Origin of the sequence: Bacillus sp. AFS017336 (genome assembly GCF_002555445.1) — a bacterium.
Lineage (GTDB): Bacteria > Bacillota > Bacilli > Bacillales > Bacillaceae_G > Gottfriedia.
The window spans coordinates 57672-115342 of sequence record NZ_NUCO01000008.1 but is presented as its reverse complement, the minus strand read 5'-3'; the positions used below and the strand labels follow the sequence as shown (position 1 = coordinate 115342).

Annotated in this window: 67 protein-coding genes and 2 pseudogenes (2 of these 69 cut by a window edge); 8 read left to right on the top strand and 61 right to left on the bottom strand. The window is 31.8% G+C overall.

Features of this window, described 5'->3' with window-relative positions:
- The 30 genes from CN601_RS03515 to CN601_RS03370 all read right to left on the bottom strand — a co-directional run.
- On the bottom strand, positions 1 to 1248 hold the 5' portion of the coding sequence (locus CN601_RS03515) for a right-handed parallel beta-helix repeat-containing protein (protein WP_098170077.1). Its footprint begins 525 nt before the window's first position; only the first 1248 of its 1773 coding nucleotides appear in the window; the start codon lies at positions 1246 to 1248; its stop codon lies beyond the left edge, outside the window.
- Between the two features lie 15 nt (positions 1249 to 1263).
- A complete protein-coding gene (locus CN601_RS03510) occupies positions 1264 to 2052 on the bottom strand; it encodes a phage tail domain-containing protein (protein ID WP_098170076.1) in 789 nt (262 codons plus the stop codon).
- Positions 2049 to 4259, bottom strand: a complete 2211-nt coding sequence (locus tag CN601_RS03505) for a phage tail tape measure protein (RefSeq protein ID WP_098170075.1) — start codon at positions 4257 to 4259, stop codon at positions 2049 to 2051. The genes CN601_RS03510 and CN601_RS03505 overlap by 4 nt, the downstream gene beginning before the upstream one ends.
- A gap of 262 nt (positions 4260 to 4521) precedes the next feature.
- Positions 4522 to 4872, bottom strand: a complete 351-nt coding sequence (locus tag CN601_RS03500) for a hypothetical protein (RefSeq protein ID WP_098170074.1) — start codon at positions 4870 to 4872, stop codon at positions 4522 to 4524.
- A 12-nt stretch (positions 4873 to 4884) separates the two neighbouring features.
- The gene (locus CN601_RS03495) at positions 4885 to 5442 is read right to left on the bottom strand and encodes a major tail protein (protein WP_098170073.1); all 558 of its coding nucleotides are present in this window, start codon (positions 5440 to 5442) and stop codon (positions 4885 to 4887) included.
- 1 nt (position 5443) lies between these two features.
- The gene (locus tag CN601_RS03490) at positions 5444 to 5773 is read right to left on the bottom strand and encodes a hypothetical protein (protein ID WP_098170072.1); all 330 of its coding nucleotides are present in this window, start codon (positions 5771 to 5773) and stop codon (positions 5444 to 5446) included.
- Positions 5770 to 6132: an HK97 gp10 family phage protein gene (locus CN601_RS03485; protein WP_098170071.1), complete on the bottom strand. Its 363-nt coding sequence runs from the start codon at positions 6130 to 6132 to the stop codon at positions 5770 to 5772. The genes CN601_RS03490 and CN601_RS03485 overlap by 4 nt, the downstream gene beginning before the upstream one ends.
- Entirely contained in the window at positions 6125 to 6427 is a 303-nt protein-coding gene (locus CN601_RS03480; protein ID WP_098170070.1) for a phage head closure protein, read from the bottom strand. The genes CN601_RS03485 and CN601_RS03480 overlap by 8 nt, the downstream gene beginning before the upstream one ends.
- Positions 6420 to 6710 (bottom strand): hypothetical protein, encoded by a 291-nt coding sequence (locus CN601_RS03475; RefSeq protein WP_098170069.1) that lies wholly within the window; start codon positions 6708 to 6710, stop codon positions 6420 to 6422. Before CN601_RS03475 ends, CN601_RS03480 begins: the two co-directional genes overlap by 8 nt.
- A 9-nt stretch (positions 6711 to 6719) precedes the next feature.
- Complete coding sequence (locus CN601_RS26790) at positions 6720 to 6896, bottom strand: hypothetical protein (RefSeq protein ID WP_179865424.1); 177 nt, start codon at positions 6894 to 6896, stop codon at positions 6720 to 6722.
- Positions 6897 to 6932: 36 nt separating this feature from the next.
- Positions 6933 to 8108 (bottom strand): phage major capsid protein, encoded by a 1176-nt coding sequence (locus CN601_RS03470; RefSeq protein ID WP_098170068.1) that lies wholly within the window; start codon positions 8106 to 8108, stop codon positions 6933 to 6935.
- Positions 8105 to 8668, bottom strand: coding sequence for an HK97 family phage prohead protease (locus CN601_RS03465; RefSeq protein WP_098170067.1), 564 nt, complete (start codon positions 8666 to 8668; stop codon positions 8105 to 8107). The genes CN601_RS03470 and CN601_RS03465 overlap by 4 nt, the downstream gene beginning before the upstream one ends.
- Complete coding sequence (locus tag CN601_RS03460) at positions 8631 to 9848, bottom strand: phage portal protein (protein ID WP_098170066.1); 1218 nt, start codon at positions 9846 to 9848, stop codon at positions 8631 to 8633. The genes CN601_RS03465 and CN601_RS03460 overlap by 38 nt, the downstream gene beginning before the upstream one ends.
- 19 nt (positions 9849 to 9867) lie before the next feature.
- Positions 9868 to 11631 (bottom strand): terminase large subunit, encoded by a 1764-nt coding sequence (locus CN601_RS03455; RefSeq protein WP_098170065.1) that lies wholly within the window; start codon positions 11629 to 11631, stop codon positions 9868 to 9870.
- 6 nt (positions 11632 to 11637) lie between these two features.
- The gene (locus CN601_RS03450) at positions 11638 to 12000 is read right to left on the bottom strand and encodes a P27 family phage terminase small subunit (RefSeq protein WP_098170064.1); all 363 of its coding nucleotides are present in this window, start codon (positions 11998 to 12000) and stop codon (positions 11638 to 11640) included.
- A 142-nt stretch (positions 12001 to 12142) separates the two neighbouring features.
- Positions 12143 to 12430, bottom strand: a complete 288-nt coding sequence (locus CN601_RS03445; protein ID WP_098170095.1) for an HNH endonuclease — start codon at positions 12428 to 12430, stop codon at positions 12143 to 12145.
- Between the two features lie 76 nt (positions 12431 to 12506).
- Entirely contained in the window at positions 12507 to 12761 is a 255-nt protein-coding gene (locus tag CN601_RS03440; protein ID WP_098170063.1) for a hypothetical protein, read from the bottom strand.
- Between the two features lie 69 nt (positions 12762 to 12830).
- Positions 12831 to 13094, bottom strand: coding sequence for a DUF5659 domain-containing protein (locus tag CN601_RS03435; RefSeq protein WP_098170062.1), 264 nt, complete (start codon positions 13092 to 13094; stop codon positions 12831 to 12833).
- Position 13095: 1 nt separating this feature from the next.
- Entirely contained in the window at positions 13096 to 13650 is a 555-nt protein-coding gene (locus CN601_RS03430; protein ID WP_098170061.1) for an HNH endonuclease, read from the bottom strand.
- Between the two features lie 878 nt (positions 13651 to 14528).
- Positions 14529 to 15992, bottom strand: coding sequence for a hypothetical protein (locus CN601_RS03425; RefSeq protein ID WP_098170060.1), 1464 nt, complete (start codon positions 15990 to 15992; stop codon positions 14529 to 14531).
- An 80-nt stretch (positions 15993 to 16072) separates the two neighbouring features.
- Entirely contained in the window at positions 16073 to 17173 is a 1101-nt protein-coding gene (locus tag CN601_RS03420) for a hypothetical protein (RefSeq protein WP_098170059.1), read from the bottom strand.
- 705 nt (positions 17174 to 17878) lie between these two features.
- Positions 17879 to 18064, bottom strand: coding sequence for a hypothetical protein (locus CN601_RS03410; protein ID WP_098170057.1), 186 nt, complete (start codon positions 18062 to 18064; stop codon positions 17879 to 17881).
- Positions 18065 to 18265: 201 nt separating this feature from the next.
- Positions 18266 to 18802: a DUF3102 domain-containing protein gene (locus CN601_RS03405; protein ID WP_098170056.1), complete on the bottom strand. Its 537-nt coding sequence runs from the start codon at positions 18800 to 18802 to the stop codon at positions 18266 to 18268.
- A gap of 845 nt (positions 18803 to 19647) precedes the next feature.
- Positions 19648 to 19998, bottom strand: a complete 351-nt coding sequence (locus CN601_RS03400; RefSeq protein WP_098170055.1) for a hypothetical protein — start codon at positions 19996 to 19998, stop codon at positions 19648 to 19650.
- 1626 nt (positions 19999 to 21624) lie between these two features.
- Positions 21625 to 22530 (bottom strand): tyrosine-type recombinase/integrase, encoded by a 906-nt coding sequence (locus tag CN601_RS03395; protein WP_098170054.1) that lies wholly within the window; start codon positions 22528 to 22530, stop codon positions 21625 to 21627.
- 183 nt (positions 22531 to 22713) lie between these two features.
- Entirely contained in the window at positions 22714 to 22929 is a 216-nt protein-coding gene (locus tag CN601_RS03390) for a YneF family protein (protein WP_373604949.1), read from the bottom strand.
- A gap of 85 nt (positions 22930 to 23014) precedes the next feature.
- Entirely contained in the window at positions 23015 to 23452 is a 438-nt protein-coding gene (gene sirA / locus CN601_RS03385; RefSeq protein WP_098119731.1) for a sporulation inhibitor of replication protein SirA, read from the bottom strand.
- Between the two features lie 191 nt (positions 23453 to 23643).
- A complete protein-coding gene (gene tkt / locus CN601_RS03380) occupies positions 23644 to 25647 on the bottom strand; it encodes a transketolase (protein ID WP_098170053.1) in 2004 nt (667 codons plus the stop codon).
- A 179-nt stretch (positions 25648 to 25826) separates the two neighbouring features.
- Positions 25827 to 26066, bottom strand: coding sequence for a DUF896 domain-containing protein (locus tag CN601_RS03375; protein WP_098119729.1), 240 nt, complete (start codon positions 26064 to 26066; stop codon positions 25827 to 25829).
- A gap of 98 nt (positions 26067 to 26164) precedes the next feature.
- Positions 26165 to 26821, bottom strand: coding sequence for a YneB family resolvase-like protein (locus CN601_RS03370; RefSeq protein WP_098119728.1), 657 nt, complete (start codon positions 26819 to 26821; stop codon positions 26165 to 26167).
- A gap of 141 nt (positions 26822 to 26962) precedes the next feature.
- Between CN601_RS03370 and lexA the strand changes: the two genes are divergently transcribed.
- Entirely contained in the window at positions 26963 to 27610 is a 648-nt protein-coding gene (gene lexA, locus CN601_RS03365) for a transcriptional repressor LexA (protein WP_098119727.1), read from the top strand.
- A 113-nt stretch (positions 27611 to 27723) separates the two neighbouring features.
- Positions 27724 to 28350 (top strand): GyrI-like domain-containing protein, encoded by a 627-nt coding sequence (locus CN601_RS03360; protein ID WP_098170052.1) that lies wholly within the window; start codon positions 27724 to 27726, stop codon positions 28348 to 28350.
- A gap of 275 nt (positions 28351 to 28625) precedes the next feature.
- On the opposite strand, the gene CN601_RS03355 is transcribed toward CN601_RS03360, so the two are convergent.
- The 3 genes from CN601_RS03355 to CN601_RS03345 all read right to left on the bottom strand — a co-directional run bounded on the left by CN601_RS03355 (position 28626) and on the right by CN601_RS03345 (position 30538).
- A complete protein-coding gene (locus CN601_RS03355) occupies positions 28626 to 29066 on the bottom strand; it encodes a hypothetical protein (protein ID WP_098119725.1) in 441 nt (146 codons plus the stop codon).
- Positions 29067 to 29355: 289 nt separating this feature from the next.
- Positions 29356 to 29772: a GNAT family N-acetyltransferase gene (locus CN601_RS03350; protein WP_098170051.1), complete on the bottom strand. Its 417-nt coding sequence runs from the start codon at positions 29770 to 29772 to the stop codon at positions 29356 to 29358.
- A 124-nt stretch (positions 29773 to 29896) separates the two neighbouring features.
- Entirely contained in the window at positions 29897 to 30538 is a 642-nt protein-coding gene (locus tag CN601_RS03345; RefSeq protein WP_098119723.1) for a glucosaminidase domain-containing protein, read from the bottom strand.
- Positions 30539 to 30771: 233 nt separating this feature from the next.
- Here CN601_RS03345 and CN601_RS03340 point away from each other — a divergent pair, with 233 nt between their 5' ends.
- Positions 30772 to 31107, top strand: a complete 336-nt coding sequence (locus tag CN601_RS03340; RefSeq protein WP_098119722.1) for a L,D-transpeptidase — start codon at positions 30772 to 30774, stop codon at positions 31105 to 31107.
- A 194-nt stretch (positions 31108 to 31301) separates the two neighbouring features.
- Here CN601_RS03340 and CN601_RS03335 read toward each other — a convergent pair whose 3' ends face one another.
- The 3 genes from CN601_RS03335 to CN601_RS03325 form a co-directional block, all read right to left on the bottom strand.
- Positions 31302 to 33599, bottom strand: a complete 2298-nt coding sequence (locus CN601_RS03335) for a glycoside hydrolase (RefSeq protein WP_098170050.1) — start codon at positions 33597 to 33599, stop codon at positions 31302 to 31304.
- A gap of 82 nt (positions 33600 to 33681) precedes the next feature.
- Positions 33682 to 34932 (bottom strand): sensor histidine kinase, encoded by a 1251-nt coding sequence (locus CN601_RS03330; RefSeq protein ID WP_179865423.1) that lies wholly within the window; start codon positions 34930 to 34932, stop codon positions 33682 to 33684.
- A gap of 131 nt (positions 34933 to 35063) precedes the next feature.
- Positions 35064 to 35708, bottom strand: a complete 645-nt coding sequence (locus CN601_RS03325; protein ID WP_098170048.1) for a response regulator transcription factor — start codon at positions 35706 to 35708, stop codon at positions 35064 to 35066.
- 172 nt (positions 35709 to 35880) lie between these two features.
- On the opposite strand from CN601_RS03325, the gene CN601_RS03320 reads away from it, so the two are divergent.
- Positions 35881 to 36747, top strand: a complete 867-nt coding sequence (locus CN601_RS03320) for a metallophosphoesterase (RefSeq protein WP_098170047.1) — start codon at positions 35881 to 35883, stop codon at positions 36745 to 36747.
- A gap of 92 nt (positions 36748 to 36839) precedes the next feature.
- Here the strand turns inward: CN601_RS03320 and CN601_RS03315 are convergent, their stop codons facing one another.
- Positions 36840 to 37151: an antibiotic biosynthesis monooxygenase gene (locus CN601_RS03315; RefSeq protein ID WP_098119717.1), complete on the bottom strand. Its 312-nt coding sequence runs from the start codon at positions 37149 to 37151 to the stop codon at positions 36840 to 36842.
- A gap of 141 nt (positions 37152 to 37292) precedes the next feature.
- Between CN601_RS03315 and CN601_RS03310 the strand changes: the two genes are divergently transcribed.
- Positions 37293 to 37784, top strand: a complete 492-nt coding sequence (locus CN601_RS03310) for an FUSC family protein (protein ID WP_098170046.1) — start codon at positions 37293 to 37295, stop codon at positions 37782 to 37784.
- Positions 37785 to 37871: 87 nt separating this feature from the next.
- Here CN601_RS03310 and CN601_RS03305 read toward each other — a convergent pair whose 3' ends face one another.
- The 3 genes from CN601_RS03305 to CN601_RS03295 all read right to left on the bottom strand — a co-directional run bounded on the left by CN601_RS03305 (position 37872) and on the right by CN601_RS03295 (position 40511).
- Complete coding sequence (locus CN601_RS03305; RefSeq protein ID WP_098119715.1) at positions 37872 to 38255, bottom strand: glyoxalase superfamily protein; 384 nt, start codon at positions 38253 to 38255, stop codon at positions 37872 to 37874.
- A 27-nt stretch (positions 38256 to 38282) separates the two neighbouring features.
- Positions 38283 to 38798 carry a nucleotidyltransferase domain-containing protein gene (locus CN601_RS03300; RefSeq protein WP_257131597.1) on the bottom strand — a complete coding sequence of 172 codons (516 nt, stop codon included), beginning with the start codon at positions 38796 to 38798 and terminating at the stop codon, positions 38283 to 38285.
- Between the two features lie 243 nt (positions 38799 to 39041).
- On the bottom strand, positions 39042 to 40511 hold the full coding sequence (locus tag CN601_RS03295; RefSeq protein WP_098170044.1) for a SulP family inorganic anion transporter: 1470 nt from the start codon (positions 40509 to 40511) through the stop codon (positions 39042 to 39044).
- A gap of 151 nt (positions 40512 to 40662) precedes the next feature.
- Here CN601_RS03295 and CN601_RS03290 point away from each other — a divergent pair, with 151 nt between their 5' ends.
- Positions 40663 to 41205, top strand: coding sequence for a recombinase family protein (locus CN601_RS03290; RefSeq protein WP_098170043.1), 543 nt, complete (start codon positions 40663 to 40665; stop codon positions 41203 to 41205).
- 26 nt (positions 41206 to 41231) lie between these two features.
- On the opposite strand, the gene CN601_RS03285 is transcribed toward CN601_RS03290, so the two are convergent.
- Both CN601_RS03285 and CN601_RS03280 read right to left on the bottom strand, forming a co-directional pair.
- Entirely contained in the window at positions 41232 to 41417 is a 186-nt protein-coding gene (locus CN601_RS03285; RefSeq protein ID WP_098170042.1) for a hypothetical protein, read from the bottom strand.
- 154 nt (positions 41418 to 41571) lie between these two features.
- Positions 41572 to 41997 (bottom strand): RDD family protein, encoded by a 426-nt coding sequence (locus CN601_RS03280; protein WP_098170041.1) that lies wholly within the window; start codon positions 41995 to 41997, stop codon positions 41572 to 41574.
- A gap of 266 nt (positions 41998 to 42263) precedes the next feature.
- Here CN601_RS03280 and CN601_RS03275 point away from each other — a divergent pair, with 266 nt between their 5' ends.
- Positions 42264 to 43004, top strand: a complete 741-nt coding sequence (locus CN601_RS03275) for a divergent polysaccharide deacetylase family protein (protein WP_373604951.1) — start codon at positions 42264 to 42266, stop codon at positions 43002 to 43004.
- A gap of 130 nt (positions 43005 to 43134) precedes the next feature.
- Here CN601_RS03275 and CN601_RS03270 read toward each other — a convergent pair whose 3' ends face one another.
- The 16 genes and pseudogenes from CN601_RS03270 to CN601_RS03195 form a co-directional block, all read right to left on the bottom strand.
- Positions 43135 to 43656, bottom strand: coding sequence for a shikimate kinase (locus CN601_RS03270; RefSeq protein WP_098170040.1), 522 nt, complete (start codon positions 43654 to 43656; stop codon positions 43135 to 43137).
- A 123-nt stretch (positions 43657 to 43779) separates the two neighbouring features.
- Positions 43780 to 44571: a phosphotransferase gene (locus tag CN601_RS03265; RefSeq protein WP_098170039.1), complete on the bottom strand. Its 792-nt coding sequence runs from the start codon at positions 44569 to 44571 to the stop codon at positions 43780 to 43782.
- A gap of 253 nt (positions 44572 to 44824) precedes the next feature.
- Positions 44825 to 45844, bottom strand: a complete 1020-nt coding sequence (locus CN601_RS03260) for an anti sigma factor C-terminal domain-containing protein (protein WP_098119706.1) — start codon at positions 45842 to 45844, stop codon at positions 44825 to 44827.
- Entirely contained in the window at positions 45834 to 46337 is a 504-nt protein-coding gene (locus CN601_RS03255) for a sigma-70 family RNA polymerase sigma factor (RefSeq protein WP_098119705.1), read from the bottom strand. Before CN601_RS03255 ends, CN601_RS03260 begins: the two co-directional genes overlap by 11 nt.
- Positions 46338 to 46696: 359 nt before the next feature.
- Positions 46697 to 47068: an iron chaperone gene (locus CN601_RS03250; protein ID WP_098170038.1), complete on the bottom strand. Its 372-nt coding sequence runs from the start codon at positions 47066 to 47068 to the stop codon at positions 46697 to 46699.
- A 76-nt stretch (positions 47069 to 47144) separates the two neighbouring features.
- Entirely contained in the window at positions 47145 to 47420 is a 276-nt protein-coding gene (locus CN601_RS03245; protein ID WP_098119703.1) for a DUF4190 domain-containing protein, read from the bottom strand.
- Positions 47421 to 47610: 190 nt separating this feature from the next.
- Entirely contained in the window at positions 47611 to 48297 is a 687-nt protein-coding gene (locus CN601_RS03240; protein ID WP_098170037.1) for a Dph6-related ATP pyrophosphatase, read from the bottom strand.
- 76 nt (positions 48298 to 48373) lie between these two features.
- Complete coding sequence (locus tag CN601_RS03235; RefSeq protein ID WP_098170036.1) at positions 48374 to 48997, bottom strand: hypothetical protein; 624 nt, start codon at positions 48995 to 48997, stop codon at positions 48374 to 48376.
- Between the two features lie 90 nt (positions 48998 to 49087).
- Positions 49088 to 49651: a GNAT family N-acetyltransferase gene (locus CN601_RS03230; protein WP_098170035.1), complete on the bottom strand. Its 564-nt coding sequence runs from the start codon at positions 49649 to 49651 to the stop codon at positions 49088 to 49090.
- A gap of 85 nt (positions 49652 to 49736) precedes the next feature.
- Positions 49737 to 50066, bottom strand: coding sequence for a hypothetical protein (locus CN601_RS03225; protein WP_098170034.1), 330 nt, complete (start codon positions 50064 to 50066; stop codon positions 49737 to 49739).
- 338 nt (positions 50067 to 50404) lie between these two features.
- Complete coding sequence (locus tag CN601_RS03220; protein WP_098170033.1) at positions 50405 to 50932, bottom strand: dihydrofolate reductase family protein; 528 nt, start codon at positions 50930 to 50932, stop codon at positions 50405 to 50407.
- A 205-nt stretch (positions 50933 to 51137) separates the two neighbouring features.
- Entirely contained in the window at positions 51138 to 51857 is a 720-nt protein-coding gene (locus CN601_RS03215; protein WP_098170032.1) for a metallophosphoesterase family protein, read from the bottom strand.
- Positions 51858 to 51975: 118 nt separating this feature from the next.
- Positions 51976 to 52434 carry a GNAT family N-acetyltransferase gene (locus tag CN601_RS03210; protein ID WP_098170031.1) on the bottom strand — a complete coding sequence of 153 codons (459 nt, stop codon included), beginning with the start codon at positions 52432 to 52434 and terminating at the stop codon, positions 51976 to 51978.
- 190 nt (positions 52435 to 52624) lie between these two features.
- On the bottom strand, positions 52625 to 53887 hold the full coding sequence (locus tag CN601_RS03205; protein WP_098170030.1) for an alkaline phosphatase: 1263 nt from the start codon (positions 53885 to 53887) through the stop codon (positions 52625 to 52627).
- Positions 53888 to 54070: 183 nt separating this feature from the next.
- Positions 54071 to 54814: a TMEM164 family acyltransferase gene (locus CN601_RS03200; RefSeq protein ID WP_098170029.1), complete on the bottom strand. Its 744-nt coding sequence runs from the start codon at positions 54812 to 54814 to the stop codon at positions 54071 to 54073.
- 210 nt (positions 54815 to 55024) lie between these two features.
- Positions 55025 to 55120: pseudogene (locus tag CN601_RS03195) on the bottom strand (DUF2441 domain-containing protein); the annotation flags it as partial.
- 86 nt (positions 55121 to 55206) lie between these two features.
- On the opposite strand from CN601_RS03195, the gene CN601_RS03190 reads away from it, so the two are divergent.
- Positions 55207 to 55656, top strand: coding sequence for a hypothetical protein (locus tag CN601_RS03190; RefSeq protein ID WP_098170028.1), 450 nt, complete (start codon positions 55207 to 55209; stop codon positions 55654 to 55656).
- A 109-nt stretch (positions 55657 to 55765) separates the two neighbouring features.
- On the opposite strand, the gene CN601_RS03185 is transcribed toward CN601_RS03190, so the two are convergent.
- The 3 genes and pseudogenes from CN601_RS03185 to CN601_RS03175 all read right to left on the bottom strand — a co-directional run.
- Positions 55766 to 56272 (bottom strand): DUF3916 domain-containing protein, encoded by a 507-nt coding sequence (locus tag CN601_RS03185; protein ID WP_098170027.1) that lies wholly within the window; start codon positions 56270 to 56272, stop codon positions 55766 to 55768.
- Positions 56273 to 56442: 170 nt separating this feature from the next.
- A pseudogene (locus CN601_RS03180) lies at positions 56443 to 57039 on the bottom strand (uridine kinase family protein).
- A gap of 30 nt (positions 57040 to 57069) precedes the next feature.
- Positions 57070 to 57671 carry the 3' portion of an MFS transporter gene (locus tag CN601_RS03175; RefSeq protein ID WP_098170026.1) on the bottom strand. The gene runs 643 nt beyond the window's last position, so 602 of the gene's 1245 nt are visible here — the last part of the coding sequence; its start codon lies off the right edge, out of view — the gene reads right to left on this strand; the stop codon is at positions 57070 to 57072.

Below are 57671 nucleotides of genomic sequence, written 5' to 3'. Positions count from 1 at the left end.
AGTGGATATTCCGACTTCTTTATAAATGTTTTTGCTGAATTTATTATTATGTGATGTATCTAATAACAGCCCTGATTTTTGTGCATTTAATATTGTATTTCCTTTAATAGAGCTATCTTCCGTTTTATAAAGACTTATTCCGTAACTACCCGCATTCATAATAATGTTGTTCTCAACTGTGGCATATTTTTCACCGGTTAAATTCAACATGTTATCGTATGATGTATCGAAAACGTTATTAGTAATATTTATATTTTCACAAAAGATTGTATCAGCTGTCCCATACTGAGCATCTGAATGCGTACCAACTGCACGTATGACATTTTTAAAGACACAATCTTCAATATAAATATCTCTAGAAATAGTCAAATCGTATGATCCGAAACTTGGGAACGAACTAGCTGTCGCTACTTCTATTTGAATCAACTCAAAATTGGCTGATGAAGTATCAGTGTAATTTACATCTCCTAGCACACATCTTCTGAAACGTATGTTTTTACATGAAGAAACTTGGAAGTAATGTCCAACTTGACCGTTTTTAACAGTTATCTCAGTGAATGTAATGTTCTCTGCATGACCTAAGTCAAAGAATACTACCGTTTGTGTAGTAGCCAACGGATATAAAGTACCTTCTTGACAATTCAAATCAAATGTCCCACCAATGAAATGGATATTTCCATCGCCGTTATATCCACCACTTGCATAACTTGCATCTCCGATTGGCCCATTAGCAAACATTTTAAAATAGCTTCCGATTCGTTTCACTATTGCTTTAGGGTGAAATTCTACAGTTGTGTTTTTATAAACTTGAATGTAATTACTAATTAAGTATGTACCTTTTGGAAAGTATAATTTTACACTGCCATTTGTTTTTGCATATAAAAAAGCGTTTCGAATGGCTGTTGTGTCATCCGTCACGCCGTCTCCTTTAGCACCCAAAGATTTAACGCTGATCACAAAATCAACAAAGCCAGTTAAATCTGCAGTACTTACTAATTCATCTAATTCAGCTAATTTCCCATTAACTAATGTAGATTGTTCATCTAATCTTTCTTTCAAAGTAGCATGGGTATTCCCATTTTCGTCTATTCTTGCCTGTGCTGCCTCTACTGAAGAGTCCCCATCAATTACAATTGTATTTAATTGGTCTTGGAAACCATTTACTTTAGTAATCGCTTGATTAAGTAACGGATATGTTTGTCTTAGGGAAGCAGAACCCGGTATTAATTGTATTGGGCTATCTGGCATAAGTACTACCTCCTTCTATAAGTATTGATAAAGTAATTTTTCTTTTATTGTTAGATTTAAATTTGAACCATTAATTTGAATTTGATTTACTCCTGGTAATAGATCTATAAAAAAGGGAGTAATTAAATCTTCCACACCATTTTTGTAAATGACGTAGCTTTCTCCATCCACATTAAATGTCGTATTTGAAAACGTTCCGAAATTCATCACTATTCCATTTGATGATAAATTTACGTTATTACCAGAACCACTCATAATAAAGGTGTATCTAATTGCAACGTTTCCATTATTAATTACCTCAATTGATTGTTCACTGTTAATTAGTCTTTCAGATCCATCCGTCATCCATAGAATGTCCGAAATGATAGGTATATCAGAATCTAATATAATTTCATCAGATTGTAATATAAATCGTTTTAATGGTTTACGTGCAACAAACTCTAAGGTGAAAAAGGAAAATCCAATTATTCGGCTTGGTTCAACTTGACTAGAAACCTTTACAAGGTAATACTTATCTGTTTCATAATCAAAAGATAATTTTATTTCTCTTGGTCGTCTGTAGGGATCAAATAAAAAAGCAACGAACTCATTTAGTCTTCGCTGCTTTTCGTACATATCATATTCAATAAATCCTATAGGAAATGAGAATGAGCGTGAGCCAAACTCTGAACCAAAGTCCCATTCCCCGTCCATTCCAGGAATCGCCATAGTTTTATTTCTTAATTCTGGTGTAGCAGGATGTACATGTTCGTTTTGAATTTGTAATCCCCATTGACTAATAGGAATATCGTCTAAATAAATCAAGGTAGAACAACTCCTTTCGAACGAGAATTCATTTTGTTCATAATATGTAGTTCTCTTGCAATTTTGTGGATATCAGCTTCTTCTCTGACTACCATTTGTTGAATTACAATGCCACTTCCTCCATTACCCATTCGGTCACTAATCATATTAGCGATTGTACCTAAAACATTATCACTTAATGGTAACGCCGCCTCTGGTACACTAGCATCTCCAATACCTATTAATCTAGGTGAATTGGCTGGAAAAAGACCACCGTTTTTATACCAATCTACATTTATCTTCGGAACACTCATGCCACCTTTGGGATTAAGATCTAATTTACCACTCACACTAAAATGAGGAAGTTTTAATTTCGGTAAATCCCACTTAATTCCTTTAAATAGGTTTGCAATTTTAGTTTTTAATGCTCCGGCCTTCTCCATGATTTTATCCCAGTTTTTATATAAACTAACTCCTGCAGCTATGACCATACCAATAGGCCCTGTTAAAGCTAATAAAAGACCTTTGAAAGGGCCTAATTTACTGATTAAATTACTAGCCTTTTCTTTAATCGTATCCCAGTTTTTATATAACACTACGCCAATTGCGATTAATGCAGCAATGGCTGCCATAATTCCTAATACAATTAAAATAATTGGCGCTAAAGCAATCTCTGCTGCTGTAAATGCCCCGGTAACTGCTAATATAACTGGAGTTAAAGCCAGACCTAATCCGATTAGAATTCCAAGTACAGTGACAATTGCCGTAATAGTTGCTGCTAAAGTAGGATTTTGTGCTGCCCACTCTGCAATTTTCCCTACAAATTCAGCCACTTTAGTTAATAGTGGAGCAAGTGATGTGTTCATATCAGCAAGTGCTTGGTTTAATTTTACTTGTGGATCAGCATCCATAGCTTTAACAGATTCGTTTAATAAATCTTGATTATTCTTAAAATCACCTGTATGTTTGCTTGCATTCAATAAGGTGTCAGTAATTTTCGAACCATTTTCTTCATAAAGCGTTCCAAAAAATTTGACACCTAGTTGATTTCTTTTAGTCTTATCCTCGACTCCATTGAGAGCTTCAGCAACTTCAGTCATTGCTTTTTTCCCTTTTTCTCCACCTTCTGCAACCGATTTACCCCAAGACTGTAGTTGTTCGGCAGAAATTCCAGTTCCTTCAAGCATTTGTTTTGTTGCTTTATCAATTCCCGAACCAAATTCTGATAATACAATTCTACCTTCTTTGAGTCCATCCAAAAGTACATCAATATTCCATGTACCCGTCTCAACACCAGCAGCCATGATTCCTTGGATTTCTTGTGCGCTATATCCTGCCCTTGAAAGTTGGCTTCCGTATTCTGTAATGATATCTAACTGATCAGGAGGAAATCCCATCTTTAAAAGCGCATTCGTCATGGCCAATGCATCTTCTTGAGACATGTCCATGCTACTTGACATTTCATTAGTTTCTTGAATCAATTCTGTAAAATCTATTTCACTAAAAGCTCGTGAAATTGAACCTGCGCTTTTTATGATTGCTTCATTTTGTTCATTTGATTTATCAATGTTCAATGCGTATTGTTTTCTTACGCCTTCAAGCGCTGTCTCAACGTCAACACCATATGATTTAACGGTATTCACTGCTTTTTTTACTGATTGGAACGATTCTTCTGGAACATTAAAAGATACCTTAATCTGTGTATTCAGTGACGATGTATCTAACGATTTTTCAAGAACTCCAGCAATTCCGCCACCAGCTGCAAGACCTCCAATAACACCAGCTAATTCTCCACCTAAATCCTTTACAGATTTTTCGGCTTTCTCGGCATCTACTTTTATATCTTTTATACCAGAGTTATCATTTACTCTAGCTAAAGAGGATTTAAATTTTTTTAATGAACCCTCGGTATATTCAATTTCACGTCTAAAAGCACGATATTGTTCCTCACCAATTTCACCTTTATTAAACTGTTCTTGTACTTGTTTTTCAGCTTGTTTCAATTGATCTAACTTTTTAGTTGTATTTTCTACTTGTTGAGTTAATATTTGCTGTTTTTGAGCAAGTGCCTCAACGTTACCTGGATCAAATTTAAGTAAGCGTTCTACTGATTTCAATTCGGACTGTAAGTCTTTACTACGATTATTTACATCACGTAACGCTTTATCAAGACCCGTTGTTTCAGCTCCTATTTGGATATTAATACCCTTGATTCCTTTATTCGCCATTGTTTCACCTCACTTAAGTTATAATAAAAACCCTTACGATAGTATCGCTAGGGTTAAAAGTTTGACATATCACTCTGAGAAGCTTTTCTAACTTTTTCTTTTGCTGGCTTCTGAATCTCTACGTATTCATCAATGAAATCAATGCACATACCTATTGTCATGTCCTCTAAATCAAACTTACTCAGTCCACAACGATAAACAAGCGTTAGGAATAGTTCGGTAGTAATATTCTCTCCGCTATTCCCTTGCTCATCGTTGTTGCTTACTTTTTTTTTGATTGCATAGATGACATAATTAATTCTTGTAATTCTGGGATAATCTCAATCATTGGAAAACTGTCAAAAGTATCTAACCATGTCATTGGATCAGGAATATCTTTATCAGCTGTCTTAGCCATTGTCCAAGCGATATTATAAAACACCTCAAAATCTAATCCCTCTAAGTCTTCAATGTTTAAATTGTCCTTATTTAAGTCGTTCAATTTACTAATACTATTCAGTTTAATAATCTCAACAAAATAATCTTTACTAAATTGTGCTTTATAACGTAATGGAGTTGCTCCAGTAGACTTGAATCTGACTTGTTTACCATCTATCGAAATTGTTTTTTCCATGGATTACACTCCTTATTTTTCGTATACTGCTGAATACCAAGCATCATATACTAAAGCTGGTGTATCAGTAGTAGTTGACGTTTTAACTTTTCCATCACTCAAACGAGGAGCTGCAACCAATGATAATTCTGTTGTGCCAGGTTCTGATGATGTTGTTTTGGTATTGCTTGAAATTCCTGGACGAGTGACTGTGCAATTATATAAAACATGACGATTCGCTTTAACATCACCATCAAATTCGAACATGAACGCAATTCTCTTCGGTTTTGCATTGCTTAATTCTGTAAGAGTTTTGTCAGTTGCGTCTAAAATTTCACCTAAAACATCTTCACGAAAAGCATCAGTAATATTTGCTACAGTTAGCTTTGTGTCATAGCCTTGATTCGTACTCGCTGTGTAATATAAAGTATCGTCTGCGTAAAAATCAGTTTGCTCTCCTTTTGGTTCTAATGTTAAAGCTGTAGCTCCCGGAAAAGGAACTGGTGTACCATAAGTTTCAATTCCTCCAGTTTCTGTAACGATTGCATAGTATGCATTTTTAAGCCCGAAAACAACCTTATTTTCTGCCATATTATTTTAACCTCACTTCATAAGTTTTTTGAAATATATTTTCTGATTCTATATACCTACTAGATGATAAATAAGGTATCTCATTGTCATCTAATAGCTGTTCAATTATTAATTCTGTTGTTGAATCCTTTTTCTTTGTGTATAGCTCAATTAAGACGTTTATAGCCTTCTGATATACTTTGTTATCTGCAAAAAAGTTGTCTGTATCAGTCTCTAAGTAACAAATAAATGGCGGTACAGTGACAGGATTACTCTTAGTTGCTGTAAAATGCGAATAAGCCACAGGTAAACCAGTGACTTCAAGTAAACTATGTAATTCAGCTAATGTCATGACTGTACCGCCTTCTCAACTCGATCAGTAAATTCATCGATTACCTTTTTCTCCACAGGTTTGATGTGAACTTTAGCAGGTACACGACCTCCACCAACTTTTGCATGGCCTTTTTCTAAAAGGTGTGTTAATTGATGTTTCTTATTATGTATTACATAGTCATTACCTATCTTTTTCCTAGTCCATCCAGCAGCATAATCACCACCGTTCTTCTTTCTCTTTGGACTAGTTGCTTTTAATTCTTTCACAGCTTCTTTAGATACATCATTCTTTGCTTTTTCGATTTCCTCTTCTACTTCTTTTGAGTATTGAGCTAATTGTTTAGAAATTTCTTTAGCTATATCATCAATACTAGTCACCTGATCGCACCTCCACATAGAGCTCGATTGTTTCATCTGGTCGCTCATATGTCCTGTAAATGCTATAAATTTTATTTCGAAATTTAACCTTTGTTTCATCTTGATATTCAAATAAATGAACGACTAAAACACAACTGGATTTTATTCCATTTTGACCAGCTTGAAAAAATTCATTTTGTGTAACACTTTTTTTCTCACAATATACCTGTCTGCTAAAGTCTTCATTTTCAATTAATTGTCCTAATTCATCTTTAGTAGTTGTGATAGTAGGGAATAACAATATGTCGTTAAACAATTTGATCACCTTCCGTTTTACCACTATTACTGATTATTAAGTTGTGTAACCGATATTGTAAGTGTCTGGGCATCCCGTCAGCACTATCACGATTTTGATAACGCCATGTTGAGAAATCTGCAACGAACATAAGATGATAAGAATTAACCTCACTTAAAACTAAGCCTTGTTCCTCTGATAATTCTGTCAATATACCTTCAATGATTGCTAACAGATAACCATCTCTTACATCAGATGAGATACCTAAACGAGCCTTGACTAATTGTAATACCTCATATCCCATTTCTAACACCTACTTCTTTGTATCTGACTTCGCCTTAACTTCCTCAACAAAATCTCCTGCCTTTTTTATATCCTCAAAGCGATCCTTAGAAACGGTGAACACATCGCCCACCGCTCTAAATACCTCTTCGTTTTGGATTTGGCTTTCAACTTTATCAACAAAGTTTTTAAGTACTCTTACTTTCATTTACTTAACCTCCAAAACTTTTCAACTATGTAACTATTAAACTGATGGTGTGTAAGTGATGTAGAATCCAGCCTCAGTGTCTGTCTTCTCAACATCAAAACGAACGAAACCAGCTAATAATTCACCGTATACATCGTTATCAACCCATTTAACAGAAGCACGTTTACGGTCAAACAAAGTAACAGCTGCTTTTGGATCGCCAATGAAACCTTTTAAGTCACCAGGATTCGTTCCGATCATATCGTCATCTAATACAACTACTTCTTTACCGAATAATTTCTTACCTGATTCTACAGTAACGTCTGTTTGTAATAGGTAACGTCCATCTGCATCTTTAAGTGTGTCTAAAGCGTTGAATAAAGAAGATGAAAGAATTGCTTTTACATTGTATACTTTCTTGATGTCTTTATTGAACACAGCTTTAATTCCATCTAAACCAGTAACAGCTTTAGCAGTTGCAGTTTTTAACACGCTAGCAATAGCAGCATTTTTAGTATTTAATTCTTGATCTGCAATTTCAGAAGCAATTAATCCTGCAACATCATAATCAGCATCTTCAATCGCTTCTTGTGACACTGGAATATAACCACGGTAAGTTTCGATATCGTAAGGAACTTCTGTAATTACTGGTTTAGCTAGTTCTGAGTTAGCAGCTAATTCAGCAGTAGACACCATCTTGCTACCTGATTTTTTGATTACTGGATATTTACCTGCTCCACTAGATACTGGAACTACATTTACTAATTTACTTAAATCAATAGCATCTACTGGTGCTTCTTGTGGCTTCAACATTTCTTCAGGGATTAATGCCCCACCATCAACAGAAGTGAATCCTGCACGTTCTTGTCCTTTTGAGCGAACATATGCCTTAATACCTTCTCTAGCTTCTACATTTACTTTTTTCATTTGTCGTTGTCCTCCTTCAGGTTTTTCATTTTGGTTTGGTGTTTTTTCGTTTGAAGCTTCAAGTTCTGTTTCTAATGCTTCAATTTCTTTTTCTAAATTAGATTTTTCTTCTTCTTTAGCAGTTAATTCTGCTTTAATGTCTTCAACTGACTTTTCTACTGTTGCAATTTCTTCCTCAGTAGCATCATCAATTGCTCTCAAAAGTTCTTCTGATCGTTTATTTACTTCTTCAATTTCACTTACTTTTGCTTCTAAGGCACTACGTTTAAGTTTCAACTTAGCAGCCACAATTACTGGATTACTCATTTAGTTAACATCTCCTTAAGTTTCTGTTTTCTAGTATTTAATTTTTCTAGTTTGATTGTTTCAATGTCTTTCTGTCGTGCTGAAATTTCCGTTTGCGGGTATGCAGGGAAAGTTACTGCTGACACTTCGAATAAATCTGCTTCACGGATGATAAATTTAGTTGAACCATCATCACGCATTTGATAATCTTCTTTAACTGGAAAAAATCCGAAACTACACGCATTAATATCTCCCCGCTGAATACGAGCATAAACCGCCATTGCTTGTGGATCATTACGGTTAATTTCTACTTTTCCGTATAGTCCTTTTTCATCGGATTTTAATTCTAGAGTTTTATTTCCAGCTCTACCTAGAACTACGCCTGAATCATGATTGAACAAGCATCGAATATCATTCTTCTCTAAACTTTTAAGAATTGCTTCTGGTGCTACTTCTTCAAACACACCATCGTAAAGTTCTGTTTCCTCGTTATAACGAATGAAATAGCCTTCAAGAAATAATTTTTCCTCTTGTTCTTCTGCTCTAAACTGACTCGTTAGAAATGATGTCCTCTTCTTCATTCACATCACCCCCCTTCAACTTTTCTTGATCTCCTAATTGGCCAGCAGGAACGTAGTTTTCCAAGACAATTAGTTCTTCCATTTCATCGTCAGGGTCTAATCCAACCCAATCCCTCAGTTCGTTTCTTCGCATAGCGTTCATTTGAACCATTGAACCACCTGCACCTACTAATTCAGTTAAGTTGTAAGAATACAAGCTTCTAGGATTTAACTTGAAATACATTTTAGGACTGAATAGTAAATCTCTAGTTAATGTTTGAGCGATAACCTGTGCAATAGACATGATTCGTGTATTGACAAAGTTGTTATATTCTTCTTTGTTAAATGTACCTACACCCATAAAAAAAGCAGGTACTCCTATGAGTCCAGCTACTGTCTTTTTATCTAATTCAACTGATTCATTTATAGCTATATCAGTAAGAGATAGAGGTTTAACTTGTTGTACTTCTAATAAATCTGCTGGAATAATCCAAGGTTCTCCTGCATTCGTTGATTTTAAGTATTTACTCTTTACCGATTCTCTACCTTCTTCAGAGGTAAGTTCATCATTCATTGCATCTACTTTGACAATAACGTTTGGCATATACTTTCCACTCATAAAACTGTTCTTTGTCTTTGTGGCTTGCTGTAGGTTTTTAGTTATATCTCTCAATGCAATTCGATATCCTGTACCTTTATATGGAAAATTCGGATCAGGATTAATTAAAAAATGTATGACTTCATCAGGTTTGTATATTGTGTTGTTGTATTCGATATAGTAATCACCTTTATCATCTGTATAGCTAACTCCTGACATTTGAAAAGGTGTTAATTCTCCAATTAGTGTAGAATTTTTATCAACTCCGATATGCACTAAGGAATTACCATCTCCGTGTAAAAGTAAGTCAGAAACTATTTTATATAACCATGATTTACGAGTCATATATCTATAAGGGTTTACATCAAGTTTCCTTGACAACTCATTCCTTACACGCTTATCACCTTTGTCTGTATTCTCCATGAGATGAATTGTCATGTTGGAAACAAGGTCAGCGATTTTATCAACAGCAATTTTAACTTCTGGATTATCGGACAGTTTTGTATAGCCATTAGAAATCATGTCATAAAATTCAACACTCGCTAGTGCTTTTACTGCTGAATCAATTGATCTTTGTTGTTTTTTCCTTCCAAAGAATTTCATTTATTCACCACCCTTCTAGTTAACTATTTAACCATTTACCAACAGCAACACTGGTTGCCATGTCTTCTAGCATCTGACAACATGCAAATACTGAAGCATCAAACAAATCAATTCGTTGGTTGTCCATTACTTTTGAGAATTCAATCATGTCATCTGTCTTTTCAATTGCTTTTACGTTCTGGACACAATATTCAAACGCTTGATTCCCTAAGTAATATAATTCTTGATTTTTTGCCTTTACTTCTATTCGTCTAAAGCCTTCTGACTTACGATAGAAATATTGTGGTTGATCTACTATTTTGAAGCCTGATTGTTTCATCTTTAAGAAAAACTCTCTCCCAAATTTTCGATCAAATCCAACCATCTTAATTTTGAATCCCATTTTCTTCATGTTAATAAACCAGTTAACAACATCGTCATAATGTACTGTAGGTGTATTACTCATAGTTAAAACTCCATCGTCTTGCCAACCAAATAGAGGGATATTATCTTCTTCTGCTTTATGAGTTGCAGCTACAATTGGAAAGAATGCATGACTGATTACAATGTCTACTTCTTTACCATCTTTCATTCTGTATCGTCCACATAATGCTGAAGCCGTTAAATCGTGTAGCTTACTGCCATCAAATCCCCCATACCACGTGATAGGTAATTTGGCCAATTCTTCTAATGTCCATTTATACTGAGCATTTGAGTGCTTGAACTCGTTTATATCGAAGTATGCCTTTAACGAATTTGTAAAAATATTTAAAGTCTTATTTAAAAATTCCCCTCTTGTTTGAGGATCGTTCAACGCTAATTCAGCATCACGCATTAAATCATCCAATGAAACAGATACACCAAGAGAAGGATTTGCCATTTCTAAAATTTTAGGGTCAGTAAAATTTGGAACTTCACCTTTTTCGTTTTGATCTGCTTTACAAATAAAAATAAAATATTCGTCATCTACAATTGTTCCGTTTAATACCTTTTGACAATACTTCAAACGGTTTGCTAAAAATCCAGTAGGGATATCACCTGCTGTAGAAATCGCTATAAGCAACTTATTACGGTAGGCTTTCTGTGAATTTTTCATCAAGATATACTTTTTCGAAGATTTCCAAGTGTGGGTTTCATCTAGTATCAACAGGTTCGAGTTCAACGAATCAAGACGACTTTCATCGGCCGCTAATGCTTGAATAAAAATAGAGCCTTCATCACCAAAATTTTTAGTGATTGAATGCTCTTGGTTGTTGTCTCTTATTCGAATTGTTTTATCATTCAAACGGCTTATGTTATATTGCAAAAATCCAAATGATTCGAGAGTTTGTTTTAAACTGTTTGCTAGTATGTAGAGCTTTGAGCCACTTTTTCTTTCAAGAATAGAAAGTGCCCAACCTAACGCTGAAGCAAATGCTGTTTTGCCCTGCTTTCTAGGAATCATGAGTAGCGATTCGGAAAATCGTTTAAGTAAAGTTGATTGTCCATTTACATCTTTTTTAAAGAATCCTAGTAAATTAACAATGACAAACTTTTGCCAAGGTTGTAGCAATAAAGGAGTCCCTTTTAGAGGGATACCCAATAAGCTTTCACCTTGTTGGTGGGCGATAGTTCCTTCTATTAATCCAATTACAAAATCAAATTGATCCTGTCTGAAGTCTAAATCATCACGTTTTAAGTCATTTAAGAATCTTTGAGCAGATTGAATATTTTCTTGACAAGCTATTTTATTACCAGATACAATTGATTCTGCATATTCCAAAGCCACCTTGAAATTTTGCGAATCAATGTGTGAAATATTCATTTACATTCAACCCTGCTTGGCAAGAAATTGAGCAAGAACTGATTGCTCCTGTTGTTTAGGTGGCTCAACATTCAATGATTTTGGATTCAAAGTTAAACGGTCAGAATAGGAAGCAATATCCTTCCGTAATGATTCCATGGCGGTGTAAAGAGGTACTTTTCTCATGTTAGTTGCTCCAGCTTTATTTGTATATTCCTCTTCAACTTGATAGTTCGATTCCTCAAATTGAATTTCAAATGAAATATATTGATGAAGCATACCGGCATAAATTTCAATAAGCTGGTTATATTCTTTTTTATACGTCCCCATGTTTTTCATGTCTTTTATTATTTTATTTTCTATTTGTTTTTTTGTTTTCAATTTTACCAATTTTCTCACCTCATTTCTTTTCTTCTAATTTTTCCACACCCCTTTTTCGTCACGAAAGTACTGTGGAGGGAAGAAGCTCTCCCCCTCGTTCCCCTAATAACATATATTTTTTATAAAAAATAAGGGGGGACTCAAAAATATTCTAATTAAAAACTTTATCTCGAAATCTTTCTTGTAATTGCTTACCTTTTACAGTAATTTCATTTGTACTCCTATCATGAAATGAATTGTGACAAGTGTTGCAACAAGAATATAAGTTTGAACTCTTCATACCATATTGAGGATAATGTTCAAGAGGATATATATGGTGAACAGTTGTTGCTGTTGTACTCTTACCATATCGCTTACACTCTTGACATAGATACTCGTCACGTCTTAACACGTTATCTCTCTTCTTCTTCCATGTAGATGCCTTGTAGAAGTTAGTCATCATATCACCTTCCCAACCCAAATAAAAATGACACCAGTTCCATTTAGAAACAAAGTGTCATCATTGAAACTATTATTTAGTTATGAAACATGTAATCAGCTATATTATAATTATCATCTTTTTTTGATTGTTTAACCTCTTCAGCATAAAAAATTAATGTTCCATCAGTTTTTACTTCTGATTGTTTTACTTTAAAGCTTTTATTTTGAATCTGTACAATATGTGAATTTAACATCATTAACGCGACTGTGCCTGTTACTTGCTCTATGTATTTTATTTCGTTACCACTATCAACTGAATAAACAATTACATCAATATTTTGATTGGTCATTTCTTGACACCTCCTCCCTAATAAGAATCTAATTTACTAAATTCTACAAAAGTAAGAGATGTCCTTTATTTAACTATATCTAAAGTCCTGTTTTTTAAACTTTTCTAACACTTGATTTATTTCTAATTTCACGGTTGAAAATTGAATTATGTAAGTTTTGAGATTGATTAATGACTCGTTAGACCTATATTCTTCTATTAACTGATGTAATAATTGATCATTACTGTCATATAGTGCGTAAACTTTTTGCTTTTTCTCATTGTAACTTAACTTTTTAAAATCTAACCCATTCACTTTCAGCCAAGTAATTAAATTTATAGAGTATATTTTCATTTCAGTTGCTCCTAGCAGTGTATGTATAATTTAAAACAACATTTTGTATTGAACGGCTTGTAACACCTAGTAATTTCCCTTTTGCTTTGTACCACTCAATCTTGCTACCAGTCCAATTAATAAACTCTTCTCTAAGTTGTTGAGCAGTTTCCATTGACAATCTGATTTTATTCCAACTTCTACTACTAGAGTTCTTTTTATTTGCAGTTGAAGTCGCCAACCTTAAATTTGATATACTATTATTCTTTGTATCTAGTCGATTAATATGGTCAATCTCCATGCCCATATTACGCCAGTAGCTTTTCGGCGCTCCTAAATAGCTGCTCATAACAATTTCAGATAAATAAAGGTTATGTTTATTTCCATTATCATCAATTAAAGTAGTCATCAGGTATTTATTGTTATCTCCAGTACCTTTAGCTCCAATTAGTAACCATTTATTCGATAATTTTGACCAAACATTACCGGTCGGACAATGCACCATATAATTACTGAACCCATATAAAGGAGTCATTTCTCCACTTAATTTCTCAAAGCATAATTCTTCTTGCATCATTTTAAACACTCCATTTCATAATTTTTTCCATAAAAAAAGACAAGCGAGAATAATATTCGCCTGTCTGATTTGATATAAGTTCTTATAATTTTTAAAAACTGCCCACTTGGTAACATGAGTTCACTATTCATTTGGTGAATAGCGAAAATTTAGATAGCTTTTAAAAACTACAAAATATTGTTGCCCTTCAAAACGTCAACAATTTCTATATTTATATAAATAAAAAAAAGGAAGCAGGTTATCCTACTTCACCCTTATCAAACTCCATATGCTCTTCAATGTATCTAATACTTCAGTAACTATAGATATAAATATAAGACCTACTATTGTTATAACTCTAATAAACGCATATAAAAACACCATGAATACCACTAATTGAATTAAACTCATAATTAATTAACCACCTTATATATAATTCACCTTTTACTCGTTACTGTACGATCAACAGGCATCGAGTTAACGACACCTGCTCATACAGAATAAAAATAAACATATTAGGAGTTGCTAAATCTTTTATTTTAAGTCGGAGAAGTAGCTTACCAGATTGGAATACTGGGTACCGACATTTTTTAATTTTTTATATTATTTATACCTTACATAAAAATGAATAACTCACATTTAGGACTGATTCATATAATTATGGGTTGCTAAAAGTAGCTTAAATCAGTCTCATATGTCAGATATTCATAATCAGAAAGGAGTTGTTCCCAATATCTTAACTTATCTTTCTACTATATATAATGACTTTTAACCTATTTTTACAATTTTCCATCTAAAAAACTTTACAAATTTGATAAATAGTGTTATTATTAAAATTTTCCTTTATTTCAATATTAAACACAAAAAAGATGAGCCATTTCTGACTCACCTTCTACAATTTAACCTATTTTTTTATTTATGTATCTCTTTCTGTCTACTTCACTCTTACAACTCTTACATTGATCTTTGTAGCCATCGTTCTTCATCTTATCTACCGGGAAGTTTCGTTCATTTAGCAACTTATCTTCTCCGCATGTATTACAAGTCTTATAAGCCAGATGTAGCTTATCAATCCCATTCAGATATGTGTGTACTAATTTTGTGCTAATCTTTTTAAATAAGCTCTCTAATTGCCTCACAGTTAGACTGTGTTTCATGAAAATGTAATCTACAATAACATTTTTTATAACAGTCATATCTTTTACACACGGATAAATTTCATCTAATTCAGCTTTACTAAATACCTTTCTGCCTAATACTAAATCAACTATTTCTCTCTCACTTTTAGTTAAATTAACTTGACCTAATAATTCCTCAAAGCCACTTAAAATGATATGAGTATAGCTACCCGACTTAATCATTTCTTTTAACTCTGCAAAAACAGAGCTTCCATTTTTCATTTTGAAAAGTTTATTTACATCTTCTACATTTGAAAACTCAAAATCTGCAAATGCTTCATCAAATATATCTACATCTGATTTCGTGTTATTACTTCTTATAGGTTTTCTAATCGCTTCCTTAACTTGGAACATTTCGTATGTAAGCTCATTGATCCATTTACGTAAGTATCCAGTAGAGTTGATGTAACCTAAATATTCTTGACTTACATTAGGAATATCAGTAAAATTTATATTAACATTTGTATTATCATCTGTGGAGTTGTTTACTGTTGGCGCAGCAGACAGCTCTTTTAATCGTTCTTTTAGTTTATTAATTGCATCCTGATATTTGCTTAAATCACTATATTTATCAAATTTTTTAAAGTCCTCTTCACTCACTTCACGTTTTAACACTTTAGTCACCTTAGGATTATTATTTGCAACTTCATTTTCCAATTGATTCAGGTGAATACTTCCAGTAACATTATACTTTTCTTCATGAATGTAAACTTCACGAATACTATTATTACTCTGAGCATTCTTACTTAAAATAGTTTTATCGTCATATTTTTTGCTCATTCTTTGAGTAAATGTTAAATCTGACTCTGCATCATTCAACATTTCATCTCTTACTTCGGCTTCTTTATTCATTTTATCCACCATTAATATTTCATCTGCTAAACTTTCTAATGTTGTACAAAACCAGTCTTCCTCTGCACGTTTACAATTTTTCTTTTTGTGATTATGTGTTTTCGCATATTCCTCTGAGTTGATCATATCCCAAATTGCATCATTACCATCTAATTCATCATTTAATTGTTCCATGCTAATCAAACCATTTTTAACTTTACCTTTTAGACTATTAATTTCTGAAACTACTTGATTATTTGTGAATGTGCGGCTATTGCGTTGATCACGTACTGATTTTTCACCATAGTTGATGTAGCTTTCTACTTTTGATTGGTTGTTGTTTAAGTTTGTCATTTTATCTATCTCCATTTTCTGAATAATTTTGATTAATATATTTGTACCAGTTAGATTTCTATGTTATAATTGAAACAGTACTAAAAAATTATGTTAGCTACTTCTTCAATAGTTTTATCATGAACCATTTTCTTCTGAGGAATTGGTTGTTTTTCGTGTTCAAATTTACCAAACGGGACAGCTTTACCATTTTGAATTACTATGAGATTAGATTTAACTATTGTAATTTCCTCATCCATGAATTCGTATGGAGATTCAGCATTTAGAATATCTCTAAAGTTCGGATTATGTCCCCCGAAATACTCTTCATCTGGATCACTTTCAATCGGTTTATTTGAATCAATTCCTGCAGCTAACATATCAGCTATATCTTTTTCCTCTGATTTATGATTACGTTGCGGCCTCTTTCCAAATCCACTTCCAGATTTAACCTTTGATACTTTTACCTCGTCAACTTGAATAGGTTCAATTAGAATTTCGTTTTTCTTAGTTTGAATAGTTTTTTGTTTCTGATTGAATGGAGTAATTTTATAAACGTTACTGTCTTGCTGCTTCTGATTACGCCCATCAACAGTTGAATCTGAATAATTACCAATATTCTTGTAGATAACTCCCCTTTCTACTGCATCATCGATAATTCTAATAGCTGATCTAGTGTTAACTCCTAAAATATTTCCCCAACTACTGTACGAAAGTTTGCATCCTGTTTCCCATTTAGAAACAACATAATAAATATATAAATCTCTTGCAGATGAAAATTCTAATAGCTTGGTATATGGTATCATGCTGTAATTCATAAATTTATTATCTTCATCAACTTGTTTATTTTCAGAGACTCCATCATTCATAATTTCCATATCATTAATTGTGAATTCTAGTGTGCTATGATTCTTTAAGTCTTCATTATTTCTATGTGAAATGAAAACTTTTTTATCGATAAGTGACAATATTACTTCTTTAATTTTACCCATGTTCTTTGAGTCACCTTTGACAAATTTAACAGGTAATAAATCATTAATTGTATAGATGCAAGTTCTGATTGAATTGTCATGCCCCCTATACGTAAATAGAAATGAATAAATATAAAATTCATCCTCAGTAAGATGAAATTTTGATTTTGCAGAGGAAAAAGGATTGTAAGCTCTGACGAAATCATCACTAGTGAAATTTTTAATTAACATTGGTATTGCCTCCTGGATATCATTTAATTTTGAATTTAATAGGTGGGAATGTATTCATTCACGCCAGTTTTCTCTGTAATATGTTTCCTATGTAAATATGTTTCCTATGTATACTGTGTTATAAATGGAAAAATCTATACCATTCATAACACTACCTAGTGTCATAGATGGAATTTTTTTGCCGATTATAACATAACCCTAGTGTTATAAATGGAATTATTTTACCTCTTTTAACACTAGGTTACGCACTCTTCAACGCCTTGAATTCTTTAAAACTAGTTTGAAAGGTATCATCCGATATGTACATAAAGAACATTTTCATACTTGCCGGATGAATAGCTTTAGTTATGTAATAGATATTTTTAGAGCGTAAATGTTTAACTAGCGATAAATCGTAACAATAGAAAAATTTGATTTCATTTTGAATATTCATGGATTATTCCACCTTTAGTTTATTAATTAATTTTTTCTATTTAAGTTTGATTTAACATGTGATGAAACAATTTGTTACAACCAATTAAACCACCTCCTAAAATTTATTTTAATTACTGTTGACATCACCATATCTATCGTATATAATTCATTTATAGTTACATTTTTATAGTATGTTAATATCGCTACAATACTGAGTAATTGCATATATAACGGTAGACCTCTATCTTACCACGACTAGATACATTGTGTCTAGTCTGATTTGCATTTATTCTATAATCGTACTAAAAGTGCTTCAAGCTCCTTAATTTTGTCCAAGCTATATTTTCTATTGTTGTTTTTCCAACTAACTAAATTCTTATAGTTCCATCCAAGCTTATCAGCGATAAACTTCAATTTAATTCCTTTAGTTTCTAAAATGTGAATCAATAATACTCTAACTTCTGCTACTTTATTCATTATGATCTCACCTCCTTTAAGTTAAATTTAAATCATTTGCATATAAAAGGTTGCTTTACTAGGACAAAAAAATATTAGTTCCTACTATATATAGTCATTTTCTGACTAAAATAACATGATTTCATCTAAATTTGCTTATTTTATTTATGGGTATTTGTGAAGTTCATCGTAAATCTGACAAAACTCAGATCTAATACACACCTAACCTTTTAACGATGGTTCATGTAAATACCCTTGAACTAGAGATATAAGCAGTTTTCTTAGTGAAACTCCCTTTTTGCATGGGGAAATTCTAACAGAAAAATCTCTAAGTCCAATTGATGGACTTAGAAAATCAATCACTTTCTTAACTTCACGTAGTTCCCTCACTGTCATCTCATCAACTGTTTTTTTTTCGCCAGAAGAGGGTATACTATGTTGTTGAGTTATAAATTCTTGTTTATCTACATTTTCAGGTAATTGAAGAATTTCAAATATCTTTCCACTACCTAGTTGGAACGATGTCGTTCCAAGTTCTTTGTGAGCCTTAATAAAACGGTTTACAGTTTGTCTTGTCATATCTAAATCTTTATTACACCATTTATCAAATTCTCCATATCCTTTTTCTTTAAAAAGTTCATTTTTAGCGTGTTCTAACCTCTTACCAATTTCAAATATCGCTTGCCCAGCTACATTTTTATAACTGTTAATTTCTGCGGTGATGATGTTTATATCTGTTGAAAGTGTTAATTCATTCATTTTTAAATTCTCCCTTTATTGGATCTATAACAAACATTTAGTTCCCATAAAATCCAATGAATAATTTATACTTTTATTACACATACTAATACAGATGAGCCAGCTCTGCTCCTTTTCCATCATCCATGCAGAATGAACGGCTCATCTATTGCTATTTAAAGTAACAATTTGAAGTTATTGAAATATCAAATATAGAACAATTACATGATTATTTTTCACAAGAGAGTCTTACCTCAGAGAGATTCAGTTGTTTTTTATTTTTATAGTATAAATCCCTTATTTTTAAAAATACTTATTAATAAACTCCCCTGTTACACAAAAAAATAAAAAAATAGATAAGCTTTTAAAACTACACAAAGTTTTTTTACAGGGGAGTTCCTACTTTTCTAACGTAAACATTTCTAATTAATCCCATATAATGTTTTAAGCAGTTCTACATTTTCAAAATCACCTATTTTACATCGCTAGAGAAGTTCTTTTTTAGAGCTTCTTTTTTTACTATATAAAACTGTATAGTGTTCTCTTTTATTACAATCCGTTACTGTACCCCCAATAATATACGGCTACACAATGACCCTACCTTTCTATTATGGTAAAAAATATCTCCAAAAAATAAATATAGACAGAAAAGGAAATAAATCCTAATCCGTCTTTACCTTTGTTTTGTTATTGCTTATCTGGTTTTACTAAGATCATGGATGATTTATCCACAAAAAAATCTATACAAATTTATGATTAAATTTTACTCGGAAAAAGTTTCTTCTCTTGATGATAAAGGAATGGTTAAAGTGATAAACACTTTATACGAAGTATTAAATCTTATTGATCGTTTTTATAAAGGCATTTTATTCAGATACTTTTTTCAATGTTTTCATATCGTTAATTAATGAATTATAAAATTGTAAATAAAAATCTGAGTCTCCATCATTAAAACCATCTTTAATAAAACTGATATCCTGTTTCATTGCGCCAATATAAAGTTTTTGTTTATCACTGTTGGCCTGATCATTCAACTTAGATAAATCATTTTCTATTGTTTCTATTTTGTCCATTGTCTTAGTATCATTGTTTTTTAAATTGTCACCTAATGAAATGATATTATTATTCATAGTGTCATAAGTTTTATTATATTCTTTGTTGGAACTACAACCCATTAATAAAGCTATCATTGAAAGTGTTACAATTAATTTTTTCAATTGGATTTCCTCAAATATAACATTTATTACTATTGTATGGACAATGTCAATTATTTAGAAATCAATTAGAGTTTTCTTCATAAAATTAAATGAATAATTTATACTTTAAATACAAATACTTTTTATATAGGTCTTGCTTATTACAACCAATCGCTTATGTACCTCAATGACCTATGTACATCTGACTCCTGTCTCACGCATGTGGCAGGAGTTATTATTTTTTGTATAATTTTTTATAAAAGTCACACAATAACACAGATGAGCCAGCTCTGCTCCTTTTCCATCATCCATGCAGAATGAATGGCTTATCTTTTTTTATATAATTGAGTTAATTTCACGAATACCAGCCTTATGTACCAAGGCTTCAAAAGGCATAAAAAGAGAGAAACTCCCAAGTAAATGAGTTTCTCTAAAAATAGGTGAATAATAGGTGATATTGGATAAAAAAAATAAATGTTACTATACAATTATTATATAAAAATTAATTTTAATTGCTCTGGTTATACGTCTTTAAATCATATACAAATTTAGTTTACATAGACACTGTTATCGATAAAAAAAAAAGAGAACCAAGTTCTCTTTTTCAGGTGGTAGCAATGGCAACAAACTTCTTAATATAATATATTATTTTAATAGCTTTATTGTTTGGATTTTTTTACTAGTTTCTTACATTTAGTTCCTACTTTTCTTATAACTTATTTATCTTCATTATCTTCAACAACTCTATAATACTCCTCATCGATAAATCTAATGTCATCTTGGAACATAATCTTAGCCAGTTTTCGATAAAAATCATCCGAAAACACAACTTTTCGTGGATCATTTTGTTCAGTTATAACAACCTCAAAATTTTCACCATAAATTTACCCTATAATTTTTTGTCCTGTAAACTCATCATAACCATAATCCCCTTCTATTATCTCCCCATATTTAATTTCATTTTTGTTCTCTTTTTTCATGATTTCCACCTCAAATTTAATATTTTGCACTTGACATTAGGTTCTTCAAAAAACTGAAATGGGAGTGACACATGGACAACGGCTAGCAAGAATACTTACCTTATTCTTATAATAAAAAAATAAAGTAAGTAAGTATTCTGAAACGGTCGTTTTACTATGGAATCCGTTGCCCTTGTTTGAATACTAGCTTTCGCTATAACTGACTTTTAACATGTAATATCTATCCTACATGCTTGAATAAAAGGGAATTTGTAACAATAACAAATAAATTCAATAACCTTTGATTTATTCAATTTTCAGCTTTACCCATACCGTTAGTATGCTAGATAACCACCAGACCTTATGTAGTCCTCACATAGACTTGACACACCGTAAACAAGGAAACGGTCTAATTGTGTCAACGCTGACTTTATGCAGCCCCTCAGCTTAGGTTATGGCGGTTATAGTGTGTGCTATGCTTTCCACTACCTTACAGTTTCTAAAAAAGACAATAAGAAACTAAGCCTATTGACCACATTTTTTGAAAAATGGTATAATAGACGTACAAGAAGGATTTGTTCTATTCAATTTTTAGTCGAGTTGGATCAAATAAAATCTTCGTTGGACTCCTACTGCACATAGGAGTCTTTTTTTTGTTTAGTTTGTTGTAAAGCTTGTCCTATATTAATTACTTTAAATTCATAAGAGGACTTGATGAAATTGCCTTATTCAACAATTGCTCATCATTCATACTCTGCAAATATCTCTGGGTAATAGAAATGTCAGAATGACCGAGAAGACGACTTAGTGAATACAAATCTAAAGTGCCACTATTCAAAGATTGCACTGAGTAAAAGTGGCGGAATGTATGTGGAGATACTCTTTTACCTTCAATACAAGCTCTTTTCCCAGCTTCCTTAATGATATTGTGTATTGCTACATGAGACATTTCTCCGCCAGTATAAGATAAGAAATAATTATCAAATGTTACTTTGTCTTCAAAGTACTGTTTTTTCTTTCTCTCATACTTAATCAAAATTCTTTTTAAAGCCGGACTCACAAAAACAACTCTTTCTTTATTCCCCTTTCCATTTACTAGAATTGTAGTTTCTTTTAGATTAATTGATTTTAGCCCTCGGATCTCCATTGCTCTTAATCCACAATCAGCAAGCATAGCCACAATTGCTTTGTTTCTGGCTTCTAAGTATGTTTTATAAGAAAAAGCTTCTACCATGGATTGGACTTCCTTAAGAGTAAAACCCTTTAATACTTTTTTCGGTACTCTTGGTAACTCAACTTTCGAAGCAATATTTTTCTCAATATACTCTTCTCTTACACACCAAGAGTAGAAAGCCCGTATCAACTTTAACATTGTAATAACACTTTGAGGTTGAAGTCCTTTTTCTGTTTTATATCTTGCATAAGTTCTAAGATCAAGTAGAGTAATTTTTTCAAAATCTATAATTCCACGTTCTTCCTTTAAATAAATTTTAAACTGTTTCAATTCTTGCCTTTTATTTATCATTGTTTTCTTAGTGAAACCTTTTGCTCGGCAGTAGTATAAATATTCTTCTAGAACATCTTCTAACAACAAAAAAACCACTCCCCATTGGTTTATTTTCCAATAGAAAAGTGGTTTCGAATTAGTATAATGAAAGATTGAGTTAGAAATTATAAATCTCATATGAAGGATTAACCCAAGTAAGTTTTTCAACGAGATTATTCCACACATTTATCTCAAAAACAAGCTACAAACCCTTGGTACACCTAAGATTTATTATTTTGTTTGGTTGTTCATAGCCTTCATCATTTGGTTAATTTTCTTTTGTGAAGGTTTTTGTCCCATTTGAGCCATCATTACTTTTAACATTTGTTCGTTAATTGGTGGATTTTTCTTTAAATAGTTCATTGTGTACTGACGAGCTATGAAAAATCCAATCGCAACACCAGCAATTAATGCTAGTACTCCGACTAGAACATAATAATACCACATACTTATTGCTTCCTCCTTAAAATCATCTAGAAACAATTTTACTAAAACTAACCAGTTAATACAAGAGCATTCTGCAATTTAATCGTTAAATATACTTTTGATAGGCAATCGGTCTAAGCCAGCCAAATCGCTGATCCTTTACATCAATCGCTATAAATGTTGAACGAAATTTTCTTAACAACTCGAAAAAGATTGTTTCAGCCTCAAGTGTTCCATCTGCATACAAGATCAGTTCGTTAGGATATATTTTTAGCTGTGCCTTTGCACCATCAGTAAGTTCTAGAAGATATTCCCCAGTCTCTTCATATAGGTAGATCTGCTCTGGATTAATTTTGCGAAAAAATGTGTGTAGCTCAAATAAAGGTATTGGTTCGGTAATATATTCTAATTGTTTTTCGATTATTTTCCTTAGTTCAAAGGTTGAATAATAATACTCATATACTAGTTGATATATTTTATGCTCTTTACCATAAAATTCTATAGACAGTGGTTCTCGAATTAAAAAAATTTTATACTCTCTCATATCTTGTCCACTCCCAACAACTATCTGTATGGAAGATTATATATAATTCCTTACAAAATATTTGTCACTTTAAAGGAGTGAAAACCAACTAGTTTTGTCGAAAAATATTTAAAAAAGCATTATATAGAAAAAATTTTAGGAAAAAGGAAAAGATTTTAACTTTCTTTTCCTTTTTTCCCTTTTTCAGTCTTTTATTGTAATACTTTTTTTGCTACAGATACTACATGATCTACAGTAAATCCGAATTTTTCCATTAATAAGTTACCAGGAGCAGATGCACCGAAAGTATCGATTGCAATAACTTCTCCATCGAATCCAACATATTTATGCCATCCGAATGAAGAACCCATTTCTACTGCTACACGTTTTGTAACTTCTTTTGGTAATACTGATTGTTTATATTCTTCAGATTGCTTTTCAAATAAGTCCATTGAAGGCATTGAAACAACTGAAGCAGAGATTCCTTCAGAAGCTAATTTTTCTTGAGCTCCAACTGCTAATTGCACTTCACTACCTGCTGCAATTAGTACAACATCAATTTTATCTTGTTTTGCAGGTGAAACGACATAAGCACCTTTTGAAACTTTATTATAAATATCAGTTGTAGTGCCTTCTAGAGTTGGTAAATCTTGACGAGATAAAACTAACATTGTTGGTGCATCTTTAGCTTCAACTGCTACTTTCCAAGCTGCAGAGCTTTCATTTCCATCTGCAGGACGAATTACATTAATATTTGGCATTGATCTGAATGCAGCTAATTGCTCAACTGGCTCATGAGTAGGGCCATCTTCGCCAACTGCGATGCTATCATGTGTAAATACATAAGTAACTGGTAAATTCATTAGAGCAGCTAAACGAATTGCAGGTTTCAAGTAATCAGAGAATACAAAGAACGTTGCTCCAAATGCATGTACACCTCCGTGAAGAGCCATACCATTTAATGCAGCACCCATTGCAAATTCACGTACACCGAACCAAATATTACGTCCATCGTAGCTTTCTCTCGTAAAGTCACCTTTACCATTCATATAAGTTTTGTTTGATCCAGCTAAGTCAGCAGATCCTCCAAAGAAGCTTGGTAAAACATTAGCAATTGCATTAATCGCTTCACCTGAAGATGAACGCGTAGCAATCTTTTTGCCGACTTCATATTTTGGTAATGTTGATTCTAAATCTACAGTAATATTACCTTCAATCGCATTTTTTAATTGAGTTGCTAATTCAGGGTATGTTTCTTCGTATTTAGCAAAAGTAGCATTCCATTCTGCTTCTTTTTTTGCACCAGCTTCAACGATTACTTTATTATAATGAGCATAAACTTCTTCTGGTACATAGAATGCATCTTCATAACTCCAAGCATATGCTTCTTTTGTTAAAATTGTTTCTTCTTTACCTAGTGGCTCACCGTGTGATTTTGATTTTCCTGATTTGTTTGGAGAACCATAACCAATTGTTGTTTTAACTTCAATTAATGTTGGTTTCGATAATTCTTCTTGAGCTTTTTGAATAGCTGCAGAAATTTCATCTAGGTTATTACCATCTTCAACACGTATAACTTGCCAGCCGTACGCTTTAAAACGGTCTTCTACGCTTTCAGAGAAAGAACGATTTAATTCTCCATCTAATGAAATATCATTCGAATCATAAAGAACTACTAAACGTCCTAATTGTAAATGTCCTGCTAATGATGCTGCCTCTGCAGAAACACCTTCCATTAAATCGCCATCACCACAAATTGAATATGTAAAGTGATCAACTACATTTAAGTTTTCTTTGTTATATGTATCAGCTAAATGACGCTCTGCTAAAGCCATACCGACAGCCATAGCAATACCTTGTCCTAATGGACCTGTTGTTGCTTCAACGCCATGTGTGTGTCCGTATTCAGGATGTCCTGGAGTGTTGCTTCCCCATTGACGGAAGTTCTTAATATCTTCAATAGATACTTCATAACCTGATAAATGTAGCATGCTATACAGTAACATTGAACCGTGACCTGCTGATAATACAAATCGGTCTCTGTTAAACCATTTTGCATTTTTAGGATTATGATTCATGAATTTTGCAAACAATGCATACGCCATTGGTGCAGCACCCATTGGCATTCCTGGGTGACCAGAATTTGATTTCTCGATTGCATCAATTGATAAAGTACGAATCGTATTAATTGCTAATTGTTCAATATTAGTAGTCATAAATTTCGCTCCTTTAGCTTATTCATAAATATTATCATATAATTTACCATGATTTATTACAATAACTAACACTTAGTTTTGACATTTTTAAGGAATTCTTTCCAAGAAATAGAAAAAAGCAGAAATTTCATCTGCTTTCAATTGTTATCATTTACTTAAATATAAAATATTAATTTCTTTTAATGTAAATTTCTTTTACGCATCGCTTTTTCATATTTTAACTTTGCAGGTGTTATGTCATTTCCTTTTTCATCGACAATTTTAATCGAAGTTAATTCATCGACCATACGAGAACGGAAATCTGCTAAATATTCTTTTCTCAATTGATCTTGTTCGATTTTCTCTTCAGGATTTAATCCTACTTCTTTGGACTTTTTTGATAATTCATTTATTCTATCTAAAGTTTTTTTAGTAACCATTTCAACCTCTCCTTTATTTAAATCTTATCTATTCATTGTTCTATATAGACAAAGTAGCTAAAATCATTTCAATGTATCTCATCTTACAATAAATTGCTTTAGCTTTCAATATTGGAGTTTTCTTTCATATGTTCATTATATCTTCTATTAACTGTTGCCTTTGAAACGTTATAACCAAAACCCCTTAAGGTAGCTGCTATTTCTTCAAAAGTAAGTTCATTTTGACGTAATCTTACTATTTCTAATATAGGTAATTCTAACTTATCTCTTCCACCCGCATTTACACTACCGATTAAGTTTTTTTGAGGTTTGTATCCGTTTTCAACCGCCTTTCTCATACCTCTTTTTATTTTCATATTATGAATTTTCCGCTGATATTCCTCTACAACACTTAAAATTTCTAAAACCATTTCATCACTTTCACTTAATTGAAATTGTCCATTATGAGAAGATGTAAATAATCTAATATTTTCTTTCTTCAAATAGTGTAATAGCGCAATTCGAGCATGCCCTCGACCTAGTCTAGTTTCATCTTGTATAAGTAGAGCATCTACCTGATTTTCCTTTATAACTTGGAATAACTGATATAAACCATCACGTTCTACTTCATATCCACTTGCTTGTTCACTAATTGAATCTAGAATACACATTCCCATCCGGTTTGCTAATTCGGTTAGTTCACTTATTTGTCTATGTAATGATGTCTCTTGCGAATCCTTGGCAGTACTTACTCTTGCATAAATTATTGCATTCATTAACTGTTCCCTCCATACGAACATGAAAACTACTTTAATAAAAAATAGAACTAACGTTTGTATATCATATCCTATCATGATATAATGAAAAAAATAAAGAGGAACGTATTATCTACTTTATATAGCAAGGGGGAAATTAGGATGAACAAATTATCTAAAAGGCAAGCAGAGATACTAGCTTATATTAAAGATGAAGTAAAGATTAAAGGTTATCCACCTTCAGTTCGGGAAATTGCTGAGGCTGTTGGGTTAGCTTCAAGTTCTACAGTACATGGACACTTAGAAAGACTAGAACAAAAAGGATTTATTCGCAGAGACCCTACAAAACCGCGTGCGATTGAGATTCTAGGCGATGCAACTACTGTTGTCAATGAACCACAAGCTCCATACAGTGAAGTGTATAACGATATTATTAACATCCCTGTAATTGGTAAGGTTACTGCAGGTATTCCAATTACTGCTGTAGAAAACGTAGAAGAATACTTTCCATTACCTACATCTGTCGCTCCATCTAACGAACAAGTGTTTATGTTACGTGTAGAAGGAGATAGTATGATTAATGCAGGTATTTTGAATGATGATCTAGTAATTGTTAAGAAACAATTTACTGCTGAAAACGGAGAAATTGTTGTAGCAATGACAGAAGATAGTGAAGCAACTGTTAAACGTTTTTATAAAGAAACTGACCATTTCAGACTTCAACCTGAAAATGACGCACTATATCCAATCCTATTAAAACAAGTATCAATTTTAGGAAAAGTAATTGGTGTTTACCGTACATATCATTAATGAAACTTTTAAAAGCAATGACATTTTTATGTGATTGCTTTTTATTTTTATAAGAATTGTTTTAAATTGTAGAAGCAACATCACACAACGTAATCAATAAGGGAGTTTTTTTAGTGAGTAAATTTGAATGGAGAAAAAGTTTAAAAGAAATTTATCTACCTAAAAGTGAGCCTTCTAAAATTAATTTACCTTCATTTAACTACATAACGATTGAAGGACAAGGTAATCCAAATAATGAATTATTTAAAGTTAATGTAGAAGCACTTTATTCATTAGCATATGCAATTAAAATGTTACCTAAAAAGGGAATTGTTCCAGAAGGATACTTTGATTATACTGTTTTCCCGCTCGAAGGAGTTTGGGACTTAGATGAAGAAGGTAGAAAGCTTGACTATTTAAATAAAGATCATCTTCTATATAAATTAATGATCAGACAACCTGACTTTGTAACAGACAATTTAGCTCAAATTGTCTTAGATCAACTAAAACAAAAAAAGAAAAATCCACTACTAGAAAACGTTAAATTCGAATCGATTACAGAGGGTTCATGTGTTCAAATGATGCATGTCGGAAGCTATGACGATGAACCACGAACTTTTAAACAAATGGAAGAGTTATGCATGGAGAATGGTTTACAAAGAGTTCAAAAAACACATAAAGAAATCTATATTTCTGATGCAAGAAAAACTCAACCTGAAAAATTAAAAACTATATTAAGGTTTCAAGTAGAAGAACTTTAGTCTAGAAATAATAATAGAGCTTGCAAAAACAAGCTCTTCAAAATGGTTGAAATATAAAAATTCTATAGTGATCAATTACTTTATGCACAATTAATTAATTATAAAGATATCGTGTTTTGAAGATTTATTAATAATTTTAAATGTTAATATGTTTTAGCAACTAGTTTCCATCAAACTCTAGTAATTGGTCGTTTCAGCTTTCATTTACAACAGAATAAAGAGCCTGGATATTCCAAGCTCTTCATTTTAAGGTTCAATATTTTTTATTAAATCAATCATTCACTATAACTCTCAAAAGTCTTTTCTAAATCATCTCTAAAAGCAATTGCTAAATAATTATCAATAATATTTCTTGTAATTGGAGATTGAAATACTTGACTCTTATATGCCCCACTATCATATTCAATTATATCAATCTTACTTTCGACCTGTTCATTTTGCAATTCATCGAAGTATTTAATAGTGACTACGACTTCAGTATCTTCAATAACGATTTGTAACTCTCTTTGATTTAACAAAACTTCAATCACATTGTTTTTATCAATCATTATATCAAATTCACCATTTGAAACCTCAATTTCCTTTTTCAGAGACTCCTTTAAATCAACAAAATATGATTCAAACTTCTCGCACATCTTATTATAGGCCATATTTTCTGTAACAGTTTCTTTATAAATTGCTTTTGTTCTTAATATAAACTCCCTTTTAAAATCCATATTTCCACTCCTTGTACTGATATAATTGGAGCATTTATATATTATTTCTATTCATATAGCATAGGTAAATAGAATAACAGGAAGAAGGTATTTAAAAATTTTTAAACAAATTAGACTAAAGTAATTAATAAAACATAAACTTATGTAATTTGATTTATGCTTTCATTAATCGAACTGATAAATATGTCACGCTTTTCAAAATTACTTGTTAAAAGATTAAAACTATTATTCATATCCTATTTGAGTAATAGGTTTTTTATGAGCTTTTACATAGTTTAATTGGAAAAAACTAGTGTATCACTTTCACAAAGACAATTTCGGGATCCCCTTCATCTAAGTTTTCAATAGTTCCACTTTCTATATAACCTAAAGTATAAAACACATTTTGCATTAAACTATTTGATTGATTAGTTGAAGAAAATACTTTTTTTCCGCCTATTTTTTCTATATATTCCATAAGATTTCGAGCAATACCTAATCTTCTCATTCTTGGTGAAACAATGATCAAATCAATAAATAGATGACCGAAGAAAAACTTATGAAAAATTAAAAATCCACCTATACTTTTATTTATCTCACAAACTATACATCTATTTTCTTCAATTGAATTATGTATTTTATTTTCCCTTTTTCGACTTCCAATTACTTGTGAATCTATAAATACGATTGATTCGTAATCATTTACTAAAGCTTTTCTAATTTCCACAAAATCTCATCCTTCCATAAGATTACTATTCACTAAAATCATTGCTTTTCCCTTTAAATAAGTAACTAAAAAATATGACCTGTATTATATGAATACAAGGTCAATTTATAAACTACTAATCACTTTATATATTCGATGGATAGAAAAGTTTGCTCCATGTTTTTACTCCAACAATTCCATCTACTACTAAACCGTTTTTACTTTGAAACTCTTTAACGGCTTTTTCAGTTAGGATACCAAATATCCCATCCACTTTTACTCCTATTTTTTCTTGTACCTTTTTAACTCGCACTCCTCTTGACCCTTTTTTTAAGATTCCCTTATACGGATTCGATTCTATTTGCATAATCTTTTTATATAATCCATTTTTTATATTTGCATTATTTACTGAAATGAGCACATCTGCATAATTTGGGTCAGCTGCCCAGCCTGCATCAGCAATTGCTTTAAACTGTTCATCCGCCGTTTTGAATGTTTTGACTTTGCTATATCGCGGATTACTTAATATGAAATCGACATAACCCTGAACTGGATCAGCATATTTTATATAATATCCACCTTCGCTCTTAGGTCTAGCAGTTCCTCTCATACTAAGTGGTAAACCCGGATACCAGGTTTGGCCTGCAATATTATTATTCTTCTTAAAATTATTAGAAGTAAAATGTGCTGTTTCTACTTGCCATTGAGTATAAATTACCTCAGTTAACCAACCAATTCTCTTTGAAACTTCTTGAGCAAGTTGAAAATATTTAACAGTATTAGACACTATCGATTGATCCTCTCCTTTAGAAAGCTTGTCCTATAGTGTATTCAATAGATTTGAACTTGATATAAGCATTGGTAGATTATAAGAAATTTTTTTATAAGTAAATCTTAAATAGAATGGTATTTATTTTCGTATATTTTGAGTATTTAAGCCCTCACAAGTCCTTCCATTCCATATAAATTTAACATCTATTTTGATTCATACATACAATGTGTAAAACGGAGCTGATGAATTTGACTAATTGGATTGATATTTCTACTTCAAACCGACAACTTAAACTTTTCGATGGTAACAAACTAATTAAAACTTATCCAATCGGTGTAGGAAAGATGCTAACTCCAACCCCAACAGGAACATATACAATTATAAATAAAGATCCAAATCCTGGTGGACCTTTTGGAGTCCTATGGATGGGTTTATCAGCGCCACATTACGGTATTCATGGAACTGATAACCCTGCCTCAATTGGTCACTTTGTTTCACATGGCTGTGTACGAATGTACAATGAAGATGTTCTTGAATTGTCTTCAATGGTTTCAATCGGTACAGGAGTTCTAATTCGTAAATAATTTAGTGAGTTTAGTAGAAATAATACTTGTTGATCAATCAATAAAACTGATAAATATTCCTAATATGAAAACCTCTAAATTTCATTTAAAATTTCAGAAAATGTCTGTAAACTAAAAAAACACTACAAATCACAAGAAAACTGATCTTCTTGTAGAGTTATAGTGTTTTAAATTATGTTACGAGTACTCCATATTTAGTTATAAGGATTAAAAACAATCTTCTTATTTCCATCGTAAATTACCGCTGTCTTTGGTGAAATAGTCACATTACGGTACTTGAAATTTTCATCCGAAAAATTAACAATAACTTTGAGATTTTTTCCGAATGTTGTTGATTGTACTAAGCGATCATGTGAGAGGATTTTAAAATCTGTCATCTCTTTTTGAACAGCTTTTTCATGAAATGGCGACCATATTTTTAAATAGTTAGTTAACTTCGCTTTATTTTTAGTCCATTCCTTCGAATCAAGATGATAAAGAGGTGGAACATTATAAAGCAATTCGTAAAGCATGCGATTTTCTACTTCATCTTTTATTTTTAAGCTACCAAATTCCCAATGGTGAGTTGTTATAACTGAATTGTTATAAACTAATTTGTACATCGGCAATGTATAAACTGGATTTAAATAAACATCCTTATAAAGTTGTTTAATCGGTACTTGCTTACTATATCGATCTGGTATACTGTTTGTAGAAGACCAATATCCTCCAACATAATATTTACTTTGTTTATTTGTTCTCATATCGGGATCACTCCACTGTATTACAGGTGTTTCAATCCCATGGGCAAATGCAATCGTTTTACTTGCAAAGTCGTTTCCACCTTCAGACCCAACCACCATGTGCTTTTTCGTTGCGACATAATTCATTCGATTTAAGCGTGCAGCTAAATCTTGTTTTTGTGTTGTTGGATGATCAGTCGTGTAATCATCATAAATTTCCCCTGTCGCATCACAGTCAATAAACCAAGTATTGAAGTCGATATCATTTTGTAATATCCCGCCAACTCGTTGTTTAACACTTGGTAATGATAATGTTGGATTTAGCTTTCTACCTCTACCTAAAAATCCTTTAATTTTTTCGCCCTTTCTATTTGTAATCGTAGCATTTTGATATAGATTTTTATCTTGAAATGACGCAGTGTTCCAATCAATCGATGCATCTTTTTGAATTGAATGATAGGAATCATAAGGTCCAATTAAATAACCTAGTTCATTTGCTTGTTTTACCATTTGGGGATTCATTAAACCATTCGCCCAATTCGGAAGTCCAATCCAAGCTTTCTTAATACCGGAGTGATATAAATCATTTACTAAATCAATCGAATCTTTTTTCGCCCACTGATTAATCGGATCAATTGAATCCCCTAAAGAAATTTTTAAAAGATGCTTATTTAAAGAATAAAGTTCTTGTTCACTTAAATTCTTAATACCCCTTTTAATTAATTTATTTGATTCTTCATCTAACTTTGGAAAAATTGATTCTTTATATAATTGGGTTAATTTTAAGACACTATTTAAAGCATTTATGATATTGTTTTTTTGATAATTATCAAGATAAGTTTGTTTTTTGGCATCATTTAATACATTACTATATTCATTAAATTCTTCTGGGGCATAATCCTTTATTAATGCCTTAGTCCAGTCGAAGAAAGGTCCATTTAATTTCTTTTGAAGTAAATTCCATTTTATGTTTTCATTAGTAATTGCTTCACTATTCCATAAATAAATATGTGGTGCACCATATAGCTTTTTAATATTTTGGTTCTCTTTACTTTTTTCGTTTAGAGTTTTAAAGTCACCCTTTTCAACTATATAATCCTTGTAAACTTCTGCTATATGAACAATATTTTGATCTGTTACATAAATACGAAAACCATATGTTTTATCCGGATTAATCGTTGGAAATTCATGTTCAAATGCAAAATTAATTGAAGGTGCCGACTTAAACTTTACTGTATTATTGAACATATTTTTAGCAATGTAAGTAATCGAATACTTGCCCTTATTTAGAGTGAAAAATCTCATTGAAAAACTTTCAGCGAATGAAAGCTCCTCATTAGATAAAAACTTTTTCCAATTCTCATCATTACTTGGAATCAACTTCCCTTCTCCAAAAGGCATAATATAGCTTTTAGCGCTGACCTTTGGCCACTCAAAACTCTTTGCACCATTGGACCTAAGAGTTACATCTAAGTAATTCGCTTTCTTTTTAATCGCAACATCAATCTGTTGATCTGGATAACTCCATGAAGCTGACTGCTTTGATTTAACTAGTTTTGTAACTTTCTCCTTTTTCATTGGACTTGACGCACTTTCCTTTACTCCATCTTTCTCTACAAAAAGCTCAAACGTTTCTGGATTAACATCAAAAGTAAAATCATTTGGCTTATAAGTTGAAACAATTTTAGACTTTTTATTTTCTTTTTGACAACCTGAAAAAGTGCTCATTAGTAAAATACTTGAACAAAATAAAATAACTATTTTTTTCATTTCATTCCCTCCTTGGTTGTAAGCATAATGGTGCTTTGTGACACGAATGTTACAACCAAGGACAAAATTAAAAACCCTTACGCTATTGTAAGGGCTTTGGAAAATGAATGCTAAATTGTATTTTCCCATCAATTAATCTAACTTTATGTTGAAACCGATGACGATTTAAGATCGACTGTACAATTGCTAATCCTAAACCTGTTCCGGTTAAATGTTTATTTCGAGATGGCTCCATTACGTAAAATGGTTCCCAGATTTTTTCGACTTGAGTGGAATGATTTAGATGTGTCTCATTTTCTATTATGAATATAAATCCCTCATTATTTTCTTGAAACTGAATTAAAACTTCCGGACTTTTTGTGTATTTAATCGCATTACTAATTAGATTCGTAACGACTTTCTCAATCTGATCACGATCGGCTTCAATGAATAGCTGTCGTATTCCATTTTGGTTTATTTTTATTTCAATCGTATTTTGCATCAATTCTATTTCATAGCTTTCTAAGCACTGATTCATCAGTAGGATTAAATCGATTCGTTCAAGTTGCAAAACTTCTCTTTCAATTCTTGATAACTCTAATAACTTATCAATTAATCGGTTGATTTGATCTGTTTGTTTTATAATTGTATCTACATATGTACCATCGTCAATTCCGTCTTTAATTCCTGCAGAATAAGCCTTTATTAAAGCTAACGGCGTTTTGAGTTCATGAGAAATATCTGATATGAACGTTTTCAAGTTTGCATTTCGTTGATTTAAATCTTCATGTGCAAGTCTCAACTTGTCACTCATTTCATTAATACTTCTTGCAAGTTCTTCGATTTCATCATTCGTCGAAATATTGGCTTTTTTAAATTCTAACTGAGCAATTTCTTTGGAAATATCTTTTAATTCTTTTAAAGGATCAGTTATTTTCTTTGACCAAATCCAAACCATTAAAATCAACAGTATTATTAATGAAATCATTATATAAATGGTAAATTTATTTACGATTTGAACAGCATCACTTAAATAAACAATTGAAACACCAACTACGATAAATAGATTATCTTTTTGGATAAAGTCGACTAAAAAACTCGATTTTAATTTACCTTGATCATAAATTTTACTTATTCTTTTACCACTTTTAACTTGATTTAAAGATTCATCCGTTACCCAAAATTTATTTAGTGTTACTCTTTTTTGATTTAATTTATCTCTTACTAATCCATTAAATTGATCCAAATCAGATTGTATTGGTTCATAAACAATCGTAACATTATTTTTTTGTTCAAATTTGCTAATTGCTTGTTTGAATTCAGCCGTCGCCATTTGATCTATTTCATTAGTCAAATTATGCAACCTAGTTTTCATTTGATATAAGTAATACTTTGGTAATAAGTAGGAATTGATAATTAGATAAAAAATAAAAACAAAGAGAATACAGAGTGTAATCGCAATCGATATTTTTCTTCCTAATCGATTCATATTTCTTTTATTAGACTATATCCTAAACCTCGATGTGTTTGAATAAGATCTTCTCCTATTTTTTCTCTTAATCTCCTTATATGAGTGTCAACGGTTCGATCATCACCATCATAATCGATCCCCCATACATTCACTAATAAATCCTCGCGTGATAAAATGTTGCCACGATTTCGAACTAAGCAGCTTAATAAATCTATTTCCTTCTTAGTTAAATTTAAATTTTCATCGTTTCTAAAAACCATTTTCCCTTTAAAATCTACCTTTAAATTGCCGATTACGATCTGATTTTCTTCTTTCAATAACTTTTTTGCTCTAGTAATTAGGATCCCAGGATGGAACGGTTTCCTTACATAATCATCAGCACCTATTTTTAACGCTTGTAATTCGTCCTCGTCTTCACTCTTTGCTGTCAGCATTAACACTTTTGTATCACTATTTCTTTTAATTTCTTTACATACAGTTAACCCACTACTAAGCGGCATCATCCAATCAAGTATAGCTAGATCAATTTTCTCTTTATAAAATAACTCAATAGCTTGTTCACCGTCTTCTGCTAGAAAAACATTATATCCTTCCTTCTTAAAATAAACTTGCAAAATTTTTAACATATCTTGTTCATCATCAGCGATTAATATATTGATTTTAATTCCCCCATACTTTTATATTTTTTGTCACGTTCGTGTAACAAAAAGAGCTTAAACTTCTTTCGAGGAGTGAAAACATGAGAACTATTGAAATATTCGTCAGCGCACTATTCATTTTATTTGCGATTTATGTAGTATCTATAAATTAACAAAAGGTAGGTTAACCAACATGAAATATATCCTATTTAGAAAACTAATTAGAAGATTAATAGTTTTTATCCTAATATTATTAATTTTCCCAATCATGATATACAGTTATTCAAAAAGTATTGAACCTAAAATGTTGGATTTAAATCAAATTAGCATATCGTCTAAATCCGTTACAAAATCAATGGAGGGACTGAAAATTGTCCAATTTAGTGATAGCCATTTAGGAGAGCATTTTTCATTAAAGCAGTTAAAAAATGTAGTGAATCAAATTAATAAACAAAAACCGGACATAATTGTATTTACTGGTGATTTAATTGATAATAGCTCAATCTACAATAAGATCGACCAAATTCCATCCATCCTTCAACAATTAAAAGCTAAATATGGGAAATATGCAATATATGGTAATCACGACGTTGGCGGGGCAGGAAAGAAAATATCTTCAGCAGTATTCGTTAATTCTGGCTTTACAGTTTTAGAAAATAACAATGTGAAGATCAAACTAAAGAATAGTGAAATGAACATTATCGGTTTAGATGACTATCTATTAGGAAGACCCAATCCAACCGAAGCATTTAAAGATATAGATAAAAATGCATTCAACCTATTACTCGTTCATGAACCTGATGTAGCAGACCGACTGAAAGAATATCCAATCGACTTACAGCTTTCTGGTCATAGTCATGGCGGTCAAGTAAAACTACCTTTTCATGAGGCAATCTATACCCCTCCGCTTGCAAACATTTATACTGAAGGGCTATATGAATTAAAGGAACACGTAAAACCGATGTCATTATATGTAAATCGTGGCATTGGTACTACTAGAATTCCTTTTCGATTTTTTAGTGTCCCAGAACTAACTGTTTTTACATTAACGAATAAATGATGAAACCCGCAAGGTTAAATAGATCCTTGCGGGTTTTAACTATCGTATATTGAGCCAAGTTCACAAAATGCTTGCCTTAACGATATTCCAAGTTAAGACATTGGACTAAAATCCGTCCAAATTGTCACCGACAATAGTTCATGTGTAATGTCTTCACTAAACCAGGTTTCATTCCATTCATCTTGGCTTCTTTCAAACTTTGTCCTTTCTTCATAATCTTCAATACTTTTATATTTAATAAATAAATTAATGTAATAAAATTGCTCATCTTCTCTTTGCATAAAATCCATTCCAATATTTGATGGCTCTGAATGAAATTTTAAAGAAGCAGATTTTTTTAATCTTGATTTAAAATCCTCTAAGTATTTTTTTTCAAACTTATACTCAAATAAAACGGTTATCATTTCTTCAACCCATTTCTAAATATTGTTTTATAACTAAACAGTATTATAAGTATTAAAAATCTAATTTATACTTTTCAAAATCATACATAAAGGAAGTTTTTTGAGCAGAAAATAAAGAAAAATGGCGTAGGCTTGGTGTATATGGAAGAATTAAAATCACAGAACCCATCAGATAATTTAACATCTCTAATTTGGAAATTATCGATTGGTTCAACATTAGCGTGGGAAATTTCAAAATTTTTCGGTTCCGAACATCCTTATTTAGGTCCGGTTTCTCTAATTCTTACTATTCAAACGACAATGGACAAAACGGTCAGTTTATCCTTTAAACGTGTTATTGGAACAATGATTGGAATTATCATTACAGTAATAGTTGCTAGTCATTTAAAAGTTACTGGATTGAATTTAGGGCTAATAATTTTAATTGGTACGTATACTGCTAAATTCTTAAAATTAGACAAAAAAGTATTTCACCAGATTGCTCTAACAATACTATTTGTGTTTGCATTTGAACACAAATCAGATCATTATGCAATGGATCGAATGAGAGATACGCTTGTAGGTGTACTAGTTGCTAGTTTAATACAGTTCATTTGGTCATCACTAAACTCAAGAAAAAAGACAATGAAATAGTGCAAACCGAGTTCTTATAGAGGATTAGCTAGATTAATCCCTAAGCCAATCCTCTTTATTTATAAGGCTTATGTTGAAAATTACTCTCTATTCTTTTATGTTCTCGAAAAACACAATCCTATTACCGAATGGATCTCCTACGCATACCTCACGAGTATTCCAAGGTGTTGTTTCGATTCCCGGACGTGCATATTTGTATTTCTTCGATAATAGTTTCGAGTGATATACGTCTAAGTTTCCTACCTCAATTCTAATCGCAGCCCCAGGACTGCAATCTCCATGATGCTCAGAAAGATGTACTATACAATTGTTAAATGAAATTTGCATATACAAAGGAAAATCATCTTCAAATCGATGCTCCCAATCGATAGCAAACTCTAAAAATGATAGATAAAATTCTTTTGCTTTTTCTTCGTCAAAAATACGGAGGATTGGTGTAGGGCTTTTCATTGTTATTTCTGAAGTACTCATTAATTACATCACCTTTTCTTAAATTATTTAGTTTTTTGAATCAATAATATCTTGAATAATTTTCATACTTTCAATATCTTTTGGTCGAAGTTTGCGTCCAGTGCCTTTTTCATAAACCTTTTTTTCTTCAAGTAACTGGAGTGGATTTAAAACAGCAATCGAGATCCCTTTTAAATGATACTTCTGTACTGATAGAGAATCCTTGTGCCATTCCCAGTCTGGAAAACCATTCGCAATGAAGTTACCTTTGTTTGAAATTTTTACAAATATAAAGCTTACATCTAGATCGTTCTTCTGAAAATCTGTCTGAAGTAGACTAACTGTTTTTTTCTCAAAACCAGCATTAACCATTGACTTCTCAATGTTTTCGCGAAGTTGAATTATACTCACTAAATCAATATCTGAGTGTTCACGAGTAACTTTTCCAAGTAGAAAATCAATTGCCCACCCTCCACGTAACCATATTTTATAGTTGTGAGAAAGACAGATTCTATTAATTTCGTCTAGTATTTTCAATTGACTACTAACTAAACTAAAGTTCATATTCAACACACCTTTTTTAATCATCTTTATAAGTTTCTACTTTCGTGTTTACTTACCTTCTATCATTAACAAGTTTTTCCACAAAAAAAATAAGCTGTATTAGACAGCTTTTAACAAAAAGAATTTGATTACACTACTATATTAATCATTCCAAATTAGAGGTTTATAGATTTACAGTATTTTTTCGAAACAAGCCAAATATAAACAAATAAAAAGCTTCTTCAAAAATGAAGAAGCCATTTCTTATTGCCCAATATTTTCGTTTATTCCACTTGGTTTATTAAATAAAGCAATCGAATCGACAATTGATTTACTAGCGGGATTTAAACCAATAATATTTGTTTTTATATCATTTTCGTGGAATTTAATCACAATTTTATCTATTGCTGATACACCTGAATCATCCCAAATATGTGCATTTGATAAGTCAACATCTACTATTTTCACTTCATCTTTAAAATTAAATGCTGCAACAAAATCAGTAACTGAAGCAAAGAATAGTTGACCTTCTACTTTATAAACTCGTTTATTTGCTTCAAGTTGAGTAGTTACTTTTACTTTTGAGATTTTTGCTGCAAAGAAAACTGCACTTAATATAATCCCTATAATAACACCAATTGCTAAATTATGAGTTGATACTACTGCTCCAACTGTTACAACCATAACAGCTGCATCTGTTTTTGGCAGTTTTGTTAAGGTTTTTAGAGATGACCAATCAAATGTACTAATTGATACCATCACCATAACTGAAACTAGAGCTGCAAGGGGTATTTGAACAACTAACTTGTTTAATACCATAATTAAAAACATTAAAAAGGAACCAGCGACAAATGTAGATAATCTACTTCGACCACCTGATTTCACATTAATTACCGATTGTCCGATCATTGCACAACCAGCCATTCCTCCGAATAATCCATTGACAATATTCGCAATTCCTTGACCTTTAGATTCCAAATTTTTATTACTTGTCGTATCTGTCAGATCATCAACTATTTGTGCTGTTAATAATGATTCAATTAAACCGACTAAAGCTAAAGAAATTGCATAAGGCAAAATAATCTTAACCGTTTCAAAACTAAGTGGCACATTCGGTAAAATAAAACTTGGTAGTGAACCTGAAATATCCCCCATGTCTCCAACTTTATTTACATCACTTCCACTAAAAATTGCAATTAAACTAATTGTAATGATCGCTACTAACGGTGATGGTATTACCTTAGTAATTTTTGGAAACAAATAAATTACAACTAATCCACCAGCAACCATCGCATACATTTGCCACGACTGACCAACAAAATAAGGTAATTGAGCCATAAAAATTAAAATTGCTAACGAATTTACAAAGCCTGTCATAACAGATCGAGGAATAAATTTTACTAATTTACCAATTCCTAGAAAACCTAGAATCACTTGAATGATTCCTGTTAAAATAGTTGCTGCAAGCATATACTCTATACCATATTTTTTTACTAAACCAGCTAAAACAAGAGCCATAGCTCCAGTAGCTGCTGAAATCATCCCCGGACGGCCTCCAACAAATGAAATAACAACAGCAATACAAAATGAAGCATATAATCCAATTATTGGGTCGACACCTGCAATAATGGAAAATCCAATTGCTTCAGGAATTAGAGCTAAAGCAACAACAATACCAGCTAAAATATCTGCTCTTATATTAGAAAACCATTCTTTCTTAATTTTTTCTACCAATTAACGTACACCCCATATCTATTTTTTCACTTAAAATTCGATGCCGATTATCTAAAAAATAGTCTAACACCATTTTTCCCAAAAAGGAACCTTTTTTGGGAATATCGTATGGTATGATATGATAAACACCATAATAGTTAGGAGATTATGTATGTTAATTGGATATATGAGACCAAATCAAGAAGATCCAACATGCGAAGAACAACTAGTTCAATTGAAACAATTAAATTGTGAAAAAATAATATCAGAAGACCATTCATCTGCAAAAAATAGAACTCAACTGGACACAATCTTAACTAACCTAAAACAAGATGATAAAATTATTATTTCAAAACTCTTTACAATTGCAGATTCAACCCGCCATCTTGTAGAAATATTAAAAGTAATCGATTCTAAAGGGGCTTATTTACAGTCATATAAAGAAAAAATTGATACGAGTCTTAAAGCTGGCTACGCTTTTATTGATACCGTCAATCATTTGCTTACTTTTCAAAGTGATCTAATCAGTGAAAATACAAAAAAAGGATTATATGAGGCAAAACAAAAAGGAGTAACTTCAGGTAGACCTAAAAAGCCAGATGAAAATGTAAAACGTGCAATCGTCATGTATCAAAGCAAAAAATATACGCTTGAAGAAATTAAACAAGAAACAGGAATCAGTAAATCTACATTATATCGTTATTTGGAGAATTAAAAATGACCTTGATAAAGGTCATTTTTTCAATTCGTTCCATCTTTTCCTATATTATTTATTAACTTTTTCACTTTCTCATTTGGACTCCAACAGTTAAATTTATAATTTGTTTTAGTCTCAAATCCCAATCGACTGCAATAATATTTCATTCCTTCTATCTTTTTCTCCGCTTTGAAATGCTGACATGTAGCACAGCAATGGAAATCTTTCATATATCCTCCTAATTCTAAATCAGAACTTTAATTTATTAAATTCGGTAATAATAATAGCTGTTCCTTTTAAGAGAGGAATTCCCATGACAAATTAAATTGAGTAGCCACTGGCTACTCAAGAAATGATACATTATATTCCGTAGTATTCAATCTATTAAAGTTCTACTGTATTTTGATCAGTAGATTTGTATACGACAAAAGTTTTAGCCAATTTATCATGTAGCCCTTTTTTCTTACGTGTAAAAGCAATCATTATATAACCGATTCCGAATGTAATTGTAGATAATTCTTGTGCTAAAATTCGGCTTACAGAATCGATCGTTGATAAGTTTTCACCATCTGATTTTTGAATGACTAAACCCATCATAAATTTCCCAATCGTCCCCCGTAAAGATGTAATCGGTAGTACAAGTCGATAAATAAAAAACGACATGTAGTATGGCCATAAACTACTAGTAAATGTTAATCCAAGTATATTTTCAATAACTAGCTTTGCAATCCAGATCACTATACTAATTATTGCCCAGTCAATTAAAAACGCCCATAATCGAATCCAAAACCCAGCATGCTTTTGTTCCATAACCCTTGTTCATTCCCCTAAATTTATTTTTATAATTCTTACTAATATTTAATTTTAATTGTTTTTTCCTCTTTTTTACTGAGCACAAATTCACATTTCTACGGGCTTATTCTTCAAACTTGCAATTTTACTTAATAAATATTTTATCAAATTGTACTCTTTTCAACATTTTACGGTTATTTTCCATTTAATCACAGAAAATAGTAGGGTGTAGTAATTAATGTAAAGGAGATTTACCGATGAAGATTTGGATTACTTCTATTCTCATGGCTTTAGTTGTTTTTTCTACAACTTGCTCTTCTGTATTTGCTGAAAAAAATCATAAAGTTGCTATTGTAATTGATGATTTTGGTAATAACATGAAAGGAACTGAACAGATGCTTTCTCTGCCGATCCCGTTAACAGTCGCAGTGATGCCTTTCTTACCTTCAACCCAAAAAGATGCAACCGCTGCTCATAAAAAAGGCTATGAAGTTATTGTTCACTTACCAATGGAACCTAAAAAAGGTAAAGCAAGCTGGTTAGGTCCAAATGCTATTTTAACTAACTTAAGTGACCAAGAAATTCGTAAACGAGTAGAATTGGCAATTGATAACGTTCCATTTGCTATTGGGATAAATAACCATATGGGTTCAAAAGCAACCTCCGATGAAAGAGTAATGCGCATTGTTTTGGCGGTTTGTAAAGAGCGAGGATTATTTTTTTTCGATAGTAAAACAAACTATCGCAGCGTCGTTTCAAAAATTGCAGATGAGATTGGTGTACCAGTCATTGAAAACAAGTTATTTTTTGATGATTTATACACAATGAGCCACATTGAAAAACAAACTCGATTACTATTAGAAAAAGTAAAAAGTGAAACAACTATGATTGCAATTGGGCATGTAGGAGAACCAGGTGAAATGACCTCAAATGCGATTAAAGAATACATACCTAAAATTAAACAAGAAGCAACTTTTGTATTTTTATCTGAACTTGTTGAAAATGTACCGATTCCACTACATTAAAATTATTTATTAGCTTTACTAAACACAAAGACGATCCCTATGCAAATAAACTTCTATTAATTTTAAGCAGAGGATGCCCAAAATTTACACTTTTGGAACATCCTCTTTTACGACCTTATGGATATGAAACTTAGTTAAAGTAATTTTCAATCTCATTTTTATTCGTTAAAATCAAGATTTTTTTATTGTAATTTCTATATAAATTTTTAAAAAATTTCGGTTTGCCTACTTCCTCAAAATATCGATTCCATTTAAACATTTTGAAAAATATTTTTAGAGTCGGCTTGTAATTTGATTTTTCTAATCTTAGCTTTTGTAATAAAAACCTTCTAATTATACGATAAGTTCTAACGGAATATTTAGTATCTAAAAAAATGATTAACTCTGCATTTTCGAAACTATTAGCAACCCATTCTTCATTATGAACGCCTTCTACGATCCATGTATCTGTACTAATGAGATGCTCTAGATGCATTTCTCTTTCTTTTTCAGATCTCATTATATCTTTATGCCCATTTTGCCTTTTCCACACAACATTATCTAACTCATAATATGGAATATTTAGTCTAATAGCCATTTGTCTTGCTAATGTAGTCTTACCACTTCCAACAGAACCAATGATATGAATTTTCTTTGGTAAATTATTTTCCAATTAGATCACCACTTATCTTAATAACATTGAATCTATACTATTCTACTTAGTAGTTAAAATGACCTTTTTTAATTTATATATATAGTAAAGCAATCGCCATCCTTCATTCTAAGAATCCACTTTTTATTTCCACTCGTTACCGTGATTTCGAATTAACTTAATATCATTTAGATAATGCTCTAAGTGACCATCATCAATCATCTTTTGAAAAGCAACATCACCTTCATTTGCTTTTCTTTTAATTGTTTTACATAAACCTTCTATCCTTAACAATACCATCTTTAAATAATCTACTTCCTCTTTTTCACCGTAAGACTCAAAAAACAGGCTAACCCTTTGTTTTATGCGATCTGCATTATGTAAATGGCTATTATAAACTTCTTCACCATTTTCTGATAAATAAAATCTACTTAGTGGAACACATGTATAAAGAGTATAGGCTATGTCCCATAGTCTCGGGCCTGGTCCGGCTACATCAAAATCTATTATTCCAACTGGTTTTTCTCTATTAAAGATAATATTGTATCTAGCGAAGTCATTATGACATATTACTTCCATGTTCTTAGGAGTATTGTCAATCGGCTCCCAATCATCTGAAATTGGAAAATCACTTACAGCATTATGATATAGACGGAGCATTTTAGCTATTTCTTTTAAGGAATCATCAGACCACATATATTCCTTTAAAGGGTCATTTCCAGCTTCCCCTTCAATAAACGATAAGACCTCTCTTCCTTTTTCATCAATGCCTAAGAACTTTGGTGCATAAATGTAACCCTTCTTCTCTAAATGTTTTAATAACTGATGTATTTTTGTACTTTCAGGCTTTAATTCGCGTCGCACAGTGTTACCTGAGCGATAAACGTTAGAAACATTTCCACCTGTTAGCTTTTCTTCATTTTCATAGTTTGACATTAAAAATCCCTCCTAAGGTTCACATTAAGAAAAATATCCAATGTTCCCTCTAAATATGGATTGTGAAAAATGAACTTCTTAATAACAGAATAAATGAAAGAAAAATAAGTGCTTTAAAAATATTTTTATATCTAACTCTTTTATATTATTATGTAACTTAATGATGCAATAATTAGTTTGATATGAATTAATTGGATACTTTAAATATTAAACTTTTAATGATCCAATCAATAGCTAATAAACTTAATTTATCTTAATATTTATCAATCGTTGCACCAAGTACAGAAGCGCGGATAAATTTTAAACTTTTAAATCTTTTTAATTCCTCCGCTGTACCTGTAACCACAGCACCGTTAAAACGAATTTCTCCATTTGTTTCTTTCGTATTTTCTTTAATTCCTAAAAGTGCTTCTTTCACAGAACTTTTATGACTGCCTTTTTTGCTTAATTCGTTCAATGTGCTCAGGAAAGAATTCACGCCATATTTTGCTGAAAGCGGTACTCCCCCAGAAAATGTAATTCCAAAAGCACCACCACCGCCTTTAGTTTTTACGTCGTCACTATCTAATACATTTTCCATATAGTCCATCTGCTTTTTGGATGATGTATCAACCCATAACCAATTAACGTTTTTGTAACCTAACTGCTTATTTAATTCCTCTATCGTCATAGGTTTATTAAAAGAAAGCGCTACTTCAATTAATTTGTTCTTATCTAAATCTGTAGCAATATCTAACTCATGAGGTAAGTATTCATAAGACAGACCTGGATAATAGAAATCTATTTTTCTTTCATTATTAAATTCGTTATAACGTACATACCGATGAGCTTCTTCATTAAGTGTAATGACTTCTACAGATCCACTTCCTTGATCAAGCGTTTTGACTCTTCCAAATAAAGGGATTCTTTCCATCTTTTTATCCCATAGAATTGTACGATCTCCTATTGTCTTGTATATCCTTGTGTCGGTTGTGACACTGAAAAGTTCGTAATTATTTACTCCTCCACTTATTGATAAATTTGCTCCATGAATTGTACTATATTCAGTATCCAGATTCGCCTCTAAACGTGAGTTTAATATGTTTGTACGCTTATTTAATATGTACTTACCACCGTATAGTAATGCAGCTAATAAGATCATTGTTGTAAGAAGCGTAATAAAGATATATTTAATCGTTTGTTTCCTTTTTGATTTTTTAACGACTTTCTGTAATGAGGAACTTGTAATAAAATCTATTTCTTCCTCTTTATTAATTCCATCCTTATCGTTCATAATTTGCCTCCTTATAAATTTTTTCAAGTTTTTTACGAGCTCTAAATAAATTTGTCTTAATCGAATTCACACTTTTGTCTAATAACGATGAGATTTCTTCATATGAAAGTCCTGATTGATACTTAAGAAGTAACAGTTCTTTAAAATATGGTTTTAATCGAGAAAGTGCTATCGAGAGTCCTTCGTTTCGCTCCTTTTCTAGAAAAATATTTTCTGGATTCTCAACTTCATCTGCTTCAAGAAAGATCTCATTGAAATTCAACTGAGATCGCTTTTGCTTTCGACATTGGTCATAATAATCGTTTAATGCAACTCTTATCAACCAACTACGAATTTTTGAAGTCTTAATAGAATCATAATAAAGTAGATATTTATAAGCAGTTTCCTGAACAAGATCCTCAGCATCCGATTTAGATACTCCTAATTTAATTAAGTACCTAAATACGACATTAAGTTCTGAATTGAGCTCGCTATTTTTATTTATGTCATCCATCATCGTCCTCCTTTCTGCTTACTAGACGAATACGAAACCAAAAAGTATACAAAATATATGAAAAAATTTCCAAAAATAAAAGAGAGCTTCTGAAAGCTCTCGAAAAATCGACGGATACTTCTATTCAAAAATACATTCAGTATATTTGAATAGAAAATCCCAATACACTTCAAAAATAATTATAAAACTATCATTAAGTCTTATAATCACACACATTTGGCTCTTTTATTTTAAATGTGAACTTACAATATATCCTTTTTTGGAACCTATTTGTACGTAACTGTATGCTCTGCCACTTCCATAGCGATAAATCTCTAATTACACTACTAATAAATAATTGCGATAATATCTGTGTAACTTTATTTCCGCCAAAAAGTAGTTAATTCTGCTTTTTCTTGAATATTAAATTCAATCATTTTCTCAAGTAACTCATAATTGACAGGTTTTTTCCAAGGTATCCTAAACAAGCCTTTAGTAGCACTGTAACCAGCTTTTGCAATATCATCGGCAAAATGTACAATGCCCGCTTCTTCTGGTGAAACACTCATATGTTGCTTGGAAGTGGATAAACCGATAATAAATGTGCCGTGATCAGAAAACATTGGTGTATTCCACTTGATTTGAGATTCTAGATTTGGGAACTTATCTGCAATCCACTCCAAAACTTCAGTTGTTCGTTCTCGGTGATCTGGGTTATCAATACCTGCTAAATACTGTGCAAAAACTTCCATAGGTTCCCTCCTAAATAATATGTAGTTATGAATAGAATATTTGATTTTTTAGTATTACTATGTAGTTCCAAACTCCTTAGAACGTCATGGTATCACTCATAGAATTGAAAGCGACTATACCTAAAATTAAGATTAAAATAAAAACTATTTGAATACATATTCCAACAATACTGCAAACTCTACCTGAGACAGCTAAACCTTTGCCCTTTTCGTTTGAATATTTAATTTCAGTTATACTTTTTTTAGAAATAAAAAGACCAATAATTCCAAGTATAAAGCCGATAATCGGTATTATTATCGATAAAACGCCTAATGTTAGTGAAGAAATAGATTTACTATTAGTTGTTCCCATGTCAAACTCCCCCTTTTATTATCCCAAAACAAGAAACAAAATATTATTTTCTTCTAATTTTACCTTAACATTTAAATTTTGTAATTTGGGGGAATTTCGTCAAATTTAGCATTTTTTTACAAAACCTCGTCCATTCAATTGAATATTTTAAAATTAAACGGCAGCATACATTTATTTCTAAGATCAAAATTTATACAAGTTCCAAAGGCAAATACGCATATTCTTCGTCTTTACTAATCTCACATTTTCTGACTTGGATGGGGTATTTAAAAATAGGACCGTCTATTACCGTCGTGTGGAACTCTCCACTTTCACCACACGGGTCAATTCCACGAGCTTCAAGTTCAGTTATAAATTCATGTGTTACTGTACGCCCTAAATCTTCTTCTCGCATTCCTAACTTTAAATTAACGGTTACAACAATTGTTATAAAGCCTAAATTTATAAATTCTTCGACAGCTTCACGATGGTTCATTCCCCATAATGGCATCCCAAGCTTCAATCCTACCTTCTTTGTGATCATGTCGTGCCAACAATCTTGAGTTGGCATATCCAAGTCCCCTGTAACTAATACTTCTGCCCCTTGATTTTTAGCATTTTCTAGTAGGTGGATAAATACTTTTTCGTAATCACTCCAGCTTGCTACTCCGTTATAGATCGGTAAACCAATTGACTTAGCTTGTTCACGAACAAGTTCAGGAGGCATTCCATGAGACCTAGAACGATTTCCTTCTTCTTCAAGCATGACAATTAAACCAACCGGATCGCCAACTTTCATAGCTTTAAATAAAGCGAGAACACTATCCTTTCCACCACTAAAAGATGTAATAAATTTGTGCCCAATAGCGTTAGTTTTCCAATTTATTTTTTCAACCATATAATACTTTCCCTTCTTACTTGTCTAAAAAATCCTTTACTGCAGCTTTTATGTAACTAACTTCAATAATCTATTATCATTCAGGTGGAATTTTATATGTTACATTTCCATCACCATCTAAAAACTCCATCCGTGGAATATCGTTTTCATCCACTACCGTTCTGATCCGAGGTTTCCCTTTTGAATCTGATAGCTGAACGGTTACTTCACCTTTTGAATTTTTTCCCATAAATGCACGCTGTGTATTACCTTTCCAAATAGTCTCTAACTCTTTCTCTAGTTCCTCATCAGTTAGGTCAGAGTTTTGAATATCGCGTGTTCTTTCCATTAAATCTGGTAATGGCATATTTGGTCGATCATAAACGGAAAACCCATAATGTCGTTGTCCGTTCTCATCAATATAATGCATTTGTACGACTTGATCTTGTTTATACTGATCAAAAGTTAATGAAGCATAAGATTCATAGTTTCCTTCATCATCCTTTTTACTGCCAAATATAAGACCGCCGCACTCATCGCCTTCCCGATTATAAAACATCAATCCTGCAATTGGATCCTCTTGCCTATGCCCAGGAAGAATGTCTTTCCCGTCCATAATTGCTGGCGGAATATGATCATTATTAAATAAACGCATTCTTACCGTGCCATTTTTATCGACAATATTTATATTTTCAACATTAATATTCTTATAATCTTCCATTTAATTCTCCCCCTATACTCTACTACATAGGAGTTTCTAGCTTTTACTTAAAATTCCTTTTTTTTACAAAAACCAACAGATAAAAAACGATTAAACTTGATTATCTAATACGATGCCTTTTTTAAAATCTTCCCATTCTTCTCTTAATAACCCCATACGAATAGAATCATAATAATGTCCGTCATAGTAACGACATTTTCTCAATCTCGCTTCCATAGTCATACCCAATTTTTCACCAACTTTGATCATTCGATAATTTCCTGACCAAGTAGTATAACCTACACGCACCAATGGTAAAGTATTAAATAAGTGGTCTATCCAAAGTTTTAATGCTCTAGTACCATACCCACCGCTCCAGTATTGAGGGTCATATATCCCAATTCCCATTTCGAGCCAGTTAGAAGGTTTATGTTCCCAATAATAACTAACAATTCCAATTATTTTTCCTTCCACCTCTATAATCCACATCGAATCTTGATTCACAACCCGATCCTTTGTAGTTAAATATTCTTCAAAAGTCATAGATTTATGCTCATAATATGGTGCATCCCACTTTTTCCATTCTGGTTCGTTTTCTTTGAAAGTTAAAGTCCAAAGTGTATATAAGTCTTCTTCATTTATTGGCCTTATTTGTAATTCTTGATCGATATGCAAATTTATAATCTCCCTTTTAATAGAATTTATATTATTTAAATTCCGTAAATTAAGATTGATTCCTTTAACTAATTCAATACATCTTTTATTTCAAATTAAGTAATAATCCCCCTACTAATTCACCGAAATACACTGCACCACCAATCGTGTATGAGTCAAAATATACTTTCCCTTTAGCTTTAAAATATATAAAACTTCCTTTACTTTTTTTTGCTCTTACATATACATAGCAAGTTTTTTCTCCATTAAAAATTTTATAAAAAGGTTTGACTTCTGCTATGAGATTTTTATTTACTCCTTTTTCCTTGAATAAATAATTTGCAACAGCATGTTTAGTTAAAATCGCATTTAATTCAAAATAACAAAGTGTAATAATTAATAAATTTAATATGATAACTTTAGATATTTTTTTCATTGTTTCTACTATTCACCTCCTGCTTTTTCTTTTCGTTTAACGCTCAAAATTAATTATTGGTGCTAAAATATTTGTCATTTGTAATACTCTCTAAATAAATTTTACAATGTCTTTGAATAAGAAAAAGAAATAGAAGTGTACATATTATGAATAATCTTGTTTAAAGATTCTCGAAGCCATTTTTTTAGTCCGTTCAAAATATCTAGCCTCATTTTTTTGAGGAATCTCTAAACTTATCTCCCAATAAACAGTTTTTTAGAAAAAATAAAAAGGGCAGTATAATCAGCCCTTAATTTAGGTGAAAAATATATTATATTTTGAAAATAAACTTATACACTTCATTTCTTAACATAATGAAGCATTGCAAGTTGACCTAATTTTTCTACTTTCGTTAATTTGTAGCTTTGCGTAATATCATCCCCGCTATAAAGGGAGATACCCTTCCCTAAAACTATTGGTGCAATAGCTATCTGAAATTCATCAATTAAATTTTCTTTAAAAAATTCTCGTGCTAAGTTTCCTCCACCAACTAACCAAATGTCTTTACCCGGTGCTTGTTTTAAGTTTTCTACGAAAGTTTTAATATCTTCATCAATAAAAGAAGCATATTCATCTGATCCAGTTGTAGATTTTGAGAATACATAATTTTTATATGTGCTATATGGATAATCCATGTCAAATCCTCGAACGACGTCGTATGTACTTTTTCCCATAACTACAGTGTCAATTCTTTCTAATAGAGTATTGTAGCCAGAGTCTCCTTCTACTTCTGTTGTTTCTAGCCATTCTAAAGTACCATCAGGATTTGCGATATAACCATCAATTGAAGTACCTACGTATAAGATAATATTACGTTTGTTTTCCAAATTAAAAACTCCAATCATTTATGTTCGTATGAATCTAATTCATTCAATTACTAATTCATTTATCTAGTATTGTTGAAAATTTAATTAGTATGCTTTTTTGTTAGTTGCTTACATTTTCTATATTTGAATTAATAATGTGTCAAAAAGAGAGATTAAAAATATAACCAGTAGGAAAAATTCAGTTACCCACTGGTTTTTATGTACATTATGAATTTCTATATTTTCCAAACATAATTTCATCATAATATTTATCTAAATAAGGTAAATCCAGCTCTTTTGCAATCTCAATTTCAGCTTCTTGATCGTATTCTACCCTTACAAATCGGATTGAATTTGTGGAGTATGTTCCATCTAAGATTGCATATGAAGCTGTTGTTAAATCTAGTGAATTTCCGACACTTCCAACATTACATAAAATACCGTTTTTAAAAGTTTCTAGGAATGTTGTATGTATATCTCCATAAAAGACGATATCAGGTGATTGATCACTTATATTTGAATTTGTTATTTCACTATTTTCAAACATAGATAATCGTTTTTCAATTGGATGAAATGGTAAGATTCGTTCGAATTCGCTTCTTGGTGAGGCATGGAAAAATCTTATTAATTGTCCATTTAATTCAAGATCTATATTAAATGGTAACGAATTAAGATATTGGTAATCATTTTCTGTTAATCTCTCTTTGAACCACTGTATAAAATCATTATCAGAAGGTGCCTGAATAAATACATCCCAATTTCCACGAACTACTTGTTCACAATTCTTTTGAATAAGTTCAATACAGGCTGAACCTTGAGGGCCTTTTCCAATTATATCACCTAAGCAAAAAACTCGTTCGATTCCCCTTAATCTAATGTCCTTTAAAACTGCTTCTAATGCTGTTTTATTTCCATGAATATCTGAAATAATCGCAATTTTTGTCACCTGGCTCACCCCTACTCTCCATTTTTTTATGTAGTTTTTACAAAAACCTGTTAATGCTAGAAATAAATTTATTCATTTATATTATAACGAAAATTAAAGTAGTTTGATAAATTATTAATTACTTACGGTGTCCATCAATGCGTGCCCGCTTATAGCCATAATAGACACAAGTGCCATTTTGAGATAAGTCTTTTACATCAAAACCGCATTTTCGATAGAAATCAAAATTATTAGAAGAAGTATGAGCAAACCAATCACCGTGCGGGAGCTTTTGAACGCAAAGTTCAACTAGTTTTGTCCCGAGCCCTTTGCCTTGATACTCCGATAAAACAACCAAATCCAATATATTGGCCACCATAACTTGATCTGAAATGACTCTTACCATCCCAATCACTTTGTTCTGATCCCAAACAGTAAATGCCCAAGAAGAGTTTTTAAAAATTAATGTAAATTTTTCTTTTTGCCATAATGGAGTGTTTCTAACCCACCCAGCGTCTTCAAAAAGTGCTTCAACATCATCAACAGGAATGCCTTCATTACCTTCCCTTATGACGAATCCATTGAAATATTCATACATACTTAACTCACCCTTTATTTTATCATCTTAATCTACATTTCAAGAAAGCGCCTTAGTATTCCTTCTATAGAAAATACTCTTAACAAAATAATAAGACTGTAAAAACAGTCTTGATAACAAACAAAACAGGGCTGTCCATGAGTCAGAAATACTGACTTATGAGACGCCCCGTTTTACTTCTATTCAACAGTTATTTTTTCAAACCCATTACTTTTTTAAGAACTTCATAGATATGAGTGTTTTCGTATGATCCTGACAATTGTTCCGCTCCAGCACCTGTTGCTGTTAAAGGTACCGTTACACCACCATGTCCACTTGTTGTCCAATCAATCATAAATTGATTGCTACTATTTGCTACTTTAAATGGACCGTCTTCTTTTGAAATTCCATCTCCAGACTCATCTTTACTATCAACATCTTCAATCGTTAATCCACCACACTCATGATCTGCTACAACTAGAACTAGAGTATCAGGGTGTTTTTTTGCATACTCTTTTGCGATTGAAACTGATTTATCTAGTTCTTGACCAGCTTTAATCATTTTTTCCGCATTATTTTCATGAGACATTTCATCAGTTCCTTCTTCTTCAACCATTAAGAAGAAACCATTTTTATTCTTTGAAAGGGTATCAATTGCTTTTTGAGTCATGTTTGGAAGTGATACTACTGGTTCGTAAAGATCCCCTTCACCTTCTTGACGTTGCTCAAACATTTCTTCGTTTGCAAATAGTCCTAACAACTTACCGCTTTTTGCATTTTGTAGTTCTTTTGAATTTGTCACATAGTTATAACCAAGATTTTTAGCCTCGTCAACAAGATTACCTTGTGTTCCTTTACTCTGTTCAGTTGTGTCTTTTGCAGGATGATCTTCGTATTTCCCAGCATTTCCAGCAGTATACCAAAAATCTTCCCCACCACCTAATAGGACATCTACTTTACTATTTTCAAGATACTGCTTAGCAATGTCACTTTGCTTTGATCGATCAGTAACATGAGCACCGAAAGCAGCTGGAGTCGCATCAGTAATTTGGCTAGTTGTTACTAAGCCAGTTGATTTACCTGCGTCTTTTGCCATTTCTAATACTGTTTTTACTGATTTTTTGTTTTCATCAACACCAATAGCTCCATTATAAGTTTTTACTCCTGAAGCCATTGAAGTTGCAGCAGCTGCAGAATCTGTAATAACTGAAGTTGAACTCGTATGTACAAGCCCAGTATAAGGCATGTCATCCATCGCTAGTTGACCTTTTTGTCCTACAGTAGCAAGCCTAATTGCTTCGCGATGTGCTGCGCCCATTCCATCCCCAACAAAAACAATCACATTCTTTGCCTTAGCATGATGATTACTTACAGAATTAGAGTTTCCTTTTGCATCGACAAAATGATTTAAACCCAGTGTTGACACAGCGGCAAATGATAAAGCTGCACTAATAAATGTTTTCTTTTTTCCCATGAATAACACTCCTCATTGAAATATTTCTTACTTTCAATATAAAGGATGAATATTTAGGAATTGTTTAACTAGCGTTAATAATTTTTTAATTTAAATGAACAATTTGTAATGAAAGTTAATCTTTATTAAACAAGTTAAACAAAAAAAGGAACGAAAAATCGTTCCATACTGGTGAATATAAACTTAAGATTTAACGTTTTTCTGTAAAACCAAATACAATCCAAACATAGTTAGCATTATTGCTGTTGAGACCGCAAGTACCAATAAGTTATAGATTGGATTAATCGTTAAACCTAATACATGATCGTTTGATCCCATATTATAAAATGTTTCTAATGGTGTACCCGGTTCTGGTAGTACACTGTAAAAATAAAAAGATGGCACACCGTGATTAATAAATAAGTTATTAATTATAATCGTAATTAAAAAATAAGCTACTAATATTGCAAAGCTCTTCAAAAAAATATTGAAATTAAATTTTGGACGATAAATAAATAGTAAGTACAATACACCTATTACGATAAATTCATGAAGAATTACATAACAAATGGCACCCACCTCAAACAAACTCGAGTAATTAACTAAAGAATCTGCAAAAACTAATGAAATATAACCTGCTGGCAATGATAGCGTAATAGCAATCAAAGATATAAATCTATTTCTAGTAAGAATCGCTCCAGGTACAATCAACCAAGCAGATAAATGACAAAGCTGTAGAGGTATTATATCGGATAGATCGTTTCCATGAAAATAATTATAAATATTTCGAATTACCATAAAAAGGATTAAAATAAAAGCAATAATTTTACCAACAAAATGCTTTGCTTCAACGCTTTTTCCACTCATCACTTTGATCAAAATATAACTCATAATAAACGGAGAAACCATTAAGATGTAATGTGGCCAAGTATACATTTCAAAATGCATAACTGATCCCCCTTCTCCCCTATGATCGAGCTACTTTCTAAATAGCAAAGCTTAAGCATCGAGAGCTCAGTAGACTATTCAATTTAGATTAACCCTCCCTGCAAATAACTCCTAACATTGAAAAACCATCAATGATTGTACTTCCTATAACTAGTTTATTTATTTTGACAACCTATTTATGCCAAGTTTTCGGCTTAATAAGAGTATTAATTAAGCCATGAAATCATCAATAATTTCAATCACTTCAATTTTCCCATTAATTAAAAGCTCGGGAAGTTCAGTTGTAATATTGCCCTTCCAATATTCCATAAAAAAGATACTCCATCTATATATCTAGTTCAATTAATAAATATTAATAATTAGTACATCCTACATAAAAAAGGAGGTATAGAATGAAAAAAATTCCAATTATTATTGCCCTTGTTATGATGATAAGTTTTCCAATTAAATCTCAAGCTTCATCTTTAAAACAACTACCTATTACAGAGAATACAAATCAGTGGAAATTAAGTATTGATAAAGCGATAACAGGCCCTAATCTTACAAAGGCTAAACCCGGTGTATACAATACGTATAGCTTAAAAATAAACAATATCGGCGATCAAAAGATCCAAAACGTAAGAGTTGAAGCTTTTCGAAATGAACCAGGTTCAAAAACGATGTTCGAACTTTTTACATCTGAGGATAAGAATGTTTTAGCTTCTAGGAAAAGCGACTTTCATCATCAAAACTTTCCTATTTCTGTGAAGGCAACAGTATTAGAAATTGATATTACTTGGGAAAAAGTGATTGAACAAAATCTAGTAAGACATTTTAAAGAAACGTTTATCTTTGAGCAATAATGATCCTTTTGATTAAGATACAATGATAAGAAAGGACAATACATTTTTATTTTGTATTGTCCTTTTCTTCTATAAATGGAAGCAAATAAAATTAGATGTTCCTTTATGATTATTTAAATTCTCCAATAAACCAGATTTCACTTTCATAGTGGTAGTCTTCATCATTAATCAATTCTTTAAAACCTAATATTTTCAAATCATTTCGAACAGATAATCCCCATTCTGTTTGAATGTTTCTATTAATAGATAGTCGGAGCCATTGTTGGTATTCATCATCCCTCTTAAAGAAATCTTTAAAATGTGAGTCACCTTTAAATACAATAATTTGAGAACTAGATAAATCTGGTAAATCAACTGCAACAACAACTCTATATTTTTCTTTATCATTCGGTTTTAATTGTGTTAAATGTTCAGCTCGGTCTAATAGAGTTTGTATGCAAAGTCGTTTGATTTTTTTGGGTGTTTTGTTAGAACATATAAAGGCTTGAGCAACTGGTAAGTGTAGATGCCAATACCCATTGTAAAATTCTGTTGGAAACTCCGATGTATTTTCTTCAACTCGTTTAATCAAAGTATTAAATTTTCGTTTAATCCCTCGAACTTTTTTCTCTCTCATAATAATTCCCTCTTTTATTTAAAACTTCAATATAATGCTGAATAACGTCCTAAAATTGAAACTAGCTCAATTTGTGGTATATGTAAATAGGTGCAAGTTGCTAAATCGTTCAAGTGTTTTATGCTTCTTTTTAAGATAATCTCACTCAAAGTCATTCTACATTTATCCTTTTATACAATACAGACATTGGTTTTTCTTATTTGAATTTCAACCGTGTTATGAATTCTGCGCTCTTCATGTGATTTTTTTAAGTAATCAAGATCCGTTCCTCTTTCAGTAACATCGCGAATACTTCTTCTCATTAATTACGTTTCTCCGTCTGTATATATGTAAATTTTCAAATCATACAAGCTCGGATCAGTGAAAGCGACACTCATACCTTCTACAACATTAATTTTATTATTTCTTGATATTATTTCACTCTTAGCATATCGAGTGCCTATCGAATAAAAGTCTTTACCATTTCTCAACATTAGAATATCTCTTTCTAATACCTCTACATTATGAGCAGCCGGGTGGCAATCAGTCATTTTATCTTGATGTCTCTCATTATTATATTCATAGTTTATACTTGTGTATTTTCTGAGACTAGAACCAATAATATACGGATCAGTATTTATATAATTTACGCCTGTTTGTCCTATTAGCTTTAATAGATTATGTACAAACGTTGTCTTTCCAGATGCACCATGACCAGAAATTCCTATTATGATTTTTTTATTTTCTTTATTTATTAAATTAACTATTTCTTTTAATATTTTATCCATGGAATCTCCTATTTTTATCTTATTTTTCAGTTATGCAGTATGTTTTTTATTTCGATTGTTAAGTACTACAGCCGTTGGTATCATTAATGCTATTATGCCTGTTAAAGTTTCTACGATTCCTGCAGTTATAAAAAGTGCACTTGGACTACTAACCTCAATAAACCAGCCACCTAATGCTTGTGCTATTGGTACAATTCCCTGAGCAACAATCATATTAACACTGGAAACTCTTCCCATTACTTCCACTGGAATAACTTTTTGAAATACACTTGGTACTATTGTACTTACTAATGCAGAAGCAATGCCAATTAATCCCATAATAATTATTGCTTCCCAAACATTTGTTGCGAATCCTAATAAAAGTAGCCCCAAACCTTGAAGAGAAACGGCTATCATAATTAGCTTAAGACTTGGATTTTTTAATATAATTACAAAAGCTAGAATTAGAGACATAATGATCCCGCCGCCTCCTAACATTGACTGCATCAGGCCAAACTCATTTTCATTTGCACCGAACGATTGTGCTAAAAAAGGTAATCCAACAAATAGCATTCTAAAACTGGCGTTAGCAAAAAGCATTGTAATGATTAACGTAAGAACTAAACGATTATGTAAAATGAATCTTAATCCAA

Bases quoted from the DNA above. Each gene is read 5' to 3' on its own strand.
- CN601_RS03505 (WP_098170075.1), bottom strand. From the start codon at position 4,259: ATGGCGAATAAAGGAATCAAGGGTATTAATATCCAAATAGGAGCTGAA.
- CN601_RS03500 (WP_098170074.1), bottom strand. From the start codon at position 4,872: ATGGAAAAAACAATTTCGATAGATGGTAAACAAGTCAGATTCAAGTCT.
- CN601_RS03495 (WP_098170073.1), bottom strand. From the start codon at position 5,442: ATGGCAGAAAATAAGGTTGTTTTCGGGCTTAAAAATGCATACTATGCA.
- CN601_RS03490 (WP_098170072.1), bottom strand. From the start codon at position 5,773: ATGACATTAGCTGAATTACATAGTTTACTTGAAGTCACTGGTTTACCT.
- CN601_RS03475 (WP_098170069.1), bottom strand. From the start codon at position 6,710: ATGGGATATGAGGTATTACAATTAGTCAAGGCTCGTTTAGGTATCTCA.
- CN601_RS26790 (WP_179865424.1), bottom strand. From the start codon at position 6,896: ATGAAAGTAAGAGTACTTAAAAACTTTGTTGATAAAGTTGAAAGCCAA.
- CN601_RS03470 (WP_098170068.1), bottom strand. From the start codon at position 8,108: ATGAGTAATCCAGTAATTGTGGCTGCTAAGTTGAAACTTAAACGTAGT.
- CN601_RS03465 (WP_098170067.1), bottom strand. From the start codon at position 8,668: ATGAAGAAGAGGACATCATTTCTAACGAGTCAGTTTAGAGCAGAAGAA.
- CN601_RS03460 (WP_098170066.1), bottom strand. From the start codon at position 9,848: ATGAAATTCTTTGGAAGGAAAAAACAACAAAGATCAATTGATTCAGCA.
- CN601_RS03455 (WP_098170065.1), bottom strand. From the start codon at position 11,631: ATGAATATTTCACACATTGATTCGCAAAATTTCAAGGTGGCTTTGGAA.
- CN601_RS03445 (WP_098170095.1), bottom strand. From the start codon at position 12,430: ATGACTAACTTCTACAAGGCATCTACATGGAAGAAGAAGAGAGATAAC.
- CN601_RS03440 (WP_098170063.1), bottom strand. From the start codon at position 12,761: ATGACCAATCAAAATATTGATGTAATTGTTTATTCAGTTGATAGTGGT.
- CN601_RS03435 (WP_098170062.1), bottom strand. From the start codon at position 13,094: ATGAAAATATACTCTATAAATTTAATTACTTGGCTGAAAGTGAATGGG.
- CN601_RS03430 (WP_098170061.1), bottom strand. From the start codon at position 13,650: ATGATGCAAGAAGAATTATGCTTTGAGAAATTAAGTGGAGAAATGACT.
- CN601_RS03425 (WP_098170060.1), bottom strand. From the start codon at position 15,992: ATGACAAACTTAAACAACAACCAATCAAAAGTAGAAAGCTACATCAAC.
- CN601_RS03420 (WP_098170059.1), bottom strand. From the start codon at position 17,173: ATGTTAATTAAAAATTTCACTAGTGATGATTTCGTCAGAGCTTACAAT.
- CN601_RS03410 (WP_098170057.1), bottom strand. From the start codon at position 18,064: ATGAATAAAGTAGCAGAAGTTAGAGTATTATTGATTCACATTTTAGAA.
- CN601_RS03405 (WP_098170056.1), bottom strand. From the start codon at position 18,802: ATGAATGAATTAACACTTTCAACAGATATAAACATCATCACCGCAGAA.
- CN601_RS03390 (WP_373604949.1), bottom strand. From the start codon at position 22,929: ATGTGGTATTATTATGTTCTAGTCGGAGTACTAGCATTAATTGCTGGT.
- sirA (WP_098119731.1), bottom strand. From the start codon at position 23,452: ATGAGAGAGTATAAAATTTTTTTAATTCGAGAACCACTGTCTATAGAA.
- tkt (WP_098170053.1), bottom strand. From the start codon at position 25,647: ATGACTACTAATATTGAACAATTAGCAATTAATACGATTCGTACTTTA.
- CN601_RS03375 (WP_098119729.1), bottom strand. From the start codon at position 26,066: ATGGTTACTAAAAAAACTTTAGATAGAATAAATGAATTATCAAAAAAG.
- CN601_RS03370 (WP_098119728.1), bottom strand. From the start codon at position 26,821: ATGAATGCAATAATTTATGCAAGAGTAAGTACTGCCAAGGATTCGCAA.
- lexA (WP_098119727.1), top strand. From the start codon at position 26,963: ATGAACAAATTATCTAAAAGGCAAGCAGAGATACTAGCTTATATTAAA.
- CN601_RS03355 (WP_098119725.1), bottom strand. From the start codon at position 29,066: ATGGATTTTAAAAGGGAGTTTATATTAAGAACAAAAGCAATTTATAAA.
- CN601_RS03335 (WP_098170050.1), bottom strand. From the start codon at position 33,599: ATGAAAAAAATAGTTATTTTATTTTGTTCAAGTATTTTACTAATGAGC.
- CN601_RS03320 (WP_098170047.1), top strand. From the start codon at position 35,881: ATGAAATATATCCTATTTAGAAAACTAATTAGAAGATTAATAGTTTTT.
- CN601_RS03315 (WP_098119717.1), bottom strand. From the start codon at position 37,151: ATGATAACCGTTTTATTTGAGTATAAGTTTGAAAAAAAATACTTAGAG.
- CN601_RS03310 (WP_098170046.1), top strand. From the start codon at position 37,293: ATGGAAGAATTAAAATCACAGAACCCATCAGATAATTTAACATCTCTA.
- CN601_RS03305 (WP_098119715.1), bottom strand. From the start codon at position 38,255: ATGAGTACTTCAGAAATAACAATGAAAAGCCCTACACCAATCCTCCGT.
- CN601_RS03300 (WP_257131597.1), bottom strand. From the start codon at position 38,798: ATGAACTTTAGTTTAGTTAGTAGTCAATTGAAAATACTAGACGAAATT.
- CN601_RS03290 (WP_098170043.1), top strand. From the start codon at position 40,663: ATGTTAATTGGATATATGAGACCAAATCAAGAAGATCCAACATGCGAA.
- CN601_RS03285 (WP_098170042.1), bottom strand. From the start codon at position 41,417: ATGAAAGATTTCCATTGCTGTGCTACATGTCAGCATTTCAAAGCGGAG.
- CN601_RS03280 (WP_098170041.1), bottom strand. From the start codon at position 41,997: ATGGAACAAAAGCATGCTGGGTTTTGGATTCGATTATGGGCGTTTTTA.
- CN601_RS03275 (WP_373604951.1), top strand. From the start codon at position 42,264: ATGGCTTTAGTTGTTTTTTCTACAACTTGCTCTTCTGTATTTGCTGAA.
- CN601_RS03265 (WP_098170039.1), bottom strand. From the start codon at position 44,571: ATGTCAAACTATGAAAATGAAGAAAAGCTAACAGGTGGAAATGTTTCT.
- CN601_RS03260 (WP_098119706.1), bottom strand. From the start codon at position 45,844: ATGAACGATAAGGATGGAATTAATAAAGAGGAAGAAATAGATTTTATT.
- CN601_RS03255 (WP_098119705.1), bottom strand. From the start codon at position 46,337: ATGGATGACATAAATAAAAATAGCGAGCTCAATTCAGAACTTAATGTC.
- CN601_RS03250 (WP_098170038.1), bottom strand. From the start codon at position 47,068: ATGGAAGTTTTTGCACAGTATTTAGCAGGTATTGATAACCCAGATCAC.
- CN601_RS03245 (WP_098119703.1), bottom strand. From the start codon at position 47,420: ATGGGAACAACTAATAGTAAATCTATTTCTTCACTAACATTAGGCGTT.
- CN601_RS03240 (WP_098170037.1), bottom strand. From the start codon at position 48,297: ATGGTTGAAAAAATAAATTGGAAAACTAACGCTATTGGGCACAAATTT.
- CN601_RS03235 (WP_098170036.1), bottom strand. From the start codon at position 48,997: ATGGAAGATTATAAGAATATTAATGTTGAAAATATAAATATTGTCGAT.
- CN601_RS03225 (WP_098170034.1), bottom strand. From the start codon at position 50,066: ATGAAAAAAATATCTAAAGTTATCATATTAAATTTATTAATTATTACA.
- CN601_RS03210 (WP_098170031.1), bottom strand. From the start codon at position 52,434: ATGTATGAATATTTCAATGGATTCGTCATAAGGGAAGGTAATGAAGGC.
- CN601_RS03205 (WP_098170030.1), bottom strand. From the start codon at position 53,887: ATGGGAAAAAAGAAAACATTTATTAGTGCAGCTTTATCATTTGCCGCT.
- CN601_RS03200 (WP_098170029.1), bottom strand. From the start codon at position 54,814: ATGCATTTTGAAATGTATACTTGGCCACATTACATCTTAATGGTTTCT.
- CN601_RS03190 (WP_098170028.1), top strand. From the start codon at position 55,207: ATGAAAAAAATTCCAATTATTATTGCCCTTGTTATGATGATAAGTTTT.
- CN601_RS03185 (WP_098170027.1), bottom strand. From the start codon at position 56,272: ATGAGAGAGAAAAAAGTTCGAGGGATTAAACGAAAATTTAATACTTTG.